Origin of the sequence: Eubacterium sp. 14-2 (genome assembly GCF_000403845.2) — a bacterium.
GTDB lineage: Bacteria > Bacillota > Clostridia > Lachnospirales > Lachnospiraceae > Petralouisia.
In genome coordinates this window covers 108,752-166,422 of the sequence record NZ_KE159567.1, presented here as the reverse complement: position 1 = coordinate 166,422, position 57,671 = coordinate 108,752, and the positions used below count along the sequence as shown (strand labels likewise).

Sequence of the window (57,671 nt, the reverse complement as noted above, 5' to 3'; positions counted from 1 at the left end):
ATATAATAGAGACTGTACCTGTCGTTTTCAAAACCACCCCACAGGAGGACAACACCATGCCTGGATTTACCACACATTACCTGTTCGGTCTGAACACCTGGAAGAAACTGGATGACATCCCTCTGAAACAGGTTATTCAAAACAATCATGCCGCATACAGTCTGGGACTGCAGGGACCCGACCTGTTTTTTTACTTCCTGCCTTCCTATCTCATTCATGAAAACAACATTGGCTCGGTGGCCCACACAGAACATACCGGCAGATTTCTCCGCCATCTGCTGAACAGCCGCAGACTGTTTTCCGGCAAAAAAGAACAGCAGATTGCCGAAGCCTATATTGCCGGCTTTCTTGGCCACTACCTGCTGGACACCCACTGTCACCCTTATGTCTACTGGAAAACCAGGTTCCGGGAAAAAAATAACCGGTACCATGGCCGCCATATGAGTCTGGAAACAGAAATTGACACCACGCTGCTGGCCCTTTACCGCCGCTGCCCGCCTTCTGCTTTTCGGCAAAGCAGAGTGATTTCTCTTTCCCCTTATGAACTGCGCACCATTTCCCGCATACTGCATAATGTATACAGGCAGGCTTATCCCCATCTGGGCGTGCACCGTATTACCATGCACGCCGCCATCCGTTCCATACAGCTGGGTACGAGATTCTTCCACGACCCTTTCGGCTGGAAAAAAACCGTAGTCCGCGCACTGGAACAGCGTATTCTGGGGTATTCCCTGTTTTCCACCATGATTCCGGAAAAAAATCCCTCTGTCCACACCGACCCTCTGAATCTGCGCCGCCGCCCCTGGAAAAATCCCTGGGACACCTCCCTGGTTTCCGATGCTTCTTTCCCCCATATGATGAAAGGGGCCAAAAAACGCTATCTGGAAACACTGACAGCCCTGGACAGGCTTTTTTTGAAAAAACCCTTTACACCGGCAGAAACACTGGAAATCAGCAGACTGTCAAAACGCCTTGGAAACAATTCCTATCACAGCGGTCTGGATGCAGGGATACCCAGTTAAGTCCGAAATTCCGGGCGGTTCTTTGCATATTATTATTTCTGCCGAAAAACACTTTCACGCCTCAGCAGGGCAGGATATTCCTATGGAATAAAAAATTCCCGTATCTGGTTCAGTATGGTATTTACAAGTCTGGTTCTGGCTTCTACGCTGGCCCATGCAATATGAGGTGTAATCAGCAGTTTTCCGCTGTCCTTGATTTCTTTCAGGGGATTTTCCGGACTCATGGGTTCCACGCACAGCACATCCAGTCCGGCTGCTGCAATTTCCCCATTTTTCAGGGCTTCTGCCAGATCCTGTTCCACTACTATGGGGCCTCTGCCCAGATTCAGGAAAACAGCGGATTTTTTCATTTTTTCAAAGGCTTTTTTATCCATCAGCCCTTCTGTCTCCGGAGTCAGAGGGGCATGAACAGACACAATATCAGATTTTTCCAACAGTTCGTCCAGTTCCACCCGCTGATAACCCGGCTGATTATTTTTTCCGGAAGTGGAATAGTAAATCACATTGCATCCGAAGATTTTTGCCGCTTCTGCCACCCTTCTTCCAATGGCCCCCATGCCGATGATTCCCCAGGTCTTTTTGTCCAGCTCTGAGAATTTTTTGTCAAAGTGGGTAAAAATCCGGTCTTCCACATATTTTTCCGATTTCACATATTCATCGTAATAAGGCAGATGTTCCAGCAGGTAAAACAGCAGGGCAAACGTATGCTGGGTTACGCATTCGGTGGAATAGCCTGCCACATTGCGCCATGCAATCCCTCTCTGCTCCAGATACTCCTTGTCCAGATTATTGGTTCCGGTTGCCGCCACGCATACCAGTTTCAGATTTTCTGCAGTTTTTATGGTTTCTTCATTTACCGGCACCTTATTTACAATAATGACATCTGCGTCTTTTACCCGCTGGCTGGCTTCCTGAGGTGTGGAAAAGTCATATTTTACCACTTCCCCCAGTGTTTCATAACCGGACAGGTCCATATCCTCTCCAATGGTCTTTGCATCCAAAAATATAATCTTCATCTGATTTCCTCCTCTATTGTTAATTTTATTGATATCATCTCTTCCGGGGAAAATAAAACCCCCGCAGCTTCAGGCTCTGGAGCCTCTCTTCCATATTCTGTCAGCTCCGTGAGATATCCGCAGCCATTCTGCACCTGGTATTCAAAATATCCTCCGGGCGGCTCTGCAAATCCTTCCATGATGGACATAATTGTCCCGCCGTGGACTGCAAATACCACCGTTTCCCATTGATGTTCCTGCGCGGTACGGACGCACCGGCAAAAGGCTTCCCGGCACCGGCGGCGAAATTCCTCCGGTTCTTCTCCTCCTGGAAATCCAGTGGTTCCGCCGCTGTCAAGATACTTCTGATAGGCGGGATTTCCATCCAGTTCCTGATAATTTTTATATTCAAATTCGCCGAAATCCATTTCCCGCAGATCCGGTTCCAGAATAATATTTCCTTTCGGAGGGAACAGTGACGGATACAACGCCTGGGCTGTTTCCAGGCATCGGCGGCTGGGACTTGCAAACAATCCATCCGGCGGTGGAAATAACCTGCCCTTCTGTCTCAGACGTTCTTTTTCTGACGCCAGAATTCCCTCGTCGGTACGTCCCACATACCGGTGTTCCCGGTTGCCTCTGGTGGTCCCATGGCGGAATAAGTATAGTTTCATCCTGTTGTGTTATCCTTTCAGTCTTCCGGAGCGCCGCTGTAATACCTCTGATTTTTGCTTTTGGGCTTATCCGGCAAGGTCATTTTCAGCTGTCCCGCTTCCAGTAACGGATTCACATAGTGGGACATCATATAGTAAAATGATACGTCTTTTTTATTTTATCGAAAAAGCAAAAAATAAGCAAACAGTATGTTTGCTTATTTGGAAGATTTTGCTTATTTGTTTGCTTATTTCGACAAACTTTGCCCGTTTGTTTGCTTATTTGTTTGCTTATTTTGGAAATTTAGCTTATTTATTTGCTTATTTTTCTGTGTGTCTCCTGTTTACCTGTTTGCTTATTATTTCCTTTTTTCGACAAATTCTGCTTAACCGCTCTGTTCCTGCCCCTCCAGCACCCATCTGGCATGGCTGCCTTTTTCACTTTTACTGATTACCAGTTTCCGGTCCATCTGCTCTTTCAGCTCTGTCACATGGGAAATAATTCCCACCAGCCTGGTACCTCCTGCCAGCTCGTTCAGAATGCCGATGGCTTTTCCTCTGGCCTCTTCATCCAGAGAACCGAACCCCTCGTCAATAAACATGGTATCCAGATGCACCCGGCCTGCAGTGCTGCGAATCACATCTGCCATGCCAAGGGCCATAGACAGGGCTGCCAGAAATGATTCGCCCCCGGAAAGGGTTTTCACATCCCGCACCCGGTCTGTGACCAGATCATACACATCCAAATCCAGCCCTGCTTCTCCCTGTCTGCCCAGATGCTCCAGTTCTCGGCATCGCAGGATAAACTGGCTGCCGTTCATTTTTACCAGCCGCCGGTTGGCCTCCCCGATCACGGAACGAAAATAACGCCGCTGTACATAGGTCTGAAAATCCATTCGAATATGCTGTGCCAGGTTACCGTTTGCTGTTTTATCCAGATTACTGACAAGCTCATACTGTTCTGTTAAGGATTTTCGCTGTTCTTCCAGTTTTCCCAGCTGCTTCCTTGCCTGACAGTTTCGGCTTTTTAAAGAAGCAAGCTGTAGTTTTTCCTGTTCCAGTTTTCCTGCCAGCTTCTTTAACTGCTGTTCCCGCTCCAGCACAGGAGCAGAATCCACCGGTTCCTTTCCCGTCAGCTGCTGTCTGAGCAGTTCCTGGTTTTTCTGCTGCTCTGTGAGGATTCCCTGATTCCGGGCCAGCTCCTGCCGGAGTTTCTGCAGAGATTTTTCCGACTGAGATTTCTCTCTCTCCAGTCCGGCTTTCTCCTGTTCTGCAGTTTCCAGATACCGTTTTAATTCTTCTTCCAGGGAAAAGGGCAGTTCCTCCAGAAGGGACTGCACTGTCTGATTTGCAGTTTCAAAAGCCAGTTTTGCTTCATACTGTTTCTGTGTGAAGGTTTCTCTCTGCTGCTCCAGCCTTTCTTTTTCCTGCTGTGATTTCTGCAGTGTTTCTCTTAACTGCTGCAGCTGTTTTTCCTGCTCTTTTGCCTCTTTTAACCGGATATCTGTCTGTTCCCTTTCTTTCCTGCAGTCTGAAAGGGCAGGCAGAATCATCTCCGGAGAAAAATCCTCTCCAAAGAGCCGTTTCCCATCTCGTTCCAGCAGGGATTTTTCCTTTTCACAGGTTTCTTTCACCTTCTGAAATGCTTCCCGGCACAGGTTCATCTCCCGGTCCGCCTGTTCCCGCTCCTTTTTGGCCTGTTCTGCCTGCTGCTGAGTCACGGCTTTCTCTGACAGTTCTGCTTTTTTCGGATGGCTTTTGGAACCGCAGACCGGACAGGCCTCTCCTTCCTGGAGGCTTTGGGCAATAATTCCCACCTGTTCCTGAATAAACCGCTGATTTTTCTCCTCATATTCCCGGCTTTTTTCCTGAAAAATCAGCAGGGACTTTTCGGTCTTTTCCCGCTGCTCTTCCCGTTTCTTTTCCTGATGGTTCAGACGCTTTTGAGTCTGAATCATTTCATCCAGCAAAGACTGACGGTTTTCCAGAGCTTTCTTTCGTTCCTCCAGTACAGGCAGGTCTGCCGCTGCCTTTTCCAGGATTTTCTGCTGCTCCATAGCCTGCTCCATGGAATGCATTATGGTTTCCAGTTTCTTCTGCACCTGCCGGCAGCTGTCTTCTGTCTGTTGCTGCCGTCTCCTGGCCTGAGCCGCCCCCTGCTGCTTTTCTCTCAGTAAATCATATTTTGGCAGAAAGCTGCGCCACCTGGCAATCTGTTCCGACAGTTCCGGCATCCGGCTCTCATATCTGCGGGTATTCTCCTGAAGCTGTGATGTTTCCTTCTGCTCCTGCTCCTTTTGCTGCTGCAGCTTCTTTCTGCCTCTGGCAATTTCATGCTCTGATTCTTCCATCCGCTGAAATAACCGGTTGATTTCTCCGGCCTGCCGGAGTTTCCAGGCAGTTTCTTCCAGCTCTCTCTGAACCACCTCTTCCCTGGCCCGGATTTTCCCTTCTCCCTCTTCCAGTTCCTGAATCAGTTCGTCGAGGCTTGCCAGCATCTGCCAGGGCCTGGTCTCCAGAAGCCCCCGGCTTTCCTCCCAGGAATTTCCGGCTGCACTGTCCACGGGATACTGTACCCCCTGTATCTCATGGTCACAGAGTTTGCGGTTATCTTCAAGCTGTCCGTACAGGGATTTACTGCGTTCCCGCAGCTTCATCTGAAAAGCGGCGTAAATTTCTGTGTCAAATATTCTGGCAAATATTTCTTTCCGCTCTTTAGAAGAAGCATGGAGAAGCCTTAAAAATTCTCCCTGGGCAATCATGGCAGTCTGGGTAAACTGGGACGCTCCAAGACCCAGAATTTCTACAATTTTCTCATTGATTTCCCTGATTTTCCCCGGAAACTCCTGTCCGTCCGGCAGCCGCAGTACAACGGAAGCAGACTCTTTCGTCATGGAATATGCTCCTTCTTTATTTTTCCGTCTGCTCTGCCTCCGGTAATTGGGATTACGCCGGACTCTGTATTCTTCTTTCCCGCAGGAAAACGTAAATTCCACAAAAGTGGGCGTCTCCGGCTCCGCATACTGGCTGCGCATCATATCCCCTTCCCGCACTCCGCCGCTGGTCTGGTCATACAGGGCATAGGTAATGGCGTCAAATATGGTGGTTTTGCCGGCTCCGGTATCTCCGGTAATTAAAAACACGCCCTGATTCCTGTTCTGAAAATCCAGAACTTCCTCTCCGGCATAGGAGCCGAAAGCTGACATAACAAGTTTTACCGGTTTCATACTTCCCCTCCCAGTTCCTCCAGAATTGTTTCTGTGAGCTGCTCCTCCGCTTCTGTCAGCGGCTGCCCCTGCATTTCCTGATAAAATACCCGAAAGGCTTCCATGGGACTCAGAAGACTGCAGGTGTCTTCCTGAATTTCCAGCAGGTTCCTGGTTCTGGTATTGTCGATTTTAAGTTCCAGCAGACAGTCATAGACTTCCTCCAGCTGTTCTCTGGGATGGTACGGTTCCTTTTCATCTGTCAGAGTGACACTGATAAAATCCCGGCGGTTTTCCTTTGCGGCCCGGCCGATGATTTCCTGCAGAAGTCCCCGTTCCCGGCGCACCTCCTGTATGGGTTCCAAAGGTATGGTCTCAATCCGGACCTCTTCCCCTTTCCTGCCCAGTGTGGCCATGGTAATGGATTTCTTATGATGTTCTTCGCTGACGGAATATTTCAGAGGAGTACCGCAGTAGCGGATATGGGGAAATTTTACCATCTGAGGACCGTGAATATGGCCCAGGGCACTGTAATCAAACTGTTCCACCACAGATGCGTCAATCTGGTCCAGTCCTCCCACGGTCAGCACAGACTGCTCGGAGTCGCAGGTGAGAATTTCCTGTCCCCGGCCCGTGTAAAACTGATGAGACAGCAGTACGTTCCGCCTGCTGTAATCAATTTCTTCCCGGTTCAGGATTTCCCGCACGGCACTTTCATAATCCGTCACAGTCCCTTCCTCAAACAGATGCCTGACGTATCCCGGTTTTAAAAAGGGCAGCAGATAAAAATTCACCTCTCCCCATTCATCTTCCAGTACAATTTTTTTCAGATGTTCTTCCGGCCGGACCGGAGCCGTCACTGACACATAAATCCGATGTTTTTCCAGAAAAGAACTGGCATAATTCAGTCTCTGGGCATTATCGTGATTGCCGGCAATGATCAGAACCGGAATCTGAGGCGTAAGTTCTGCCAGTTCCTGCAAAAATCCGTCAAACACCGTATAGGCCTCCCCGGAAGGCACTGAGCGGTCAAAAATATCGCCGCAAATCAGCACAGCGTCCGGCCTGTGACAGCGGGCCTGTTTCACAATCTGAGAAAGCACTGCCTGCTGATTGTCTTTCAGGCTGTAGCGGTGTAACTGCCTGCCGATATGCAGATCCGACAGATGAAACAATTTCATATTTCTCTCCTTTCCGGCGCCGGCCTGCCTGTCAGCCACGCCCCAGATAGTGTTTCAGATCCTCCATCTGTTTTCTGGCCTGCTGGTAGCCTTCCTGGTACAGTTTCGTGAGTTTTTCCGGGTCTGATTCTGTTCTGCCCACTCCATGGGTTGTTTCCGGTGCGATTACGAAAACCTCTCCGGCCTGTTCCCGCTCCATCAGCTTTTCCATACATGCATTGTATCTCTCCGGCCTGGTTTTGATGGCTTCCACAATATTGGGATACTTTTTATATAATTTTCTGGAAATATCCCCCGCCTTCTCCGGCTTTTTCACATAACCCCGTTCTCTGGTAAGAATTACGATGTTTTTGTCACATCCTTCTTCCATGGCATGTTCATAGGGAATGGAGTCGGACAGTCCCCCGTCCAGATAATATCGTCTGCCCACTTTCACGGGCTGAAACAGAATAGGCAGCGCACAGCTTGCCACCAGCACGTCAAATTTTTCGTCTCTTCTGGGAACCTCCAGATATTCGGCTTTTCCTGTGTGAATATTCGTCACGCAGGCTTCCACCTTCCCCGAAAAGGCCTCAAAGGCTTCGTAGTCAAAGGATTCCAGTTTGTTGGGCACTTCGTCAAATACAAACGGAATATTGTAATAATTCCTGTGTTTCAGCAGATGACGGATCCCCATATATCGTTTGTCACTCATATATTTCTGGGCAATGGTCAGGTTCCTTCCTTTCTGCCTAGACAGATAGGATACCCCGTAGGCGATTCCCGCTGATACCCCGATAAAGTAATCCGGCATAATCTGTTCTTCTAAAAAAGCGTCGGTGACGCCGCAGCTGAATACGGTTCTGCTTGCGCCGCCTTCCATGGTAATTCCTAATTTCATATATAACCTCATTTCTGTAGCTGTCATTCAAACTGCCTTATACATTCTACCGGATTTTCTCTCTGTTTACAATAGAGCATTTTCTGTCATCGGACGGCTTATTCTGTCGAAAGGTAATTCCTTGCCACCAGACGGTTTATCATGTATAATATTTTTAAGATCATGGGTGGCAAACGGCCATATTGCATGTATTGCAGGGTAATGATCATTCTATACTGAGGAGGGGTATTTTCATGAGTCAGTCACAGGAATTGCGCATGACCTATTCCGGTCTGCTTCCACAGAAAGACGGAAAAAAAATTGTAAGGGTAATTTTTGAACGGGGAAAAGACTATGCGGAAGGCATCGTGCCTTCCGGTGCAATGGAAAAATCCTCCGGTTTTACGCCGGAAGAACTGAAGCAGCTGAGCGAATATCTGATGGGCAATGCAGATGATATTCTCACAAAAGCCAGGGAAGTGAACCCTCTCAGAAGCTGGATAAAGAAAAAATAAATTTATTTCAGTTCACACAACTCTCTCTGCTAAAGCTGTCTGTTTTCTGATTTCCTGTACCGGCGGAAACTGCCGGTACAGGATTCTTATTTTTTTGTACGTTTCAGCCCAGGCAGTTCTTCCTGATTACTGATTGGACTGGTATCCGCATTTTGGGCAGACATTCCCTTTGCGGTAATTATAACCGCAGCGGTAACAGCATTTCACCTCATGCTTTTCTTTCGCCAGATAGGCAATGCTTCTGGACTCCGGTTTTTCTTTCAGATAGGCCACAAATTTACCCAGAACATCACCCAGCGCCTTCAGATCTTTGGGAGCAATCCCTCCTGGAATTTTGGTTCTGACGCCGTTGCTCCTGTCCAGATACAGGCCCCGGTTCAGCAGCCCCGTCATTCCTTCTATCCCCCGGATGGAACGAACCGGTATCATTTCGCTGCTAAACACACTGTTATAGAATATGTGGTCCGGTGTCAGGATAAAACCTTCCTTTCCGTTTTTCCTTGGGGAGGAATCACATATGAGAATGGGAAATTCATAACGGTCTCTCTCACTGCCGTAGGTATTCATGGCTCTTGCCACAAGCTCTGCCTCTCTGGGCCCCCAGTCTCCGTTCATCACTTTTCGCACTTCATAAAAATGCAGCCGTTCGGTATCTCTGACTTTTCCCTTCAGTTCTTCTCTCAGCTTTTCCACCAGCAGCTCACATTCATCCATTTTTATTTTTGTCAGGCGCCGGTCTATCATCTCCAGCGTATTGGTCTTTAATTCCGGCAGGAACGCTCCCCCTTCGATTTTTTCATAAGCCTCCGCCGCCTCATCAAAGGACATTCTCATAATATTGGGACATATTTTATCAATGACTTTTTCGTCTATGGCACGAACCTTTTTTTCAATAAACTCAATGGCCGGTTCTGCCTGCTCCCCGGAAAATCCATCTTCTTTCAGTTTCTTCAGCATCCGCATCAGACCGTTCCGGTCGCTTTTTTCCGCCCGGCTCAGCATAGCGGAAATTTCCCGTTTCTCCGTCAGTCTCCGTTTTCCTTCCAGCACCTCCTGGTAAGTGGAAATATCCGCGTCCTGGAACCTGTCCAGCTTCTCCTTAAAAGTCTGGTACTGGCTGCGGCTCATATGCTCCGGTACAAGGGCAATCAGCTTTTTGGCCTCTTCCTGCCCCCTCTGCTTCTTCACCTCGTCCAGCGCTGATAACAGCTCCTTTTTCACCGGCTCCGGAATCTCTCCCTGAGAAATTTCTTCCATTACCCGTTTCACCATTCCGTATGGCTTATCCATATTTTCCGCGGCTTTCCGGCGCAGTTCTTCTTCCTCTTTCCGGAAAATTTCCTGTTTGATCTGTTTGGTGAATTTTTCTTTTTCAATCCAGTCCAGACGTTCATCCGACTGAATCTGGCTGCGCAGCGTTTTTAACTGGAACAGAGACATTTTTTCCAGCGTGCGCATACGGGCTTTATATCTTTCCCGGAAATTCACTTCTTCCTCTTTCGGCTCTTTCTTTTCTTCCTGCTGCTTTCGGAACTTCAGGACAGATTCCTTCTCCCGGAACAGAGATTTCTTCCCGGAATTTCCTTTCGCCAAAACAGCTTCCTGACCGGATGCAGACTCTGATTTCTCTTCTCCGGCTGCTGTATGGTCCGCGGATTTTCTGCTGTCCTGCTCCTTCTGTTCTTCTTTGGGGCTGTCAGAAGCCTGCGGCTCCTTCCCAGGCTCTTCCTGGGCCCTGGCAGAAGAATCCTCTGATTTCTCTTTGGAAGAACCAGAAGGAGCCTCCTCTTTTTCCGGATGACGGGAGGAGACGTTTTTACCTTCCGGCACGGAGGTTTCCTTACCGGATGCAGTTTTGTCTGATGCCTGCACTGCCTCTTCCTTCTTTTTTCCGGATTTCTTTTCTTCTTTTTCCCGGCGTCTTCTCTCCAGCAGTTCTTCGATTTTTTCAAGATACGGTTCTGCCTTCAGAGGCGGGTAAAATCCGTCGTCTATCTGTTCTGCAATAGCCTGCAGTTCTTCCTCGCTCTTTTCCTCCAGCTCTGCACAGGCCTCCTCAATGGCAGGCAGCGTGTGTTTTCCCCGCTGGGATTCAAACTCATTGAAATTACAGTTGGAAGTATGTTCTGCTTTGCTGCCAAGCAGCTCCTGATAATCTTCATAGGCTTCCTTGTCACCACCGAATTTCATGGCATAGCTCTGGCCCTCCCGCAGCAGCCTGCCCGGCTTCGGGGTATAGAACAGGTTACAGTTGCCGCAGGTATAGCTTCTGGCCAGATATACTTTACCCTCCTCCGTTTCCACGGGAAATTCCCGGCCCTGAGGATATACAGCCATATAGAGTTTTCTTCCGCAGCCGGGACACTGGTAGCCGCTTATGTAAAAATTATTTCCCGGACGGGCAGTATTGCGCTCCGCCGCCTTAATCTCACTTTTGATAAAAGTGGCTTTTTCCACACTCCAACGGATATTGTGCCACAGCCCCATGCCCTTTTCTTCCGGGGCCTCCTGTTCCTTTTCTTCCGGGGCCTCCTGGGCCTTGCGCCGGCCCTCCTCCAGGGCGGCCTCCACCACTTCCTCATAGGTCATCTGTATGTTATTTCTGTAAAACCGGAAATAGTTGTCCTGAAATCCCGGTGTTATTTTCATGTCTTTCAATATGGCGTAAAACAGCCCGTTTAGCTGACTGTAATCTTTGTCTACCTTCAGCCCCTTAATCACGCCCCATTTTCCAAAGGCATACAGGGTCATATTCAGCACATTAGTGACCACTTCATTATCCGCCACCGGCTCCATATCTTCTTCCTTATCCGGCAGTTCTATCACATTGGTAAGGATTTTTCCATTGTCAAAATTAAAAATCAGAGACCGGACGTTTCCGGAAAGAATCAGGAAATTGTTCAGCACCACAAAATTCCCGGTCCATACCACGTTGACTCCCATGGTATTCAGCATCCGGCCAAATACTTTCTTAAGTTCACTGTTTGCTTTTAACAGAATCATGGTCTACACCTGTCCTTTCTACTCTACCACAGCCCCGAACGGCATCAGCGCCAGCTTAGCCAGTTTAAACATCTGCAGTCCGAAGGGAATTCCAATCACCGTCACGCACAGCAGACAGCCCCAGAAAGCAAATCCTGCCGCCATGGGAATTCCCGATACAATCAGCCAGATAATATTGACCAGAAGGGAAACTGTTCCGCCGCCGTAGCGCACTTCTTTCCCAAAGGGACAGAGACTCAGCCCTGCAAACTTAAAACACTGTACTCCCACCGGAATCCCCACAATGGTAATACACCACAGGCAGCCGGTCAGCAGCCATCCCAGACTGCTGAACAGGCCGCCGAAAACCATCCACAAAAGATTTCCCAAACAATTCATCACATTCTGTCCTTTCTCTTTCGAATCAGCGTCTGAACCTTAAAATCATAACGCCTTTTGCCGGAAGGAATACCCTTTCCCCCTGGCGGTATTCTTTTCCCTGTGTCAGTTCCAGGCACTGCTCCGGTATGGAAATTTCCTGCTCTCTGTCTCCATGATTCAGCAAAAACAGGTATTCTGTCTGTTCTCCTCTCCGTCTCACCGCTTCTACTTCTTCCAGCACTTCCCCTGCCGGCACAATCTGCTGTTCCCGGCAGAGCCTTCTGGTAAAATCCCGGTAAAACTCATCTCCGGAACAGGTTCCCACATAATAAGCCTTTCCCTTTCCAAAAGAATTTTCCGTGAGAACCGGAGTTCCCGCATAAAAATCCTCCTGATACTCCGCCAGAGTCTCCGCTCCCTCCAGATGTATAATATCACAGAGTATTTCAGCGGGATATTCCTGATTCTCACAGATAAACCGGTTGCTTTTATGTTCCGGCAGGGCGTCGCTCTCTTCCACCCAGACCCCCAGAATATCCCGAAGCCTGCCGGGATAACCGCCGGTAATGACCCGGTCGCTTTCATCCACATATCCGCTGAAGCAGGTGGTGACAAAGGTGCCCCCTGCTTTTACAAATTCCCGTATCCTCTCATCCACACCTGGCTTTGTCATATACAAAAGAGGTGCAATCACCAGTTTGTAACCGGATAAATCGTCTTCTTCCCCGATAATATCCACAGGAATATTCTGCCTGTGCAGAGCTGTATAATAATGAAGCACCTGCTCCTTATATTTCAGATTTACACTGGGGCCTGCGGAATATTCCACTGCCCACCAGTTCTCCCAGTCAAACATCAGCGCTGTCTGTGCACTGATTCCGGAACCGATAATTTCACTTCCAATCTGTTCCAGTTCCCGGCCCAGCTCTGCCACTTCCCGGAATACTCTTGTATGCTCATGCCCTGCATGACTGATCACAGCTCCGTGGTATTTTTCACAGGAACCAATGCTTCGCTTCATCTGGAAAAACAGCACCGCGTCGGACCCGTGGGCCACTGCCTGATAACTCCACAGCCGCATTACACCCGGCCGTTTCAGGGCATTAAAAGGCTGCCAGTTCTGCTGGCTCGGCGTCTGCTCCATAAGCACAAAAGGCTTTCCGCCGCCGGTCCCCCGCATCAGGTCATGATGAAAGGCAATCTGGCTGACGGAATCTTCATTGGAAGGGTAATTGTCCCAGGAAATAAAATCCAGATATTTTCCCCATTTCCGGTAATCCAGGGGCTTATAAGCCCCCATGAGATTTGTGGTCACCGGAATATCCGGCGTATATTTTTTCACAGCCTCGTATTCCAGACGGAAGCAGTCCAGAATACTGTCTGAGTTAAATCTCCGATAATCCAGACTGATGGCCTGGGCCATGGTCCGGTCTGATTCCATATGCTCGCTGCGCAGATCCGGCAGTACGATTTCCTCCCAGTCATAAAAAGTATGCCCCCAGAAAGAAGTGGTCCAGGCACGGTTCAGTTCCTCCAGGGTACCATACCTTTTTTTCAGCCACTGCCGAAAGGCCTTTTCACAGTTTTCACAGTAACATTCCCCACCGTATTCATTGGAAATATGCCATGCAATCACGTTGTCATACTTCTGATACCGCTCTGCCAGCTTCTCTGCCAGCTTTACGGAAAACTTCCGGTATACGGAACTGTTGGGACAGGAATTATGCCTTCCTCCGAATTTCCGTCTGATCCCCTGTTCACTGGTCCGCAGAATTTCAGGATATTTCCGGGCCATCCAGGCAGGATGGGCGCCGGTGCCGGTGGCCAGGCAGACTTTCATATTATTTGCTCTGGCCAGTTCCATTATTTTATCCAGTTTATCAAAACAGTATGTTTCCTCGGAAGGCTGCAGCGCCGCCCAGGAAAATACATTTAATGTCAATGTGTCAATATGCGCCAGTTTCAGCAGGCGCATGTCCTCCTCCCAGGTTTCCTCCGGCCACTGTTCCGGATTGTAATCACCGCCAAAGGCGATTTTATCCTGCTTCCATACTTTTTCCCACATTTATGATTTCTCCTTTGTTTATCTGAATTTCCCCATATTCCTCCACAGGGGCTGTTATTTTTCCCTGCAGGGGCTCTTACCGTTATCCCTGTCTGTCCGGACGTGTCATATCTTTAAACATTATACCATATTCCCGGAGACACACAAAGATTTTTCTTGCAGATTTCTTCCCCGGGGTATAAAATGTTAATGTTCAACTTCAACCCCGGTGGGATGATTGAGAAACCTGGTAATTTTCGCAATTATCCGTAACCTGCTGTCACAAAGGAGTGATACTATGCCGCAGAATATTGATACCATTATTTTTGATTTAGATGGAACCCTTCTGGATACTTTAACAGATTTGACAAACAGCGTAAATTACGCCATGGAACGGTTCGGCTTCCCCCTTCATTCAGAAGATGCCGTCCGTCAGATGGTGGGCAACGGCGTCACGGTTCTTATGGAAAAAGCCATTCCCGGCGGACACGATTTTCCGGAATTTGACCGCTGCCTGAAAGAATTTCAGGAACATTATGCCCTTCACAAAAAAGATTTTACCTGCCCTTTCCCCGGTATTCTGGATTTCCTGAAAAAGGCTTCCGAATCCGGCTACAAACTGGCTGTTGTTTCCAATAAATTTGATCTGGCAGTGAAGGGGCTCTGTGAAGACTTCTTTACTCCCTACATCACCGCAGCCATCGGAGAATCTCCGCAGGTTGCCCGCAAACCTGCTCCGGATACGGTTTTCGCAGCCATGAAGGAGCTTCAGTCTCCGCCGGAACGGTGTGTTTATGTAGGTGATTCCGATGTGGACATTACCACCGCCGAAAATTCCGGCATTCCCTGTATCTGTGTAAGCTGGGGTTTCCGCAGCCGGGAATTTCTGCTTTCCCACGGGGCAAAATACATTGCTGACAGGGCAGATGATATGTGGGAGATTCTTTCTGACATGCAGGCCCTGTAAAATGCAAAACAAAGCCAAAACGTCTGCTGTCAGCAGAATTTCATAAAGACTTTTTCAGATTACTGGCACAGGCAGACTCCATTCTCTCTGAACGGTGTCTGCCTGTCCTGTATCGGTAACAGCTTTTTTACAAAGTTATTCTGTCAGATATACAATATACGCCCGGCTGCTTTCTGGCCCTTTAATTCAGCAGCATCACAGCCAGTGCTCCAATTCCCACCACGATGGTAATTCCGCCGAATAAACAGCAGATTCTCCAGTAGTTTTTCTGTTTCTCTTCATTTCCCTTATTCCGATAACTCATAATGTAGGAAATAATTGCCATAATTGCAGATATACTCAATGCTGTTCCCAGATAGTCCAACAATTTCATAATTTTCCTCCTGTGTACATGGTTTTGCCGAAACTCAGTTCAGGCCCCGGAATCCTTTTCCGATAATCTCACTGCTGTTGGTAATCATCATAAAAGCATCCGGCTGATTCCATTTGATATAATTTCTGAGCTGAACCGCCTGTCCCCGTTTCATAACCGTCAGAATTACATACTTCCTGTTATGGGTATAAGTACCTTCCGCCTGAAAAATGGTGGCGCTCCGCACAAGTTCCTCGTGAATAAAATCACAGATAGGTTCCGGGTTATCACAGACAATGGTAAAATATTTGCACAGATTGATATTTTCAATGGTGGTGTCAATCACCAGAGATTTTGCCATGAGCCCGCAGAAAGAAAACAGACCGGTCTGGGCGTCAAATATAAAGCAGGCCGCTACGGTAATCATCAAATCCACCAGAAACAAAGCGGTCCCTATATTGACGGTACTGTGCTTTTTCAGCACCATGGCCACAATATCCGTACCGCCTCCGCTGGCGCCGATATTAAATAAAATAGCGGAACTTAATGCCGGAAGGATAATTGCGAATATCAGTTCCAGCACCGGCTCATCTGTCATGGGGCGGGCCATTGGAAAATATTTTTCCAGTGCGCTCAGCCCCAGAGAAATCAGAATGCTTACATAAACCGTCTTAATTCCAAATTCACGTCCCAGTGCGGCAAAACCCACTACCAGCAGCGCCATATTGATGACAAAATTTATGGTTCCTGCGCTGAGAGGAGTCACTGCACTGAAAATGACCGCCATACCGGTAACTCCGCCAAAAGAAAAATTATTGGGGAATTTAAAAAAATGCACCCCTCCTACCAGCAAAATTGCTGCCACTGTAATCATTGTATATTCAAATATCGCCAGCTTTACCTTATGTTCCATAACCTGTACCTCTGTTCCTGTATCCGGTAATCCTACTTATTCTTCGTCTGTTTCTTCTTCCGGTGTCTCTCCGTGGGGCTCTTCTTCCGGTGTCTCTCCATCAGGCTCTTCTTCCGGTACCTCTTCGTCTGCCTCACTGTCCTCTGTTTCGTCTTCTATGACTTCTTCGTCATCCTGATAATACTCTTCCTGAGAAACTTCTTCCAGCTCTGCATTTTCACAGAGGAACGCTACCACTTTTTCCCGCACAATCTGAATGATTATGCCGGATTTCCCATAATCCGCTTCTAATTCTTCCACAGATTCGTATTCATATTCTTCTGCCAGGGCTTTTGCTTCTTCCTGATAGCTGTCCTCTGTCACTGACAGCCCTTCCTGGTCTGCAATAGCCTGAACCACAAGATATTCATTTGTCTGGGCCTGCGTCCCCTCTTCTACCGCGTTTTCTCCCATTTCGTCAAGAAACTCTTCGTACTCCATGCCCATCAGAGATGCATAGAACTCATATCCCTCCACGGTTTCATCATAAAAGTAATCATACAGAGCCTTGGGATAACCATCCACCGTTGCATTCTGCACAGCCAGCGCAAGGGCATCCTCTCCCGCCGCCGAATCAGATTCATCCTGAGCATAAATCATTAAATCTGCATTTAAGAATTCTTCATATTCTGCTGTGGTACTGTAATCTGAGACCTTTTTTACAAACTCATCATTATATTCCGGAACAATGACTTCACTGATTTTGTTGACAGTCACCGTAAACTCCGCCGTCTTCCCGTTCAAAGAGGGATCCATTTCATTGTAGTCCTCCGGGAAAGTCACCGGAAAGGTAAATGTTTCTCCGGCATTTTTATCAATCAGATTTTTTTCAAACTCTTCCAGGAATTCTCCCGAACCGATCACCAGGTCAAAATCTTCTCCGCTTCCACCGTCAAATTCTTCTCCGTCTATTACTCCGGTGAAATCAATATTGACGCTGTCCCCTTCCTGGGATGCCCGGTCTTTTATTTCCTTATACTCCGTATGCTCTTCCACAAGCTGCTGAATGGAAAATTCCACATCATCTTCGAAAACCTCAGGAATGGGATATTTCACGCTCAGCCCTTTATAATCTCCCAGTTTCACATAATCTTCCGCTTTAAAATCCAGTATATCTTCCCCACTTTTTTCTGATTCCTCTGTTTTTGCTTCTTCCGTGTCTTTTTCAGAATTCTCTGCCTGATTCTTTTTGCTGTTTCCACAGCCGGTAAATACTGCCATTCCCAATAACAGCAGCACTGCCGCCAGATAATTTCTTTTTTTCATACTTTCCTCCATTTTCTGCCTTTTCTGCAAAGGTTTTCTATCATAACAACGCTATTTTAACACAAGATTTTGAAGAAATCATGAAAATTGTAATTTTTTTGCTGAATCCTGAAAAACAGGGTTTTCCGCCGGGGCCGCTTTTAAGGGCGGTAACTTTTATTTCATGGCTTTTACCAGTCTATATGAAATGCTGTAAGTACCTGTTTATGGACATCTCCGGCGTTTCTTCTTTTCATCCTGTCCCGCTAAAAACCGTAAAACCACAGAAAAGCGGTATCCGTTTCTGGTATGTATATAGGATTAGGGTGTCAAAAGGGTGCGCGCACCCTTTTGACACCCTAATCCTTATAGGAAAACACTTTCACACTCTAGCGTGACAAGGTCTTTCATATAAGATAAAAAACTGCCGGAAAAGTCCCTGAGAGATTTTTCCGGCAGACTATAATACGAAAATTTTAACTCATCTGAGGGCCGCAGTACGGAGCCAGCTCCAGGCGCACAAACCATCCCTGTTCATGGTCGCATACAGGACAGGTCATGGGTGCTTCTGTGCCTTCATATACATAGCCGCAGTTCAGGCACATCCATTTTGTCTCCACTTTGGATACAAACAGTCTGTTTTCTTCCAGCAGTCTGGCAAACTCCCCGAACCGGTCTCCATGGATTTTTTCGATTTCCGCAATTTTGTGGAATTTTACAGCGGCTTTGCCGAATCCTTCCTCCTGAGCCTTGTCTCCAAAATGCTGATACACATCATCATGTTCCTCATATTCATTGTGCTGAGCCATTTTCAGCAGCTCTGTCATATTAGGACTTAAATCCACGGGATAGGTACCGTCAATCTCAATGGTTTCTCCCGCCAGCTCCTTTAACTGATTATAAAAAATTTCTGCATGCTCCTTCTCCTGGTCCGCAGTAAACCGGAATATTTTTTCAATCACATACAGCCCCTGCTGATGTGCCTGTCCGGCTGCAAAGGTATAGCGGTTTCTCGCCTGACTTTCCCCGGCAAATGCACGCATTAAATTTTTCATGGTTTCACTCTGCTTAAAATCTGTTGCCATAACTGTCTCCTGCCTTTCTTCCCATTCTTCCTGAAAATATTTACGCAGGTAGTATGTGCAGACATGGAAATTATATGCAGCAGTTTACCGTAAAATCTGTAATTTCTGTTCCGCCCTGAACTGTCGGTCAGGCATTTGCCTGCTCCTGCCGCTCAAACCCGTGAATCCAGTCTGCTTTCAGAAAATAAATTAAAAATATAATCGAGCTTAAACTCCAGGTCAGAGGGTAGGCCCAGAATACGGTGCGGATAACCGGAACCAGTTTCACGGCAACCGTTATGTAGGTAATTCGAATAACGCACCAGCAGAGCAGCATCACCACCATGGGCACTATGGACTTCCCGGCTCCCCGGAAAATTCCGGCCAGACAGTGGGAAAAGGCCAGCAGAAAATAAAACAGGGTTACGGTCCTGGCCTGTGTGGTTCCGAACCGGACAACCGCCGGATTGCTGTCGAAAGCCTGTATCAGTGTGGGAATAAAAATATAAATACAGATTCCCACAAGCTCCGCTGTGATAATGGAGCAGAAAATCCCGAATCTGGCTCCCTTTCTGGCACGCTCATACTCTTTTGCCCCCAGGTTCTGACTGATAAAGGTAGTCAGGGAAAGGGCAAAGCAGGTGATGGGCAGAAAGCCAAAGCCTTCAATCTTGGAATAGGCGCCGCAGCCTGCCACCGCAGTCATGCCGAATACATTGATGTTGGACTGCACCACCACATTCGCCAGCGCAATAATGGAATTCTGTACCCCTGCCGGAAGCCCATTGGAAATAATCTGGCGCATCATATTTCCGTCAAACCTGATTTTCCTGAGCTCCACCCGGTACTCTTCCTCTGTCCTGGTCAGCCGGATCAGACAGAGAAATGCACTGAAAAACTGAGAAATAATGGTGGCGGCTCCTGCAGCCCCCACTCCCATGTCCAGCACTGCAATAAACAAAAGATCCAGTACAATATTGGTAACAGAGGAAATAATCAGGTAAATCAGCGGGTGTCTGCTGTCTCCCACAGACTGCAGAATTCCCACAAAAACATTGTACATGACAAATCCCAGGGAACCTGCAAAATAGATTCTGAAATACAAAACAGAATTGGGGAACACCGTTTCCGGCGTCCCCATCCATGTCAGAATCTGAGGCGTAATCATAACTCCTGCAACCGTCAGAAATACCCCCGCCGCAAGGCCGAAAGCCACCAGCGTATGTACCGCCGCGGACACTTCCTCCGCTCTTCTGGCTCCGTAATAACGGGCAATGACCACGCCTGCTCCCATGGCAATACCGCTGAAAAATCCCACCATCAGGAAAATCAGGTTCCCGGAGGAACTGACTGCCGCAAGAGCGTCACTTCCTATAAAATTTCCTACAATCAGGGAATCTGCCGTATTATAAAGCTGCTGAAACAGGTTGCCCAGAAAAATCGGTATGGCAAAAGCAATAATCTTTTTCCAGATACTCCCCTCCGTCAACAACGTAGATGATTTGTTCTGCATACGAATGATTCCCCCTCCTCCTTAAGATAATACAATCCGGCAGGCGCCCCGCATCTTCAGAGGACATTCATAAGCGCTCTGGGAACCGTTGGTGTCTATGTAGGAAATGGGGCATTTCCTGCAGTCTCCCACAGTAAATTCCTCTGAAACCTCGAATTCCAGCTTCGCCTTTCTCTTCCCGTTAGGAGATTCCTTCTGATTGATACTTTTCCAGCTTAAAATCTGGCTGCAACCTCCGCACTTGTCCATACCCAGAGAAACCATTCTGCCGCAGGTAGGACAGGAATAATACATTTTGTCCATGGAGCCTTTCTGCTCTACCACTTCTGCCGGAAACTGTCTGATTAACTGTACTCTGATATCGTCCTTATCCATATTATCCTCCTTTAACTGATATACTGATCCAACTGATGGGATACTTCCAATACGTTACCTAACAGAGATTTTGCATTCTCTGCATTATTCAGGTTCTGCATACTCAGATCCGCCGCCTGAACAGAAGAAGCTGTCACTTCTTGTGTGGTAGCGGAAAGATGCATGATATTTTCCACTATCTGGTTATTTGCCTCTGAAAGACCGCCCAGCATCTGATCGATCTGGTCAATGTCTTCAATCAGGGTATTTACGTTGCCATTCATTTTATCAAAACTGTCGGAAGCCTGGTCAATCATCTGTTCCTGCTCCTGAGCTGCTTCCACAGACCGGGACACTGCCTCTGCCGCCGCCCTGGCATCCTCTGACAGTTCATTGAGAATAGACGCTATACTCTCCGTCTCCTCTTTGGTCCGTTCCGCAAGCTGGCGGATTTCATCCGCCACCACCGCAAATCCTCTGCCGGCTTCTCCCGCTCTTGCACTTTCAATGGATGCATTCAATGCCAGCAGATTGGTCTGGCTGGAAATTTCAAAAATAGTATCTGTTATGGTTTTTACCGTTTCCGTACGCTCCTGCAGCTTATGCATGGAAGCTGCCACTTCACCGTTCGTATCAGCAATAACGTCTGACTGTCGTTTCAGATGGTGCATTATTTCAAGGCTCTGACTGTTTAATTCCTCTGACTGTTTCGCCACCTGCACCATATTCTCCGAATGTTCCAGGGTGGTTCCGATGGAATCCTGGATATTCTGAGTCTGAATGGTCTGGGTCTGGATATTTTCTGCTGTACTCTGGTTACTGTCAGAAATGTCTTTCATGGCTCCGTTTACAATTTCTGTGGAAGCATTCAGCTCATTTACAATCTGCACTACTTCTTCCGTACCTCTCCGCACTTCTTCCGCCACTTCCAGCACATTTTCCATAACCTTTTTCTGGCTTTCCTGCTCCCGTGTCAGGCTGTGTCTGGTATCATGGTTGAATTTCTCCGCAAGCTGTGCCGTATAGTAAATCAGAAAAAGCATCACCGCTATGCAGACCGTAGTCCAGATCTGTTCCTTGGCACCCTTTCCCTCATAAGTATGCGTAACCAGAATTTTACAGACCACAATTCCCACATTTAGCAAAAAACATGCCATACAGGATATGGCTGAAAACTTTCGGTTAAAAAACAGAATACATGCAATATAGGGGATCGCCGCCATAAACCGCACAAAGGAATCGTCAAAGGACACCATCATGGAAAACGCCACAATAAAGAGACCCACAAAGGTAAGATAACGTACATTCACACCGTAAGGATCCCTTTTATTCAAATAAACGGAAACTCCTGTTACCGCCACTATAACCAGGGTAATGATTCCGGCAAATCCTGCGGTTTTTTCCCCCTGAGCGCAGGATATCCAGACAAGGCATAAAATAAAGAAATAAAAAACCATATAACCAAAGGTCAGGAAATGATTTGCCCGTTTAATCTGATCTTCCTTTTTCGCATATGGATACTTTTTTCTTACATGTTCTTCCACAATCTCACCTTCCTTAAAAAACTGCCGTATATTTTCCATACAATTATAGCATATTTTAAGAAAATTTAAAATATTATGTTCAAAAACAGCACCATAATGCTACAAAAAAGCCGGCATTCCCCCTTTCTGATATACAAAATAACCATAATTTACCGGAACACTATTCGATATAGCCCAAAAATACATTTCCGGCTTCTTCAAACATGGTATTGCTGTCCTGTCTTCCCATTTTGCGCACCACATTCAAATCCGGATAATACAAAAGGGTGTTGTGTTCGTCATATCCCACAATCAGCACAGCCTCCTGCTTCACCATGGCAAATACAGGAGTATTCAGGTTCACATAATACAGTACCTGTTCCACACCGCAGCCTGTCAGGTCAATCACTTTTCTTCCGTTTAATGCCTCTTCCAGAATCTGCCTGGGAGTCTCTCCCTGAGCAACCAGGTCGTCCACGTCGAGATTGATTTCTTCTGTTCTCAGCAGATATGTCAGACAGCGGGAAATATCATTATCGCTTACCCCGGACAAATCCACGGTTCCCGGCCCGATTGCAGGCTGTACGTTTTTCTTTCCTCTCTGCCAGATATATTTCTGTTCCTGGCCGATGACCACGCCCATGGACTGGTCTGCAGAAATAACAGCTTCTTTCAGGGAAGGAGTGGACAGCAGGATTTTTCCGCCGCTGTACACATAATAAGTTTCCTGTTCGCTGCCTGTTTCCAGCTTTACGGTTCTCTTTTCTTTCAGCACCACTTCCTTCGGTACCATCACCTGAGGCTGTCTCACCGTTTCTTCCAAAGACTCTCCAAGAACGATCCGGACCTGGCACTGTTTCTTTTCCGTCTGGGTTGTTTCCAGGATAATTTTCCTGGAAGACTCCAGCTGCTGGTTCTTTATGGTATCCTGCTCCACACTTTCATACCCTGTCTCCGTGCGGATTTCCCGGTCCAGGAAAATAGTTTCCTGTTCCACATATGCTTTCGACACATAATAACCGCTTTTCTGGTAATCTTTGATCACTCTGGATTTTTCGTCTACAATCACAATCCGGTACATGGGAACTCTGATATTTCCGGCAGCGTCTGTGACAATGTCTTCTTTTCTGGCAGCCCCATACACAAAATCGCTTTCCACAAATCCCACAGGCTTCAGATATTCTCCTTTATGGCCCTCAACCATACGGGTTTCCTCTCCTTCCAGATCCATAATTTTCAGTGAATGGGCCTGATCCTGGTCTTCTCCTTCCTGCCATGCAATATAACGCCCGTCCTCAGACACCGCATAATTTCCCGTTTCCAGCCCTTCCATCACCTGTTTTGCCTTTCTGTTGGAAAGGTCGATCCGGTACAGCACGTCATTGGCCAGCAGATAAAAAATATTTCCGTCGCTCACATAGAAAAGTTTTCCCCATTCTGCTTTCAGCATTTCCGGAGATTTGTCAGAGGGAACAAAAAGCTCCTCTTCAATGGTATTTCCCACGCTGTCATAATGGTATACGCTGATTCCTGTCTGCCCCTCGTGGAGCCCCCGGTTCATATATCCGTACACCACAAAATCCATGCTGCCTGTCTCATCAATTTTCATAATCCGAATCTGGTGTGCGGAATTGTTTTCCCGGTCTGAAATCCCTTCCGGACTGCGGAAACTGTATACCTGAGAAAGGCTGTTGCTGTCACTGTTGTAACTCCAGAGTTCCCCTTCCTGGACAAAGGCGATGATATTCCCTTTTTCATTTGCCATATGCTCCACATCAGACGACCGGATACCCAGAAGCATTTTGTTCCGGTTCACCCTTCCGTTTTCTCCCCGGAAAATCTGATTCATGGTACGCTCGTAATTGAGCAGGTACATGCGTCCCGCCCTCTGATCATAGCGGACCCGGTAATACTCTTCCACATTATAGTATTCTACTTCCCCGTTCTCTCCTGTGGCTGTCAGCACATAGGGAAGGATAATGGTGTTGTAGGAACTTCCCATTTCCTTGATAGAGGGTACGGTCTGCTCCAGGCGCTCGCCCTGGAAATCTGCCCATGTTACCTGCCGCAGGCTGGAGTGGATCGTCACTTTCTGCAAAGTGGTATTATCTCCCATGCTGTCCGGTTCCAGATAGGTGGCAAGGCTGTCCCCGTTCTCCCTGTCAAAGGTCTGGTCATGGAAATTCTTTACAAATTCCAGGGATTCCCCGATATAATAGTCGCTCTCTCTGGCAATTCTGGTATAATAATACACCTGCTTTTCACGATATTTTACAGAAATCACCAGCATGTATTCCGTTTCTTCCTCCAGAATATTCTGAAACTGCAGAGTGAGATGTATTTCACCGTTTTTTTCTGTAAAATCATCCAGTGTTCCATCTTCAACCAGCCGCTCCATATTCATGGTGCGCACTTCATAAGTTACTTCATCAATCTGGTTCTGCCCTGTTTTTATCACCATGGGCAGGGACAGTTCTTTTCCCAGGGGAGTGATGGTATCCCGCATTCCGGTTCCATCCATTTCGGAGCTGTATCCGTACAACTCATTGATTCTGACATCTTCCCGCTGCAGATACACCACCGGAAGGGTAGCCGGAGCCATTTCGGAAGTCATATCTGTACTGTCCTGATGACTGAACAGCCCTGTAATTCCAACGGTTACACAAAAAACCAGCAGCAATACCACTGTCTTTATCAAGCCTTTACGCATTCTGTTTGTCTTCCTTTCCATCCTGCAGTACAGCCAGTGTGGGCTCTGTATGCAAAAATTCCATCACTTCCCGGTATCCCCTGCTGTCTTTTGCCTTTCCTTTTTTCACCGCACGAATCAGAATATTTTTGGGCGTATGCTCCATATCAATAAATTCCAGAATCTGTACCTGATAGCCTTTGCTCTCCAGAATCTGCCCCCGCAGGGCATCGGTAATCAGCGCAGCCATCCGTTCCTTTATCAGTCCGTAACCCAGCACCGGGGCCAGTAAATCATTCTGTATCTGCCGGTTCAGTTCATGCTGGCAGCAGGGCACCGACAGAATCACCCTGGCACCCCAGCGGATCGCCCTGTCCAGGGCATAATCGGTAGCTGTATCGCAGGCATGGAGGGTGACTACCATATCCACGTCTGTCACCCCTTCATAACCGGCAATATCTCCCACATGAAATTCCAGCCTGTCATATCCGTATTTTTCTGCCAGACTGCTGCATGTCTCTATCACATCTGCTTTTAAATCCAGTCCGATAATATGCACCTGATACCCTTTCAGCTCTTTCAGATAATGGTACATGGCAAAAGTCAGATAGGATTTCCCGCAGCCGAAATCCAGAATGGTCAGTTCCCTGTCCTGGGGAAGCTGGGGAAGTATATCTTCGATAAACTCCAGGAAACGGTTTATCTGACGGAATTTATCATATCTGGATTTAACAATTTTTCCTTCTTTTGTCTGAACTCCCAGATCCACCAGAAAGTCCACTTTCTGTTCTGGCTCCAGAATATGGTTTTTCTTCCGGTTATGGGATAAATCCACCTGTTTTATCTTCGGTAAAACACCTGAACCATCCTGAAATGCTCCGGCACCGGCACAGACCGGACACTGTTTTTCCTTTATGGTAATTCTGCCCTTTTTACTCACCAGCACAGTGGCCTGTCCCTGTTGAGAAGACAGGGCAAGCTGACGGTATTCCGTAATCCGGTTCTCAATCTCCGCGGCTGCTTCCCCTTTGGAATAATTCCTGTGAAATACTTTTTTCTCCTGATATTCACTGGCCTGGAATACCAGGTTATTTTTAATCAGAACCGGGCGGATAAGAATTCTGGCGGCACTCTCCCGGTGCCGCGGGCCGCTGAGCACCATATGAATAAGCTGTTCGTTTAAATATTTTTCCAGTAACTGGTGTAATTCCTTCATAACAGGCCTTTCTTACTTTACCGGATCAGGGCGCCAGAATCTTCTGTCTGATCCCTGAATCCTTGTTGAAATCCCCCGTTTGCACAGGCTGCATTTATCAAACATTATACACATAACTCCTGAAAGGTCAATCCTTTCCGGCAGGCTTTCCGGTAATTATTAATCCGTCGTTTTCCTTACATTCTTCCACAGAGCGCAATTTCTCAATCATTTTATCACAAAATCTACGGAAAGTCACTTTCGCACTTTAGCGTGAAAAGGTTTTTCCTGTAAGATAACAAAACTCCCTGCAGAACTTCCACAGTCCCGCAGAGAGTTTCCTGTTCCGATACATGCAGCATCCTGCCTGACTACCACCAGCGGCGGCAGCGTTTATGGCGGCATCTTCTCTGATACATTTCGTTAAACAGCAGTACCTCGATCAGATTCTGCAGACCATTGTTGCCATGAGGAGGCCTTCCTGGCGGTGGCGGTGGGCCCCAGCCCGGTCCTGGCGGCGGTGGCGGCGGTCCCCAGCCTGGTCCCGGCGGCGGTGGCGGCGGTCCCCAGCCCGGTCCTGGCGGCCTTCTCTGCTCCACCATGCGGCCTTCCAGCGGAAGTTCTTCGGCCTGCATGTCATCTGTTTCATACTGTTCTGCCTCATAGGGGCTTGCCTCAAAGCTCTGGATGTTCATCTGGCCTCCCGTGGCCCCGTCATAAATCCGGTTTACAATCTGGCGGAGCATGAGTTTATCGGGATATTCGTCAAACATCAGACTGCCTTCATATTCCATCTTGTCACATTCTTCTTCTACCAGTGCCTGAATGGATTTCACTTCTTTGGGATACAGATCTTTTAATTTCTGCATATCTTTTTCATATTCCAGTTCTTCCAGATATACATTCTGCATGGGGTATGCCATATAAAAGGGCATTTTGGGCATATTCCTGTCCGGCATCCGGTAAAACATTTCCTGTTTATAATCCACTGCTTTACTCCCATTTATTCTGTCTCTATTACTATATGCCCCGTTTTCGGTTGTGCTACACCGGATTGTCTGTTTCTTCCACAGCCAGCAGAAACAGGGCCGCCGCCAGCTCCCCCGGATGGAACATCAGCAGATTCAGCTGTTCCTCCAGTCCGGGCATTCTCTGTTTGTATCCATAATAAATACATCCTGTCAGAAAACTTCTGTCTGCCCGTGATTTTGCCACGTTTCGGTCGGAAATCCGTTCATTCCCCGGCTTCTTTCCAAAAGAATCCCTGTCCGTATAAAACTCCGGCTCTTTTATTTTTCCCTGTATTTCCCGGATAAAGGCTTTCAGCCCCCAGGGGGTCTCTTCCGGAATCTGAAAAATTTCACCGCAGATTTCCGCCCCACCCAGAAAATAATCTTCCCTGGTATAGCATCCTGTTTTTCTGCCGATATGTTCCTCGATACTGCCGCAGAGATGTCTGCCGCTGCCAGGTTTCACAAATCGTTTAAACGTTCCTTCTGTGAGGCAGGCTTCCGCTGCCGCCACCCTTGCAGAATAATTCCAGATGGCTTTGTCCCAGTCTCCCAGTTCTTCCGTATAAAAACAACAGGATTTTCCCGCCATGCGTCCAAAGGCTTTCATGGTATCGTAATAGCCCAGCCTGACATTGTCATCCAGAACCTTTCTGTCAAAATTTAAAATCGTTCCCAGAGGCCGGCTGGGGGTAATATATGTCACATACGGTTTATTTACATAATTGGGATGGCTGGGCGAAGTGTGCAGATCCACAGCTATCACTTCTTCTGCTCCCATTTTCAATGCAAGATCCACCGGCAGGTTGTCATAATAACATCCGTCCAGATAGGTCACCCCATCTATTTTCTGCATGGGAAATACCGGGAACACAGAGGCGGAAGCCATAATAAAATCTTTCAGCTTCCCCTGAGGAATCTCATTTAAGGTCAGCTCCAGGGGTTTTATGGGGGTTACCTGCACGGTTACCAGACCGTAATCCCTCCCGGAGGCGCGCACCCGCTCCTCATCCACCGTCCGGTCAATAAATTCAATAAAAGGTGAAATATCCGCTCCTTTATTTTTCACATATTTTTTCAGAAAAGGCCGGATGGCCTCACGCTGATTATACATTCCTTCTATGGTTGTGGTAAGGTTCAGTCCGTCCGCCATTACATTTTCCATCTCTATGGTATCCCAGAGTTCGCAGGCCTGCTCAAAATCCCCGGCTGCCATCAGAGCTCCGTTGATGGCTCCGATAGATGTTCCTGTTACAATCTGGTACGGAATTCCAAGTTCCCGCAGCGCTTTCCAGGCTCCCAGCTCATAGGCGCCTTTGGTTCCTCCTCCGCACAGGGCTATTGCTCTTTTCATGAAAATCCCTCCTGGTAAATTCTGCACAGATCATCCGGCATTTCGGCCCGTCCGGCAGATATCTGACTGTTTCTTTCACAATAACACATTTGACGATATTTTTCTACTTTGCTATACTTAATACAGATCTTAATCACAGGTTACAGTTACAGCTCACAGAAAGGATTAATTTATGAACGATACCCAGGCAATTCTTCTGGTCAGTTTTGGCACCAGTTATCTGGACAGTAAGAAAAAAACCATTGACAAAATGTTAGAAAGGACCGGAGAAACTTTTCCGGACTATAAAATTTATCAGGCATGGACCAGTAAAATGATTCTCAAAATCCTGAGGGAGCGGGACAATCTCATCATTCCCACCATTGAGGAAGCCATGACCAGCCTGCAGGCAGACGGGGTGAAAAAGCTGATTGTACAGCCTACCCATTTCATCAACGGCCTGGAAAATGAACTTATGACAGAGCTGGTGCAGCAGCACGCTTCCCCTGAGATGGATATCCGGTTCGGCGCTCCTCTGCTCAGCAGCACCCAGGACCAGCAGGATGTACTTAAGGCCCTGATCCAGGAATTTTGCCGGATACCCCAGGAGGAAGCGCTGGTATTTATGGGACATGGCACCACCCATTATGCCAACTCCGTTTATGCCGCCCTGGACTACATGCTGAAAGATCTTGGGCACCCCAATTTCTTTATGGGAACAGTGGAATCTTATCCGGACCTGGATACTCTGATCCGGCAGGTGGCCCGCACCAATGCAAAAAAAGTCCATCTTGCGCCTTTTATGCTGGTGGCCGGCGATCATGCCAACCGGGATATGGCCGGCTCGGAACCGGATTCCTGGAAATCCCTGTTTGAAGCCGCCGGATATGAAGTGGAATGTCACCTGCGGGGACTGGGAGAATATAAGGACATTCAGGATATCTATCTGGAACATCTGCGGACTGCAATGGAAGCACAGCATCTTTCCTGACAAAATAAAAAAGAATCCTGCTTTGCAGGATTCTCCGCCTGCGGCGGGTCGCTTTAGCGACATATTTCTTTTCCGCCGCAGTGTGATAATTGTCTTTTCTTCTATAGGAAGACACTTTCGCGCTTTAGCGTGACACGGTCTTTCCTATAGAAGAAAAATAAGGGCCCAGGTTCCTCCGTTCTGAGGGTTCTGGCCCCTTTGCCCCACGGGTGGGGTCACACGACAATTTTTACTGAAATATGATTTATTTTTTCCAGTAAGTATTTCCCTTCCGTCCCATAATGCCTTCGGAAATCATATCTCTGCGGATAGTACAGAAATCCTCGTGAAACCGGGCAATCAGCTCATTGATTTCCTTTTCCTCATAAACCCTGCCAGTCTCCAGGGTCCCGGCAATCTCTTCCAGGCAGATCCGTTCTTTTTTTCGCTGCGCAGGAATGGATTTCAGCCTGCCGTATTCAAAAAATGCGGAAATTACTTTCCTGCGGTAAGCCTCCTCCCGCTGCTTCTGCTCCTGTATCTCGTCTGATTCTTCTTTGATAATATCCAGGATATTGGCCATAAACACTTCCTGGCAAATGGAATACATGGTATAATACTGTTCTTTATAAGAGGTTACTGCCTTCACATCCTCCAGCTTTTTCAAATGGAAAGAAATGGTTGCAGGAGTAAGGCCCAGACGCTCTGCCAGGCGCTCCACATACATGTCTTCCTTTATCAGAGATTTCAGAATCTGCAGCCGGGATTTGTCCGCCAGGCATTTGAACAGTTTAATGGCTTCGGTTTCCATCATTGCTCCGCCCTCCATATTTTGTTAAATCTCTCTTTAATTTTTTCTACAGTTTCCAGTTTAATCGTTTCTGTCACAACCTTTTCCACATCCTCATGCTGCTTTGCCTTTTCTCTGGAAATCTCCCAGTTCCTGGGAATCTCCTCCAGCTTCGCCAGATATTTTTCCTTTAACTGTTCGCCCGATTCCTGTCTGCTTATGGCTTCAAACACAGTTTTGCAGATACCGTAAATATTGATTCTGATTTTCATCAGATTGGCCTCATCCTTCCGGTGGGTTGCCGCCAGCTCTGCTTCTTCACGATGGAGCTTTTCCACAGAGTCTTCCAGATATTTCAGATATTCTTTCATTATTTTCCCGTCCTCCCTGTTTTAATTTTATATTTATCTAATCAGATATGGACACTATACCATCCGTACCGTAAGATGTCAATATCTGTTTTGATATTTATCTAATTATTTTGTCAAAGCAGAGAGTCAGATACACTTCAGCTGATTTTTCCATTCTTTCCACCCTGAACCTGTTACACATCCCGGCGCGCCAGGCGCGGCATCATGGACATGACAACCTATTCCATGCCCATAAAGCAACAGTCCCCAATGGGCCGAAGCCCATCGGGGACTGTTGCTTTATTATTAAATACAGATTTAATATACGAAAATTGCTACGCCAAATGCCGGCAGCGGATACGCAAAGGAGAATGGACGGTTATCGCACTCTTCTTTTTCCGCTTTGTAGGTCAGAGGTCGTTTCTCACCTTCTCCGCCGTATTTTTTATCATCACTGTTAAAAATCAGCTTATACTGTTTTTTCAGGGGCACTCCTACCCGGTAATCTTCCCTGGCTACCGGTGTGAAATTACATACAAACAGCAGGTTGTTTTTGCCGCTCCGGCTCTTTCTTACAAAGCTGAAAATACTTCTGAAATTGTCATCCGCATTAATCCACTCAAAATTATCAAACCGGGTATCTGCTTCATACATAGCCGGATATTTGGTATAAATATGAAGCAGGTCTTTCACATAAGTCTGGAGCTGGAGATGCTCCGGTTCTTCTAACAGGAACCAGTCAAGTTCCCGTTCTTCACTCCACTCCCGAAGCTGACCGAATTCCTGTCCCATAAACAGAAGTTTTTTGCCGGGATGTCCCATCATGAATCCATATCCTGCTTTCAGATTGGCAAATTTCTCTGCTCCCTCTCCCGGCATCTTGTTAATCATGGAACATTTCAAATGTACCACCTCGTCATGAGACAGCACCAGAATATAATTTTCACTGTGGTTGTAACTCATGGCAAAGGTCATCCGGTTGTGATTGTCCTTCCGGAAATATGGATCCAGTTTCATATAATCCAGGAAATCATGCATCCAGCCCATATTCCATTTATAGCTGAAATTCAGACCGTCATCTTCCACCTTGCCGGTAACTCTGGGCCAGGCGGTAGATTCCTCCGCAATCATAACAGTTCCCGGATTTCTTCCCAGAATCAGTGTATTAATATGTTTGAAAAATTCAATTGCTTCCAGATTATGATTGCCACCGTACTTGTTGGCAACCCACTGGCCATCCTGTTTTCCATAATCCAGATACAGCATGGAAGCCACTGCATCCACCCGCAGACCGTCCACATGATAATGTTCAATCCACATCAGGGCGCTGCCAATCAGGAAATTCTTCACTTCATTTTTGCCGTAGTCAAAAATCTTGGTGCCCCAGTCGGGATGCTCGCCCTTTTTCGGGTCTGCATACTCATAGAGGCAGGTTCCGTCAAATTCCGCCATACCATGGGCATCTCTGGGGAAATGAGCCGGAACCCAGTCCAGAATCACGCCAATGCCATGTTTGTGCAGATAATCTACCAGATAAGCAAAATCCTCCGGTGTTCCGTACCGTGAAGTGGGTGCGTAATAACCGGTTACCTGATATCCCCAGGAACCGTCAAAGGGATATTCTGAAATTCCCATCAGTTCCACATGAGTATATCCCATTTCCCTAACATACTCCGTCAGCCTTACCGCCAGTTCCCGATAGGTGTAAAAGCCGTCATCGTCTCTGCCGGGATGACGCATCCAGGAACCGGGATGTACCTCGTAAATAGCCATGGGCTGTGTGTGCACGTCTTTACATGCCGCGCGTTTTTCCATCCATTTGCTGTCTGTCCACTTAAAAGCATTGATATCCGCCACTGCGGAGGCATTGCCCGGCCGCAGTTCCGCATAATTTGCAAAAGGGTCTGCTTTGTAAAGTTTTCTGCCATCCGGAGTTTCAATATAAAATTTATACAAATCTCCCACTTTCACCCCTGGGATAAACAGCTCGTAAATTCCCATGGGCTCCAGACGGGTCATTTCATTCGCCTCTTCCTCCCACTGGTTAAAATCTCCTATCACGGAAACTTTTGCCGCATTCGGCGCCCATACCGCAAAGTACACACCTTTTTTCCCTTTATCTGTAATGGGGTGCGCACCCAGTTTTTTATAAATATCATAATGTGTTGCCTGTCCAAAATAGTACATATCCAAATCTGAAAAACGTTCCATCACTATCACTCCTGTTTCCAATATTTTATTCCTCGAAGTCTTTCTCTCTCAGGTAAAGATAGCCTTCGGGGCTGAACTTCTTTCCGCCAAATAGTTTCTTCAATCCACCTCTTTCCGCACTGCTGATAGCCATGTCTACAATCTCTTTCACTTCCGTTAATGTTGTGGCCTCATCCAGTTTCTGTATGTTGCTGATACGGTTGTAAAGTGCTAATATTCCCATATCATCAATTTCGCACTCCTGCTCCTCCGCGTATGCTTTAGCGAATTCCACCAGTTCATCACTGGTAAACACAGGTATCTTTATCCGCTCCGTGAATTTTTTCGCAAAATTCACATCCTGGCTTAATACTTTTTCAATTCCCTTTCGGGTATCTTCCAGAATAAACAGAAGTCCGTCTGTATTCTGCTCCATCAAAAGAGACAGTCTCGTAGCGGTTTCCGGAGATATCTCCCCTGCTTTTTCTATAATCAGATAACCTCCTGCTATTTTTTTCAGCAGCTGGCTCAAATCTTTCTGGTTCAGGGATTCCCCTGTAATTTTTCCAACCTTTCCTGCCGGATGGCTTCCGCTCTTCTGCACCGCCTTGATAATATCCGTTGCCAGCACTGTTTTTCCGCTGCCCCGGCCGCCCATAATCAGAATATTTCCGCTGGCGGAGCTATTGTCTTTCCCTTTCCGGTGCAGAGCCCCTTCCAGCACCTGGCAAAGCTGCTGTTCCATCCCGGTTACCGGAACGAAATAAGAAAAGATTTCTTTCTCTTCCTCGCTGAGTTTCCGGACAGGCTCTGCCACCGGCTCCGGACGTATCTCAGGTATTCCTTCATATTCTCTCTGAGAAGTTTTCCTTACAGAAGGAATATAAGGCGCTTCCTCCTCCAGCTCTGTTCTCACTTCCGGAATAACCATTTCCTCCGGCTCCAGTCTCACCTCCGGAATAACCATTTCCTCCGGCTCCGGTATCACTTCCGGAATAACCATTTCCCCCGGCTCCGGTCTCACTTCCGGAATAACCATTTCCTCCGGCTCCAGTCCAACTTCCGGTATCGGGATATGCTCCGGCTCCAGTCCAACTTCCGGTATCGGGATATGCTCCGGCTCCAACCTTACCTCCGGCACCGGGATATGCTCCGGGTTTCCCTGTAAACCAGCCTTTTTTTCCAGAATGGGTTTTAGCGGCACCTGATTTTTCTCCTCTCTGGCTGCCTTTGCAGCCTGAAATACAGAAGCCAGATAGCGTTCCGCATCTTTTTTCTCAGCTGCAGATTCCGTGATGTTCATTTCTTCTGCCGGAATCTGAGACTCTTCCACAAGAGGATAAGGTTCCTCTTCCGAAACCCTGGGCTGTTCCACCATGGGCTGCTCTTCTTCTAAAATCTGAGGCTGTTCCACCATGGGCCGCTCTTCTTCCGAAATCTGAGACTGTTCCACAAATGGCTGCTCTTCTTCCGGAATCTGGGGCTGCTCCACAAATGGCTGCTGCTCCTCTTCCGGAATCTGAGGCTGTTCCATCATGGGCTGCTCTTCTTCCGGAACCTGAGGCTGTTCTTTACCCTGGTATAATTCCGGCATTTCTGTTCCCGGCAAAAATTCCGCTTCTGAACCTGTTCCCGGTATCTCTCCTTCCGGAACCGTTTCCGGCCCCGGCATCCCCGAAGTCTCTTCCTGCATGGAATACTCCAATACCTGCTCCGGCAGAGGAATTTCTTCTCCAAAACGTTCCACCGGATCTGCAGTTTCCTGGAAATATCCTTCCTGTTCCGCCTCTCCCGGAAAAGCTCCTTCCGGAAGATTCTGTTCTTCCATCTCAAATCCTTCTGCATTCTGCAGATAACGTTCTGCCAGCAGTTCCTGGGGCGATACCCCTGCATTCAGTCTGGGAATAATCTGATTCAATCGTTCCATCAGTTCTTCCGCCTCCTGCAGTGCTCTTGCTTTTGCAGATTCCAGTCTCCGCTGCTGGGCAACAGCCATGGCGGCTTCCGCTGCACGTCTCGTCTTCTCCCATTCTGTCAGAACATCCTCAATATTAATCTGACCGTTTATCTGAGGTTCCTGCCAGCCTCCGCCGGGAACGGAAAGGCTTATCTGGCCGTCCCAGTCTTCTGCCAGCATTTCCTGAAAATCATTTTTCAGAGAACCGTCAATTTCCTCATCTGTCTCAATATGGCCATACCGTTCTTCCTCAGGTACTGGTTCCTCTTCTTCCTGAGACACCTGAAGATATGGAATTTCCTCCACCATCTTCTTGATATTATCCATGGTATCTGTCACAGTCTCTCTGGTATCGGCATCCAGAATCTGCTGCATGCTTCTGGCCAGTTCTTCCTGCAGGTTCAACGTGTTAAACCGCCCGGTATTGGAAGTAATATCCGGTATTGGCACTGCTTCCTGAACGATTTCTTCTGATTCCGGCGGTTCCGCGGTATTTTCCACCGGTTCCCCCCGGCCTGTCTTAAACTCCCGGTACTTTTCTTCCTGATATTTATTCAAAGGCTGATAAAGCATCTTCAGCTCCAGCGCCTTCTCCACATATTTTCCATCACCAAACCAGAGCACCAGGTCATCGCAGACTTCCACGCATCGCTCACTGTCTCCGGAGCGGTGATACAGATAAGCCAGCTCAAATGCCCATTCTTCCTTGTACTCCCTGTCTTTAAATTCCTCCAGTATTTCTATCAGTTCCGGCAGAGAAGCCCCTTCCAGTTTTGCAATCTGATAACGAAGCACATATTTCAGATTATCCTGAGGAGCCACCTCCAGAAATTCTTCATAATATTCTTTTGCCTCTTCCAGTCTGCCCATCTTCATGGCCACCAGTGCAAGCCGGTAAATAATATTTCTGCCTACGGTTGCCCGGTCATAGGCCATGAGAAGAATCTCATGACTGTTCTCATACTGTTTATTCCTGTCATATATTTCGCCAACCATACAAAGAGTTGCCGCACTCTTTACCTTCCTCCAGTTAATGGTATCTGCAATTTCTGCTGCTGTCCGATAATCCTTTTCCTGCACCAGATTCCTCAACTGTTCCAGCTTGAGCTTATATTCGTATTTATCCAACGGTTTCACCTCAAAATTATAAAAAAGGTATAAAACTCCTAATTATCAGCCTGTACCTTGCATTTTACCATATTTCACCCATAAATGTCAAAATATAAAAAAGAATGCGCTATGCGCATTCTCCGCGCGCGAGCGGATTGCGCAGCAACAAACATCGCCCCCGCGAGCTGCGCATCATCGTTTTTTATTCTATAGGAAATCCGGAGGAATTTCCTATAGAATAAAAACAAGGAGCCTCCAGAGGAGTGCTCCTTAATGTAATGTGAAAATTTTAATCTTCTCCGGCAGGTACAGCATAATGTCCGGCTGACAACAGGCCCGTCATAATGGCTGTCTGTTCTGCTATCTGTCCGATTTGTTATTTTTATCCTTTTTGGCTTTTATTGTCTCTTTCACCTGTCTCTGTTTTTTTACCGGCTCATCCTTCGGAAAACAGACCAGCCTGTTGGTGGCAGGATCCAGCCGTTCGGCCCTGATGTAACTTTCCGTATCCTGAGGAAGCTGTTTTTTCTTCAGAACCCAGGACAGAATATTCTTTATCACATAGAAAAACACCGCAAACACCGGAACTCCGATAATCATACCCGGAATACCGAAAATTCCGCCGAAGGTCAGAATGGCAAACACCACCCAGAATGAAGATAATCCGGTGGAATCCCCCAGTATTTTCGGCCCGATGATATTTCCGTCCACCTGCTGAAGCACCAGGACAAAAATAATGAAATACAGTCCCTTTACAGGATTTGCCAGCATAATCAGAATGGCGCTGGGCACTGCCCCCAGATAAGGCCCGAAAAATGGGATTACATTTGTTACTCCCACAATCACGCTGACCAGTACCGTATAAGGCATTTTCATCAGATACAGACAGACGAAACAAAGCAGACCGATAATCAGGGAATCCAGAATTTTCCCGGAAATAAAGCCTCCGAATATTTCGTTGCTTTTATGCACGGTGTGAATGATGCTGTTGGCCTTTTTTGCTGAAAAAACAGCATAGGTAATTTTCTTGCTCTGGCCGATAAAGGCTTCCTTGCTCATCAGCACATAAATAGAAATAATAATCCCCACCACCACGTTAAACACCAGTTTCACCGCTATGATCACGCCGGAAGTCAGGCCGGCAATAATATTTTTCGTCTGGGGAAGAAATTCCGTCCGCGCCCAGTTTTCAAAAAATTCCGTACCCTTGGTCAGCGCCATTTCCAGGTAACCGGTAATCTCACTGTCGGAGCTTACATACTCGTTGAGCCAGTCCATAAAACTGTTGACCTGTCTTGGCAGGGTGCCGATCATACCGTTGATGCTCCGGTAAAGTTCCGGAATTACCATCTGCAGTAAAATACCGATAATCACCGCCACAAACAGCAGCGCTCCCGCCACGCTCAGCCCCCGTACCACTTTATCTGCCTTTTTCTGATTCTTTATTTTTTCCCGCATAAAAGGCAGTAAATGACGTTCTTCAAAATTTACAATGGGTGTTACCAGATAGGCAAGGATCAGACCGATAATGATAGGCTGCAGAATCACCATCATTTTGTCCACAATTTTTGTAAACCCGTGATACCGATATACCAGAAAGAAAAATAAAATACTGGCCGCAATAACCAGGAAAAAAGTCAGCCCCATGGCCATATAGGGCCTGATATTCCAGTTCGATTTTTCCTTTCCCTGTCTGTTCTCCTGTTTTTCCAAAATAAAACTTCCTTTCTTCCCGCAAATCTCCGGCGTACACAGCCTGCCTCAGGCCGGCCCTTTGGGCCCTCCTGTCCGGCAGACCACTCCGGCAGCAGACTATCCTTTATAATAATTAATCAGACAGCCTTTTAAGATAATCGTGCGCTCATCCTCTGTCAGTTCTCCCATACCCAGGGTAAATTCCTGCAGTTTTCCGTCCTTCACCACATAGGCCGAAATTTCTGTTTTTCGTTCTTCCACAGCCTTGCGGATATCCGGAATGAAAATATAATCCTCATTTGAGAAAGGCAATTCTCCCTCTGAAATCAGGAATGGAAGCATACCCCAGTTAATCAGATTGGAGCGGTAGCGTTTCGTTGCATACTCGTTGGCAATATTGGCCCAGCCGCCCAGCACTTTCTGGCAGGAAGCCGCCTGCTCTCTGGCGGAACCATCCCCCGGTTTCACTGCAAAGATGGTACTTCCAAATCCCAGCAGTCCGGCTTCTCCTTTTTCTCCGAACCCTTTCTCCGGAAAGGCTTGATTTACTGCTTCCATTACCGGCCTCAGTTCTTCCACTGCCTCTACCGGACAGGTGCCCGCCTCCATGGCTTTCTGGGCTTTCTGAATTTCTTTTGCACGTCCCACATAGGCCGGGTCTTTTCTGGACAGGGTAAATTCTGCCAGTCCCAGAGGATTGGAACGGTAGGAAGATGTCTCTCCGGAAGGAATCAGCTCATCCGTGGTGGTAACCGGGTCATGAATTTCGGAAACCACTTTTAATACCATATTCTGAGGCAGTTCACTCATAGCCGGCCAGTCTTTGATATTGGGGCCGAATTTGATTTCCTGGGCGGGATCTGCCGCTCCTTTGCTGTCAAACACCCTGTTCGCATAAATTTTGCTGTCAAAATGATATTTCGGATTGGTGTAGCATACATCCATGTCAGTAGCCGCGGTAAGATAGCCTTTATTTGCCGCTGTGGCTGCTATGGAACGGGCGTCCATCAGGGCCACGGAGGCAATCTGACCGCTCTGGAGTTTGCTTCCCTCCCGGTTGGGGAAGTTTCTGGTGGAATGGCGGATGGAAAAACCGTTGTTGCCTGGTGTATCCCCGGCGCCAAAACATGGTCCGCAAAAAGCCGTCTTCAGGATAGCTCCTGTTTCCATCAGCTTCTGTGCCGCACCGTTTTTCATCAGTTCCATATAAATGGGCATACTTGCCGGATATATGCTTAATGTAAATTCATCAGAGCCGATGCTGGCTCCGTCCATGATATCCGCCGCTGCCGCAATATTTTCAAATCCGCCGCCGGCACAGCCTGCAATGATTCCCTGATCCACATAAAGTTTCCCGTTCCTCACTTTGTCTTTCAGGGTAAACTCCACGGCTCCGTCCAGGCTTACCTGAGCTTTCTTCTCGCAGTCATCCAGAATATCCAGAAGATTTGCATTTAATTCCTCAATGGTATAAGTATTGCTGGGATGAAACGGCATGGCAATCATGGGTTTCACTTTGTCTAAATCCACTTCTATCATGCCGTCATAATAAGCCACCTGGCCGGGATTCAGTTCCTTAAACTCTTCTTTTCGTCCGTGAATCTCGTAAAATTCCTGAATGATGTGGTCTGTTCTCCAGATGGAAGACAAACATGTGGTCTCTGTTGTCATGACATCAATGCCAATTCTGAAATCCGCACTTAAGGATGATACGCCGGGGCCTGTAAATTCCATAACTTTGTTATTCACATAACCGTTGGCAAATACTTCACCAATGATAGCCAGGGCCACGTCCTGAGGGCCCACCCCTTTTTGAGGTTTTCCGGTGAGATAAACACCCACCACTCCGGGCATATTGATGTCATAGGTCTTGTTCAGAAGCTGTTTTACCAGTTCCGGGCCTCCTTCTCCCATGGCCATGGTGCCCAGCGCTCCATACCGGGTATGGGAATCGGAACCCAGAATCATTCTGCCTCCGCCAGCTAACATCTCTCTGGCATACTGATGGATCACTGCCTGATGAGGCGGCACATAGACACCACCGTATTTTTTCGCACAGCTCAATCCAAACATATGATCGTCTTCATTGATGGTCCCTCCCACTGCGCACAGAGAATTGTGGCAGTTGGTCAGTACATAGGGAACCGGAAATTTCTCAAGCCCGGAAGCCCTGGCAGTCTGGATAATGCCCACAAAGGTAATATCATGGGAAGTCAGTTTATCAAACCTGATTTTTAATTTTTCCATATTGCCGGAAGTATTATGCTCCTCCAGAATTCCATATGCAATGGTAGCCCTGGCTGCTTCTTCTCTGGTTACTTCCTTTCCGGTTTCTTTCTGAATGGCTGCCGCTGCCTGAGGTCCGTTGTCAATCAGAGTGGTACCGTTGACCAGATAGACACCTCCGTCGTGTAATTTTATCATATTATTTCCTCCTGAATCTTTCTGTAAATTTTATATTGAGTTCCATGAACTTCACAATATCACTTTCAACGCATCAGCGTGACAGGGTCTTTCCTGTTAAGAAGATAGAAGAAAGAAGCCAATGGAAACCTCCATCGGCTTACTTCTCCTTACTAAAGTATTATACGGGTCTGCTGTTAAAATTGCAAGGTAATTTTATTTTCAGAAGAATTCCTTTATCTTCCGATACAGCAGTTTCATTTCAACAGGTTTGGTCAGATATTCGTTCATACCGATACTGGCGGCATACCGGCTGTCTTCCTGTGAGGCATTGGCTGTCAGAGCCATAATAGGCACCGTAACCGCATCTGCCCGGTTCAATGCCCGGATTTTTCTGGTGGCTGTCAGGCCGTCCATTACCGGCATACGGATATCCATCAGCACAAGATGATACCAGCCCGGCTGAGAAGCGCTGAATTTTTCCAGAGCCACCAGCCCGTTTTCAGCAGATTCCACAATCAGATTCCAGCTCTCCAGAATGGTCTGTACGATCTCCAGGTTGATGTCATTATCTTCCACCACCAGCACCCTCTGGCCCTGAAATCCCTGGGGTTCTCCGTCACTGCTTTCTGTCTCCTCCGCATCAGGCTTTTCCGGAATTTTAAAGGGAAGTTCCACCACGAAGGTGGTTCCCTCAGCAATTTTGCTCTCAAACTGTATGGTACCGCCCATAAGCTGTACCAGATTTCTGGTAATGGCAAGACCCAGTCCGCTGCTTTCAAACACCCGTCCCTCTGTGGCATTTTCCTGTTCAAAGGGCTCGAACAGCACCTTCTGAAATTCTTCGCTCATACCGATTCCATTGTCTGTCACCTGAATCCGGAGAACTGCCTGCGCTCCGTTCTTTTCTGTCTGCAGAGCAGTCAGGGAAATGTTCCCTCCCTCTCTGGTAAACTGAATGGAATTGCTCAGAAGATTCAGAAGAATCTGCTTTAAATGCATGGCATCGCCCCGGTAGCTCTCCGCCACATCCTCTCCAATGGAAATATGTAATTCCTGTTTCTTTTCTTCCACCTGCATGATTATCATGGAAGTAATTTCCTGTACCAGCGAACGGAACTGGAATTCCTTCTCCACAATCACCAGTTTCCCGCTTTCAATTCTGGACATATCCAGAATATCATTGACCATGGACAGCAGGAATCTGGCCGACAGGCCTATTTTCCCCAGGCACTCTCTCACCTTTACAAAATCCTCAGGACTGGCAGAAGCAATGACAGACATACCCATAATCGCGTTAATGGGTGTACGGATGTCATGGGACATTCTGGAAATAAAATCTGCTTTGACCCGGTTGGCGCTTTTGGCCTCATCCAGGGCTTCCTGCAGCTCCTGTCTCTTCTGCTCGTCTTTATGGCGGATTGCATTGATATCACGGGCAAAAATCATAATCCGGAAATCGTTCTGATTCTCAGATACCAGCTGAATCAGATTGGAATACCAGTGGCATTCTCCGTCCGCCTTCTTTCTCTGATATTCAAAATATACCTGTTTTTCTTCTTCCAGCAGGTGTTTCTGCAGCGCATATACCGACATGTTTTCCAGGTACTTTTCCCTGCAGTCCTCACATACCTGTCCTTCCGCAATTTCCTCCACCAGTTCCCGGTAGCTTTTGTCCATCAGGACTTTGGCCAGGCCGGTATCTTCATAACGGAAATTATAAATATCTCCGCGCACCAGGTCTGCTTCATAAATATCATCATACATGTTCCGGATACTGATGGCAAACCGTTTGCTGACTTCCACCTGCTGAAGCACAGCGTTGCGAATCTTTTCTTCCATGGCCTTGCGCTCATCAATATTCCGGGTCAGGGCAATCTGCATGATATCCTCACTGTAAGGATTCTCAATCCGGATTACATGAGTATCTGTCCAGTGATAACCACCGTCATCTCCCCTCTGAAGATGTTCCATGTATACGGACCTTTCTCCCTCTCCAAACAGTTTCAGAAGGCTGCTTCTGCTGAAATTTTTCACAAAAGTTTCTTTATAGTCCGGATGCATGGTGGAGGCGCCGATTTCAATCAGACTGTCAAAGGTCCCGGATATGGGAGCATAATGGCTGACAAACCCGGCATTTTCCACCATAAAATAGGTATTCTTAGTAAGATTCACAGAAATTACCATGGTATAAATCTGAGACACGGCAATCTGCATCTGCTGTTTGCCCAGCTCTTTCTCCTGGTCCAGCTCTTCTATCATATGATTGCTGATGGATACCAGGCAGGCGGGAATCTCATCATTCCACATAATCTTTGTGGCAGACATATCCACAAATTTTCCAAAAGGCATATCATAACTGGTCATGGTACTGCTTTCCCCGTCTCCGATGAGACATCCGGGACAGTTTCTGCAGCCGCAGTTCCATACCTTTTCGCAGATATCGCCCAGTTGTATAAACGGCCTGATTTTCCTGAGCCGGTCATTTATATATAAAATCTCATGGCTGTCCTGTGCCATAACAAAAATAGAAGCCCCTGTTATATGGTCCAGTATGTTTTCCATCTGGTTTTTTTCTCTCATAAAGTTTCCCATTCCTCTGTCATTATTATGCGGTATCTGTGCGTTTGGGTGTACCTTCCGCATTTTACTCAGTTACAAAAATATGGTACTTATATTATAGAGCCTTTTTCCGGTTCCTGCAATAAAAATTTCGGCTGTTCAGCCCCGGTTCGTATCATTTCCGCGCAAAACAGCAAATGGTACGAACCGGGGCTGAATATTAAATCATGATTTTGTTTCTTTCTGTAAATCCGGCATCTTCCTTACCTCTGGTTCCTGCTGAAAACGAATGGTGGCCTTGAACAGATCTCCGTCAAGATATATCTCAAATTCTCCGCCCATCAGGCCTGTAAGGTTTCTGGCAATGGACAGCCCCAGGCCGCTGCCTTCCGTACTTCTGGAAATATCTCCCCGGATAAAACGCTCTGTCAGCTCATCTGCCTGAATGTTCAGGGGATTTTCCGAAATATTTTTAATGGAAAAAGCAACCTCTTCTCCGTCCGCTTCCATATCCACATAAACTCTTGTATGCTCCATGGCGTATTTCGCCACGTTATTGTAGAGATTTTCCAGTACACGCCAGATTCTCCGCCCATCTGCCATAATTACCACAGGCTCACCGGGCAGTTTGGTGATTATGGTAAGGTTGCGGGCCTCAAATTTCTCGTTGAATTCGCCCCCGGTCTGGTAAACCAGCTCCACCAGATTAATCCTTTCCATTTCCAGCCTGATATTTCCGGAGCTGACTTTGGAGGCTTCCACCAGGTCCTCTGTCAGCTGTTTCAGCCGCTGGGATTTGCTGTCCAGCACCGCAATATAATTCTGCACCCGCTCATTGGGCAGTTCCTCCCGTTTCAGCAAATCCACATAGTTAATGATGGACGTGAGGGGCGTTTTAATATCATGAGATACATTCGTTATTAAATCTGCCTTTAAGTGTTCGTTCCGCATACTGGCCTCCACTGCATGGAAGAGTCCGTCCCCGATGGTATTGACTGCTTCTGCCAGACGCCGGTTATCTCCCGTCAGTTCATCTACTGCAATCTTATATTCCAGATCTCCGTCGGAAATTTTACGGATTCCCTCCAGAACCTTGTTGCGCTGCACTCCTTCCCGGATAAGCAGCACCCCTTCCGTTCCGCACAGCAGCAGAAAACACAGAATTCCCCCGGTCAGCAGAGACAGATCCTGGAAATCAGACAGCATAAGGGAAAAAATCACAAAACATGCCATAAGGTGCAGCCCAAACCAGACCAGTATTTTACCGGAGGATTTCCTGTTTGTAAACATCATACCGATGCCTCGTACAAACCAGTTAAGAATACTGCGGCTCCACAAAACGCCTGCCCGGATTCTCCGCACAAAGCTCAGATAAAAAGTCAGCAGAAAGGCTGTGTTGAAAAATGCCAGAACTCCGGACATAATCAGCAGACCTGCCATCTGGTCACTGCCGAATCTGAAAAACACTTCCCCGGCCATCATAATGCAGACAATTCCCTCCAGCACTGCCAGAATATACAGAATTTCCGTGGGTATCCGATCAAAGAGATTCAGATATATTTTTCCGCCTTCTTCCCGCCTGCCCGCTGCCATACTGAGATAAATCAGCGCAATCAGGCACATAACCAGACTGACAACCATCCCCAGTATGCTGATATAAATCCAGGGATGCATCTGGTTATATTCCCCTTTTGCATCCAGAAAACTGTCCTGATGGGGAAAAGATGTATCCACACTGATAAACAGTACGCTGCCTTTTCCCCCGTAACGGGGCTCCAGCCTGTTGTAAAATACATCTTCCATTCCCTTAACATTTGTTTTAAGTCGAATATCATGCTCCTGATAAAAAAGGTATTTTCCCTTTTTCTCTCCATATTCCTCCAGCTGCATATTGAGGGGCTCTGTGATATTTGTATAAATACTGTCCTCATTTCCCCGGCTGATCAGGTAGCTTACATTAGTGCCGTCCTCTGTCAGATTGTAAAGATTCAGGCATCTTTTGTACTGATTGATTTCCTCCCCGATATTTACCAGAGTGTACTCCAGCTCTGCATAGGCGCTGCACATCTGCTCCATGGAGTAACGGCCTTTCATAAAACTGTCCCATATCCCCTGTCCTTCCAGGGGCAGATAGTCCTCATCCGGAAATTCATAGCTTACTTCTTTCCGCACGCAGGCCATATCCATGCTGTTTAAAAGCAGGGCCAGTTCTTCTGCGTCCAGATCATACAATTTCCCTTCAATGACTTTCCGGATAATTTTTTCCATTTCTTCGGATCGCTCAGAGGAAGCCTTAGCCTCTGCAGTCGTAGAAGAAGCAGACAGACTCTGCTCCATGGGTTCCGTCTGCATTCTGTCTGCGGGAATCCCGGTGCCTGCAGAAGACATACTGTAGGAACCTCCGTAATAATACTCCACATTCTCAATAATCACGTCCTGCAGTTCTCTGGTCATCTCTCCCAGACTGGAAACTGTTTTTTCCTCGCTCAGCACTGATTTGCCGTCTTTGTAAATATTCCGGTTCTGGAGAATTTCCTGGTCCACCGTGTACGAGGAACGGAATGCAAACTCTGACTTGCTGTATCCCCTTGACCACTCTGACAGATCGCCCAGGTGATACCGAATTCTGTTCTGTCCTTTTTCTTTTTTCCCTCCGGTCTGCTCTGTCCTTTCCCTGCTGTTGGAGTAAGTCCGGATATCTATTTCCTTTTCACTGTCATAACTTCCGTCCGTTTCAAATTTTCTGCGCAAATCAGTAAAATTCAGGATTTCTTCTGCTGTCTCCTGAAATTTGGAAGAAAAATAGCCGGAAGACTCAAAGGATTTGTCCTTTGCATCTCCCAGGTTCAGGATTTCTTTCTGATACAGCACTGCAAGAATCAGAACAGACAGTACCAGTATCACCGAAAATATCTGTTGTGCTGCCACCGCAGCAATTTTCAGTCCGGCAGAATATCGAATTTTTGTCACTTCACCACCGCTTTCATTTCCATGAGGCTATTTTGATTTCTCAATCTTATACCCTACGCCCCAGACTACTTTCAGATATCTGGGCTCTTTTGGATTTATCTCTATTTTTTCCCGGATATGACGGATATGTACCGCTACCGTATTGTCTGCCCCAATGGCGTCTTCGTTCCAGATACTTTCATAAATCTGGTTGATGGAAAACACTTTCCCCTGATTTTTCACCAGCAGCAGCAGTATATTGTATTCAATGGGCGTGAGTTTCACCTGTTCATCATCCACGGTGACCTCTTTCAGGTCATCGTTGATCACCAGGCCTCCCACCTGATACACACGTTTGCTGCTCTCCGCTGCATTTCCAAGCTGGGTGTAGCGTCTGAGCTGGGATTTTACCCGTGCCACCAGTTCCAGAGGATTAAAGGGTTTGGTTACATAGTCGTCTGCACCGATATTCAGACCCAGAATCTTGTCCGCATCTTCGGATTTGGCGGACAGAATAATGATGGGTATACTGCTGTCCTCCCGGATTTTCAATGTGGCCCGTATACCGTCCAACCGGGGCATCATCACATCTATAATCAGAAGATGCACTTCATGCTCTTTCAGCATCTGCAGCGCCTGTTCTCCGTCATAGGCTTTCAGAATACGATAGCCTTCCTGCTGCAGATATATTTCCAGTGCGTCCACAATTTCTCTGTCGTCATCACAAACCAGAATACTTTTCATTTCTTTCGCCTCGCTTTTTTTCATCCATTATACCCGCAGGAATGAAAAATAGCAAGGTTCCCCCGCATACAGTTAAACTGTAATATTTATTTTATTATATCAGCGGATTGTTAAATAACACATGAGAAATTTATTAAGATTTTATAAAATTGCGGAGCAGCTTACGGGAAATCCCGCGCTGCTCCGGACGGATTAGAAACAGGGTGGGTTATCTAAAGAGGAATTTTAAAATGTTTTCCAGATTTTCTCCACATCCAGCATCCCAAGGTCCCCCGCCAGTTCTGTCAGCTCTGCCTCCAGACAAAACAAATCTGCTGCTGTAGCAAAAAAATCCAGTATCACGTTTATGGCAACTGCAATCACAATGGCCTGGGCAGGGATTTCAAGCTGTAAAAGCAGAATCGTATAGCAGGCAAGAGCACCGCCGGGAATGGGCGGTGTTGCCACAGCCAGTACTACCGCAATAATCAGCGCTGTAATCAGCCATACCGGGGATATTTTCACACCATAAATCTCCGCCATGCAAATTCCCATTACAAAATATAAAACAGAAAATCCCGGCATGAATATCACCTGACCAAGAGGAACACCGATATTTACAATTTTTTTATCAATCCCCAGCTTTTCCTCGCACACTTTCCTGTTCTCCAAAAATGCGGCAGCAGAAGAAGCGGTTGTCAGACCGATCAGAAAAACCGGAAAAACTTTTTTCAGGAAGACTGCCATAGAAACTTTTTTACGAATACATACAAGGCCTGTATAAACCGCCATGAGAAAGACATCTCCGAGCAGCATAACCGGCAGCACTTTATAGGCTTTCAGCAGTACAGAAAAGTTTTTACCGAGAATCATATTGAAAAGACTGCCAAAAATGAAAACGGGGACAAAAGCACTGATATTTTCCATGATCAGTAATATAACGGCATTTGCCTGTTCTAAAAACTGCGAAACCATCCCAGCCCTGTTCCCCAGAATCAGCATTGCCATCCCTGCAAGGACTGCAAGAAAAATAATCTGTAAAGGATTTCCCTCCAAAAAAGGGGTAAAAAAATTGTCCGGTACAATTCCAAGAACCATTTCCAGAAGTTCCGAAAGCTGAAAGGAACTGCTGCCGCTGCCTGCAAGAGGAAAGAAAGGCAGAATGGCAATGCCGAATACTGTCGTAAAAATCAGCGTCATCCATAAAAACCTGCTGATCATCCGCTTTCCGACTTTTCCCAGCGTTGCAATGTCCCCGATATTATAAATACCGCCTGCCACCGACAAAAATATCAGGGGCCCTGCAACAGCACTCAGCAGCCCCATAAATGTGTCAAAAACAGGCGTAATCATTTCCTCTGAAAGAAAATTAACCGTTTTTTCCGGCAGAAAACTGCTTACCAAACCGCAAAAAAGAGCCAGTGCCACTGCTGCCAGCAGTGATACTGCAGGAGATAATTTTTTCTTTTTTAACGTAAAGGTAAGGTAATTGACTCCATTTTTGTACTGCCAGGCGGGAATTTCTCCCATACCTGAAAGGATGCCTTTCAGGCCAGCGCTTTCTTCACCGCCGTTCGTATGAACCACATCATTTCTTTCTCCCGGAACAGAAAAACTGGCATACAGACGGTTTATCCGCTTTCTGCACTGAAACTGAAAAGTCCCTTTTGTGCCAAAATCTTTCTGATATTTCAGCAGTATCTCTTCCACAGCCAGCCGTGTACGGAGAATGTCTCTTTTTTCCCCATTGGCGCGTTCACAAAATGTCTCTACTTCATGACACGCCACATCTATATCATGATTTGTCATGGTGTAATTCTGCATTTTAAACTCCTGAAAGATGAAATCCGTTGGTACGGTACTGTTTCATACATTTTTCTTCGCTCTCAGTTTTCCCACATCCAGCATGTCAAGACCTGCAGACAGTTCCACAAGTTCCGCCTGCAGACAGAACAGGTTCACCGCTGTGGTAACAAATTCCATTATTACATTGAGGGCAATGGTGACCGCTACAGCCTCCATGGGAATCTTAAGCTGGACAAACAAAATCGTATAACAGGTCAGCGCACCGCCGGGAACAGGAGGCGCCGCCACCGCAAGCACAACAGCAATAAGACCGGCCGTAACCAGCCACGCCGGAGAAACCGTCACGCCATAGATTTCAGCCATACAAAATCCCACCGCCAGAAACATAACGGAAACCCCCGGCATAAAGATAACCTGCCCGAAAGGGATACCAAAATTAACGATCCTTCTGTCAATCCCAAGGTCTTTTTCACAGCACTCCATATTCACCCCAAATGCGGCAGAAGAAGATGCCGTGGTTAATGCAATCAGAAAAGTGGGCATCATCTTTTTCAGCAATACCCCCGGCTGTACCTTCCTCCTTTTGCATACCAGCACAAGATACACTGCCAGAAGAACAGCATCTCCCAGAAGCATTACCAGTATCACCTTATAGGCAGGAAGAAATACTGAAAAGCTGTTACCCAGTATCATATTTAAAATACTGCCGAACACAAACACGGGAACAAAAGAACTGACTGCCTCCATAATAAGCTGTATAATATAATTGGACTGTTCCACAAAGGCCGCGGCAATTGTAGCTTTGTCTCCCAGAATCAGCATTGCGATTCCGATTAAAACTGACACAAAAATAATCTGCATGGGATTCCCTTCTGTAAAGGGCGTAAAAAAGTTGTCTGGTACAATATCCAGAACCATTTGAAACAATTCTGAAAAATCAAACTTTCCCCCGTCTCCGGTTTTAAGGGAAAAAAACGGCATGGCCACCACAAATACGGGCAGTGTCAGAAGAATTGTCATCAGCATAAAGCGTCCAATCATCCTCTTTCCGATTCTGCCCATAGTCGCCATGTCCCCAATGCTGTATATTCCCCATACAATGGAAAGAAACACCATAGGACCTGCAATGGCTGATAAAAGCCCCATAAAACGGTTAAATACCGGGCTGATAATTTCATTTGCAAGAAAAGTCCTGACACTCTCCGGCAGGAAACTGCACACACCGCCGCACAATAAAGCCAGTATTACGGACAGCGCCAGTGAAGCCATCTGAGAACGTCTCTTCTTTTTGGGAGTAAATATAATAAGATTCTCTCCGTTTTTGTACTGCCACGCGGGTGCAACCCCCATATTGGCCAGCAGTCCCCGCAGTACCTGGCTCTGTTCTTCCTCCCCTGTATCAAAGGGATCAACCCTTTCCCCTGGCAGGAAAAGTTCCAGACGGATACGATTAAGACGTTTGACATATTTTTGTGCAAATACTGCCTCCACACCAAAAGCCTCCTGGTACTTTAACAGCGTTTCCTCCACTGCAAGCCGGATTTGGATAATATTTCTGGCATCAACGCCCCATTCTCCAAACGTCTTTTCTGCAAAACTGCTTGTCTGCGCAATATTTTCATTGTTCAATTTCATTTTTTCCATAATTTTTTCTCTTATTGCCAGTTTAGTATTTTTTAAGAAGCTGTCTGCAGGCTGTTTTATCCCTGCATCTGCTTCCTGTACTCAAACCAAAGCATGGTAATGTCATCAGACTGTTCCGTTTTGCGTCTTTGCAATTTTCATGCTTCAACTTTAATTTAATTATAGCAGATAAGAATTTTGCTTTGGTGGGTATGGGATGATTTGCGTTTTTTCAGGTATAATTTGTTATGTATTATACTTAAAAATACATATAAGAAATGTGTATCCTGCCTCCATACGCTTATGCACTGGCCTGAAGCTCTGGCAGCCGTGCCATGCGATAGATATACCCGCCCTCATTTGTTTTATGGGAATTTTTTACATAAGAAAGCAAGTGCAGAATGGATTGTTTCTGTTTCAGGTAATTCAGGCATTATTCTCACCACCTTTTCGTGCTGACTTTTTAATTTCGCTGTGATAAAAATAATTGACAATCACAGGCGGTGCAAAAAAAGGTCTGCTCATACTATCGTCATTTGTCACATAATCAAGTCCGATTTCAGCAGCATATTTCTGTAATTCTGTGTCAAGATTTTCCCAATAACTACGGTCACCCCGGTTATAAATCTCCTGGTAGAGGGACAGCAAATCCGGGTATTTCCCGGCAATGTAATCCATGATAACCGCCTTACAAGATTGCTATTGCTCTGGAAGCATCCATCTTCCTTGCTATATAGCCTTTTTCTTCTAATATTTTCAGATGTGCATAAACACTTGAAGTCGATGCCCCCTACCATCTTGCATATCTCCCTGATAGTAGGAGCATAACCATTCACACGCTGATATTGCATAATGCTTTCATACACATTCTGCTGTTTCTCCGTCAATGGTGCTCTGTCTACCAGATCAATTCTTGCTGCTTCGCTCATGTTCCGTCTCCCTCTTCTTTAACTCTATCGCTACTCGTAGTGCAGCTCAATTCCGCTTCGCTTCATTTCGCTCACGGCAGTCGCCGTATCAGATAACCAAGTCCCATATGTTTATGTGCAAGCACAACACATCTGTGCCTTGATTATCTGGCACTTCTCGTTGCTAACCTGAAAAATACCCATGTGGATGTACTGTGTGTTCTTCTTTTGCATTGACTGCCGACAAAATCCTGTCCCGGTACATGAGTCCCCTCTGGATACTGTAAAATCCAAATCTTCTGCGTATCTCATCCACCGCCGAATCCATCTTCATCTGCTTTTCACGCTTCTCCACACTTGAGAACAAATCAATCTGTTCCCAATAATTATCTGTTACTAGGTCTGCACCTCGGACACCAACACTGCGGATTGGCTTGCTCCAGTTATAGTTTTCCTTAAATATCTGATAAGCATATGCAGCTATCTCTCCGGTGATATTAGTTGCATGGTCAATCTTTTTCTGACGGGTAAAAGAGAATAACTCATTATCCCTGACACTTATCTCAACCACTCTGCACCGGAATCCATTCTCACGAAGTCTTGCTGCAACACTCTCAGCCAGAATATAAAGAACAATCTTTACATCCTCATCGCATACTAAATCCTTTGGTGTCGTTGTGCTGTTTCCCACCGATTTGATTGGAGCGTGGGTATTCTCCAGCTTGACAGGTGAATCATCATAGCCATTAGCAAAAGACCATAAGATACTGCCCATCTTTCCAAGGTGACTGTTAAGCACATCTTCATCTGCCCTTGCAAGATCACCTATGGTTTTAATACCAAATAATGCAAGCTTTCTGTTCGTACTTTTGCCAACGTATAGAAGATCTGCCACTGGAAGTGACCAAGCCTTCTGCTTAAACTCACTCTTATACATAGTTGTGATTGCATCAGGCTTCTTATAATCTGAACCAAGCTTTGCAAATATCTTATTGAAAGAAACACCAACACTCACTGTGATGCCAAGCTCTGACTTCATTCTCCTGCTGATTTCCTGTGCAATGAGCAATCCATCCCCTTTAAGGGAGCTGCTCCCTGTCACATCAAGCCAGCACTCATCAATTCCATATGGCTCCTGTCTGTCCGTATATTCTGCATATATCTCATGAGCCATCCTTGAAAATCGAAGATATAAGTCCATTCTTGGTGATACAAATGTTATGTCCGGACAGACTTGCTTTGCCTGCCAGAGTGCCATTCCTGTTTTCACACCGTACTTTTTGGCAATATAGTCGGCTGTTAAGACAATCCCATGTCTTGCCTCCGGGTCACCGCCTACTGCCAGTGGCTTTCCTGCAAGCTCAGGATGATGCAAATGTTCAATCGAAGCATAACAACAGTTGATATCTGAATGAAGTATTACCCTGTCTCCCATCTGCATCACCTCCTGCATTTAATCTGTCACTACCATAACCTTTAGTCCAAGTATATGAGTAATGTTCCTTACAGGGCATAGTATAACCCCAAGAATAATCGACTGTCAACAGACACATGTGTCCTTTTTCTCATTATATTGGATTTTTAACTTGAATAATTGGCACTATTGCTATATACTATGGAGTGAAAAGAGACATTTGAAATCAACAAAATGAAAGAAAAGAGGCGTATGTATGTACTCAATCGGAGAAATCATTTCAACATATAGAAAAAAGAAAGGCTTGCTCCAACAGGATCTCGCTGATGAACTGGCAAAGGAAGGCATTACCATTTCCTATAAAGCCATATCCAACTGGGAGAGAAATCTTGCTGAGCCGAGCGTTACCATATTTTACAAAGTGTGTAGAATCCTTGGTATTACTAACATGTATGAAGCATATTTTGGAGTAAATCCTGCCGATTCTTTCTCATCACTAACTGATGAAGGCAGGGAAAAAGCTATGGATTATATCAATCTGCTCCACGCATCCGGAATGTATGAAAAGCAGACTGCTAAGATAATTCCATTCCGTAGCATTGATATTTTTGAAAATGCCGTATCAGCCGGAACCGGTAACTTCCTTATAGACGGACCGAAAGATACTGTACGCATAGATGAATTTATCCTGCCGGAAGATACTACTTTCGGTGTACGCATTAGTGGTGACAGTATGGAACCTGAATTCCACGATGGTCAGATTGCATGGGTATTACAACAGGAATCTGTTGCTAATGGAGAAATCGGCATCTTCGCTCTAAACGGAGAAGCCTATATTAAGAAATTACAAAACGATAAAGACGGAATTTTCCTTATCTCACTTAATGAAAAGTATGCACCTATCAAGGTTAGTGAAAATGACCGCTTAGACATATTTGGAAAAGTTCTTGGAAAATCTGATGCTTCTGCTATCACAGGACATTGCCGATAAAATTGCAAGTCCTTTTTATTGGACACATTATTTTGCATAATTGACAATAAGAAAATATCTATAGAACTGAAAGAAGGGATCTTTATGGCGGTTACCAATAATATCAGAGAAATCCGTGAACAACGAGGCATTTACCAGGATGACCTTGCCGCTGCTATCGGATACAGTACCAAAACTGTCGGCAGGATAGAACGTGGGGACAGTACCCCATCTGCCGAATTTATGCTGCGGATATCAAAGTACTTTAATATGCTGGTAGAAGATGTATTTCATGTAGCGGATTGAACTGGGGAATCAGAGATTCCCTGTTCAGGACATGCCTGGCAATAACTGTTATATATAAAACAAGGGTGAAAAGCCTGATTTGTAAGCTTCTCACCCTCATTATCATAGAAGAATCTAATTTACAGAGATTTTCTCATAGTCTCCTGTTCAGAGTCCCTCTATTCCAATCTGTAATATTACAAATTTTACTTATCTGCTTACCCTTCTAGAGCGTGTTTGAAAATTGCTTTCTGACAGATGTGCGTCACAATTTGTGGGAGATTTGAGCCAAATGAAGGGTGCATAGTGGGCTATGTAACCTGAATTTGGCTCAAATCTCCCGCGAAGTGGGGCGTGCATCTGGCGGGAATGAATTTTCAAACACGCTCTAGTATATCATCAATGACGCTCCGCCAGCTTTTGCACTTGCTTTCAATGCTCTTTTACAAACAAACTGAAGTCTATCCCAATGTGCAGACCTTTGATTATACACGCTTATAAATTATTGGTTCATCATATCCAAAAGTTCTCTTTCCATTAACTTCCATGCTTTCTGATACTTCCAGAAAATTGTTGGAAAACTTTTCCCAAAGTTTGAATGTCATTACCGGAGAGAACTGGCTTGTGCTGCCTCCCTCCCAGATTCCGTCCTTTTCATGATAAAGTGCCGGAGTAAATTTTTCAGATTTTTCTAGTTTAGAGTAATCAACATTCTTCATAGAATCATATGAAAATGTATTTTTATCTTCTCCTTTTGGAATTTCATAAGAAGAAAGTAAAATTCCCTGTTCTATTTCCGTGATAAGGAAAAGATGTGGAGATGCATGACGTTTCCCATTAATTTCATAATAACTCTCTTCAACAACAAATTTTCCTTTGAAATCTTCAGGAAGGTTATTTATTTTGTCATTACAGATTGTATTTACATGTTCCGCATATGGATATGTTTTCCCCTCTGCCTGCATTTTCTTAAATTGATCCTTATTATCAAAATGTCCTGTCATCATTCCTACAAAATTATCAAGTTTCATCATATACTTTACCTCCTGGTATTTGCCTAATCACACTATTCCTCTTTTGCTTTTGCCATACTGGCGATATCTCCCACTCCATTCAATACCATTGTCGGAAGATAAGCATAAGTTTTGAGTGTATCCTTCGTTGAACATCCAGAGAGAACCAATACAGTAGACATACCACTTTCCATTCCTGAAATCACATCTGTATCCATACGATCCCCAACCATTACAGCTTCTGCTGAATGACATCCAAGCATATTCAATCCTGTTCTCATCATCAGTGGATTCGGTTTCCCACAGAAATATGCCTGTGTACCTGTTGCCATTTCAATGGGTGCAATCAATGCACGACAGGCAGGAGCGATTCCGTTCTCGATCGGTCCGGAAACATCCGAGTTTGCTCCAATCAGCTTAGCTCCCTTCAGAACTAAATTCGTTGCTTTCGTTAAAGTATCCAATGAATAGGAACGTCCCTCTCCCACAACAACATAATCCGGATTTACATCATTCATTGTAATGCCAACGTCATAAAGTGCATTTAAGAGACCAGCTTCTCCTATCACAAATGCTGAACAGCCTGCCGCCTGTTCCTTTAAAAAAGCGGCTGTTGCCAATGCGCTGGTATAAAAATGTTCTTCTGGCACATCAAGTCCCATCCTTGCCAGTTTCTGATTTAATTCCCGTGGTGTATATCCACTATTATTTGTCAAAAATAAATATTCTTTCTTTTCATCATGCAACCACTGGATGAATTCTGGAACACCTGGCAATATCTGATTGCCATGATAAATCACACCATCCATATCACAGATGAATCCTTTTTTTTCATTAAAATCGATTATGGATTTTCTCATGTTCATATGCGCCCTGCCTTTCTTGTTTCTTTAGAATACACCTTGCTCTTTTCATAATAAAATAAAGCGCTATTTTCTACAAATATTTTCATATTATATCATCCACACATAAAATCAAATACATAGTACTGTGAAATCGAAGTAAATATTTCTATCAACAGAACCTTTTATGACAACATCTCTTTCACACAAATACTCCGATAATCACTCGGTGATATTTTATATCTTTCTTTAAATACTCGGTTAAATGTTCTCTGACTTTCAAATCCACTATCCAGACAAATGTTTGTAATAGAATCACTCGTATTTTCCAAACGCTGGCATGCATAGTTCAGCCTTGCCTCGTTAAGATATTGATTAAAGTTTCTATGGAATGTTTTGGAAAAGAGTCTGGATAAAACATATTTGCTCACCCCCAGATCTTTTGCCATCTCTTCCAGCGAAAATTTCTTCTTAAAATTTGCTGATATATAGGAAACTGTCTGGTAAATAAGATCGTTGCTCCCCACATTACTCTTTTCTACCAAATTTAATTTTCCTATGCAGCGTGCCAACACAATTTGAAGATATGCCTGTGCAACAGTAATATCCGACTGTTCTGTCTCTAAAATCGCATTTATAACCCTATATACCTCCGGTTCAACCTTTTCCGCTTTGATGATCGGGTATTCAGGAGCCATGGATTGCATGATATCTGCAAATTTGGCAATCGTAAATGGCGATGCAATCAGATAAGTCGCTTTATTTACACTGGGTGTCAGTACCTGATAGTGATGAATAACATCTGGAAATACAAAGCCTATATCTCCTTTATCCATATGATATAGTTCCTGTCCGACACCAAGTTCTAATGCTCCACTTGTTACACAAACAATCTCCAATGCATTATGAAGATGTGGTTCAATATGTTTTGACTTCCTATTTATTGCTATGATCTCCTCTTTTGTGTCAACATATTTTAACTGCATGAAATACTCCCCTTTGCAACATTTGTCTATATCTTCTTTCGATTTGGCAAGCAATCCTTTTACACCTATCTTATAATCAACTTGTAAATAAGGAAAGGAGGAATTGCAAATGAGCAACCTAAAAAAATATCTGAATGACCTTTTAGTATTCTACACTGAATATTTTGAGCATCCTTACCATGTATAAATACTAAAAGGACTATTTTGTGAAAACTGAATATTTTCTTAAAGCCATTTCATAAAAATGAAGTGGTCCTTTTTATTTTCAAAATACAGTTCTATCACTTTATATTATAGAAAAAAGCACTGTCTCATCGAACAACGATCAGACAACGCTTTCTCTTGTCAATTCTAATTTATGTCTGATGCATCTGTTACTTCATCTGCAGCAATTCCTTTTTCTGCTTTCAGTTTTTTATTTGCATCTTCAACATTCATTCTTGAAAGTGCAAACATAATCAATACATCAAAGATTAACGGAAGCCAAAGATACATGAACTGCATCATATCAAGTGCAGACTGTGGCTGAGTTGCATTTGTTCCGACATATCCACTGAGCTCAAGCATCCATCCAACAACAGCGGTTCCAATACCTCCACCGATTTTTACACCAAGAGAAGTACAAGAGTACATCGTTCCATCAATTCTCTTTCCCTGTGTAAGATAAGTGTATTCAGAGCAGGATGCAATAACAGCATTCATATCTCCCTGCCATGGTCCCTGACCTAAGGCTGCAAGAGCTGTAAACGCCATCATCAGCGGAACACTACCCATATATCCGGCAACAACAACAAGTGCTCTACCGATGACTGCTAAGACATAACCTCTTAAGTTCAGTTTATACATGCCTTTCCACTTACCAACTAATGTCGGTGTAAAAATCAGGGCAATGATCAGTGGAATATTTACTGCCCATGCAAATTGTCCAAACAAATTCTTATTTTTCAGTACCCATGTCATGTAATAAATGCCAGCTCCAATCATGGCACCATATAACTGCTGTAAAATATATGTTCCACAAATCATCATGTAATATTTGTTTTTGACAAGAAGCTTGAATGCCTGTACCATTCCATACTTTTCATTATCATTCTTTACTTCTCCTTCATTAAGTTCTTCCTCCGGAAGTTCCTTAACAGAAAGTGCTGAAATCGTATTTACGACCAGACCAATGATTGCATAGATAATAGCAACCGTTCTCCATGCCGCAGCATCTCCACCACATTTATCTACAAATCCAACTGTAATCGCCTGAATCAGAAGACTTGTTGAAAATGCAAAAATAAAACGGTAAGATCCCATCTGTACACGCTCTTTGCTGTTCTTTGTAATCAGTGACGTAAGTGCTGAATAAGCAATATTGTTTGCTGTATAAAACCCACCATTTAACAGCGTATAAGAAATAAAGAACCATGCATATTTAGCCGTTGTTCCCAAACTCACCGGTACTGCAAAGCAGCCGACCAGCGTAATGGCACAACCAATATATCCGTATAGCATCCAGGGTTTCGCTTTTCCCATTTTACTGTGTGTTTTGTCAATCATTGTTCCAAAAAATATATCCGTAAAACCATCAAATAGTTTTGATACGGCAATCAGGGTACCCACGACACCTGCAGCAAGTCCTACCGAGTCCGTCAGATAGACCATCATAAAAGATGTCAGGAACGCATAGACTACATTACCTGCAATATCACCTGATCCGTATCCAATTTTGTTATACCATTTCAAATACTTTTTTTCTTCCATCGAATTTCTTTGCTCCTCATCTTCATCGCACTTAGAATCTCAATATGGCTAACCGTATGATATCTAATTCTGTTTTTTTCTCTGATTTTGTCTGATTGCTCTGTATATCCGGACTTTACATTACAATCAGACTCTCTTTCCTTGTTTACGGGTTACATGAAACTTTATTATCCCTTTACATACGGTATCAGTGTAAACTGAAACCGGAATAATACATCATCAAATCGGTACTGCTCCAATACAACTGGACCACAACTATTAGAACCAATGCCATTTAATGCGTAGTCAACACAGAATACTACACTATCTGATTCTATTAATTCATAATTATGCGTTTTCTT

At 45.9% G+C, this 57,671-nt stretch carries 45 protein-coding genes and 2 pseudogenes (1 of these 47 cut by a window edge); 7 read left to right on the top strand and 40 right to left on the bottom strand.

Features of this window, described 5'->3' with window-relative positions; all coding sequences use genetic code 11:
• Nucleotides 1-56 precede the first annotated feature (56 nt).
• Nucleotides 57-1,022 (top strand): zinc dependent phospholipase C family protein, encoded by a 966-nt coding sequence (locus C805_RS08020; protein ID WP_016213297.1) that lies wholly within the window; start codon nucleotides 57-59, stop codon nucleotides 1,020-1,022.
• An 80-nt stretch (nucleotides 1,023-1,102) separates the two neighbouring features.
• Here C805_RS08020 and C805_RS08015 read toward each other — a convergent pair whose 3' ends face one another.
• The 6 genes from C805_RS08015 to C805_RS07995 all read right to left on the bottom strand — a co-directional run bounded on the left by C805_RS08015 (nucleotide 1,103) and on the right by C805_RS07995 (nucleotide 7,937).
• On the bottom strand, nucleotides 1,103-2,038 hold the full coding sequence (locus C805_RS08015) for a D-2-hydroxyacid dehydrogenase (RefSeq protein WP_016213296.1): 936 nt from the start codon (nucleotides 2,036-2,038) through the stop codon (nucleotides 1,103-1,105).
• Nucleotides 2,035-2,691, bottom strand: coding sequence for a histidine phosphatase family protein (locus C805_RS08010; RefSeq protein WP_016213295.1), 657 nt, complete (start codon nucleotides 2,689-2,691; stop codon nucleotides 2,035-2,037). The genes C805_RS08015 and C805_RS08010 overlap by 4 nt, the downstream gene beginning before the upstream one ends.
• Before the next feature lie 17 nt (nucleotides 2,692-2,708).
• Nucleotides 2,709-2,819, bottom strand: a complete 111-nt coding sequence (locus C805_RS27455) for a Fic family protein (protein WP_371197639.1) — start codon at nucleotides 2,817-2,819, stop codon at nucleotides 2,709-2,711.
• 237 nt (nucleotides 2,820-3,056) lie between these two features.
• On the bottom strand, nucleotides 3,057-5,897 hold the full coding sequence (locus C805_RS08005) for an SbcC/MukB-like Walker B domain-containing protein (protein ID WP_016213294.1): 2,841 nt from the start codon (nucleotides 5,895-5,897) through the stop codon (nucleotides 3,057-3,059).
• Nucleotides 5,894-7,057, bottom strand: coding sequence for an exonuclease SbcCD subunit D (locus C805_RS08000; RefSeq protein WP_016213293.1), 1,164 nt, complete (start codon nucleotides 7,055-7,057; stop codon nucleotides 5,894-5,896). Before C805_RS08000 ends, C805_RS08005 begins: the two co-directional genes overlap by 4 nt.
• A gap of 31 nt (nucleotides 7,058-7,088) precedes the next feature.
• Nucleotides 7,089-7,937, bottom strand: coding sequence for a patatin-like phospholipase family protein (locus C805_RS07995; protein ID WP_016213292.1), 849 nt, complete (start codon nucleotides 7,935-7,937; stop codon nucleotides 7,089-7,091).
• 233 nt (nucleotides 7,938-8,170) lie between these two features.
• On the opposite strand from C805_RS07995, the gene C805_RS07990 reads away from it, so the two are divergent.
• Nucleotides 8,171-8,431 (top strand): hypothetical protein, encoded by a 261-nt coding sequence (locus C805_RS07990; protein ID WP_016213291.1) that lies wholly within the window; start codon nucleotides 8,171-8,173, stop codon nucleotides 8,429-8,431.
• A gap of 126 nt (nucleotides 8,432-8,557) precedes the next feature.
• Here C805_RS07990 and C805_RS07985 read toward each other — a convergent pair whose 3' ends face one another.
• The 3 genes from C805_RS07985 to C805_RS07975 are packed head-to-tail and all read right to left on the bottom strand — an operon-like array spanning nucleotide 8,558 to nucleotide 13,859.
• Entirely contained in the window at nucleotides 8,558-11,434 is a 2,877-nt protein-coding gene (locus tag C805_RS07985) for a hypothetical protein (RefSeq protein WP_016213290.1), read from the bottom strand.
• A gap of 18 nt (nucleotides 11,435-11,452) precedes the next feature.
• Nucleotides 11,453-11,812, bottom strand: a complete 360-nt coding sequence (locus tag C805_RS07980; protein WP_016213289.1) for a YccF domain-containing protein — start codon at nucleotides 11,810-11,812, stop codon at nucleotides 11,453-11,455.
• Between the two features lie 25 nt (nucleotides 11,813-11,837).
• Nucleotides 11,838-13,859: a beta-galactosidase gene (locus C805_RS07975; protein WP_016213288.1), complete on the bottom strand. Its 2,022-nt coding sequence runs from the start codon at nucleotides 13,857-13,859 to the stop codon at nucleotides 11,838-11,840.
• 277 nt (nucleotides 13,860-14,136) lie between these two features.
• Between C805_RS07975 and C805_RS07970 the strand changes: the two genes are divergently transcribed.
• Complete coding sequence (locus C805_RS07970) at nucleotides 14,137-14,805, top strand: HAD family hydrolase (protein ID WP_016213287.1); 669 nt, start codon at nucleotides 14,137-14,139, stop codon at nucleotides 14,803-14,805.
• Nucleotides 14,806-14,986: 181 nt separating this feature from the next.
• Here the strand turns inward: C805_RS07970 and C805_RS07965 are convergent, their stop codons facing one another.
• The 11 genes from C805_RS07965 to C805_RS24960 form a co-directional block, all read right to left on the bottom strand.
• The gene (locus C805_RS07965; RefSeq protein ID WP_016213286.1) at nucleotides 14,987-15,178 is read right to left on the bottom strand and encodes a hypothetical protein; all 192 of its coding nucleotides are present in this window, start codon (nucleotides 15,176-15,178) and stop codon (nucleotides 14,987-14,989) included.
• A gap of 34 nt (nucleotides 15,179-15,212) precedes the next feature.
• Nucleotides 15,213-16,070, bottom strand: coding sequence for a YitT family protein (locus C805_RS07960; RefSeq protein ID WP_016213285.1), 858 nt, complete (start codon nucleotides 16,068-16,070; stop codon nucleotides 15,213-15,215).
• A 36-nt stretch (nucleotides 16,071-16,106) separates the two neighbouring features.
• Nucleotides 16,107-17,375: a trigger factor gene (gene tig / locus C805_RS24965; protein ID WP_016213284.1), complete on the bottom strand. Its 1,269-nt coding sequence runs from the start codon at nucleotides 17,373-17,375 to the stop codon at nucleotides 16,107-16,109.
• Between the two features lie 455 nt (nucleotides 17,376-17,830).
• Complete coding sequence (gene rbr, locus C805_RS07955; protein WP_016213283.1) at nucleotides 17,831-18,439, bottom strand: rubrerythrin; 609 nt, start codon at nucleotides 18,437-18,439, stop codon at nucleotides 17,831-17,833.
• Between the two features lie 127 nt (nucleotides 18,440-18,566).
• On the bottom strand, nucleotides 18,567-19,931 hold the full coding sequence (locus C805_RS07950) for an MATE family efflux transporter (RefSeq protein WP_016213282.1): 1,365 nt from the start codon (nucleotides 19,929-19,931) through the stop codon (nucleotides 18,567-18,569).
• Between the two features lie 21 nt (nucleotides 19,932-19,952).
• Nucleotides 19,953-20,306, bottom strand: a complete 354-nt coding sequence (locus C805_RS07945) for a hypothetical protein (protein ID WP_016213281.1) — start codon at nucleotides 20,304-20,306, stop codon at nucleotides 19,953-19,955.
• Between the two features lie 11 nt (nucleotides 20,307-20,317).
• Nucleotides 20,318-21,829, bottom strand: coding sequence for a methyl-accepting chemotaxis protein (locus tag C805_RS07940; protein ID WP_022750853.1), 1,512 nt, complete (start codon nucleotides 21,827-21,829; stop codon nucleotides 20,318-20,320).
• A gap of 160 nt (nucleotides 21,830-21,989) precedes the next feature.
• Nucleotides 21,990-24,518 (bottom strand): hypothetical protein, encoded by a 2,529-nt coding sequence (locus C805_RS07935; RefSeq protein ID WP_016213279.1) that lies wholly within the window; start codon nucleotides 24,516-24,518, stop codon nucleotides 21,990-21,992.
• Complete coding sequence (locus C805_RS07930) at nucleotides 24,511-25,713, bottom strand: class I SAM-dependent methyltransferase (RefSeq protein ID WP_016213278.1); 1,203 nt, start codon at nucleotides 25,711-25,713, stop codon at nucleotides 24,511-24,513. Before C805_RS07930 ends, C805_RS07935 begins: the two co-directional genes overlap by 8 nt.
• Nucleotides 25,714-26,063: 350 nt before the next feature.
• On the bottom strand, nucleotides 26,064-26,681 hold the full coding sequence (locus C805_RS26205) for a hypothetical protein (RefSeq protein WP_016213277.1): 618 nt from the start codon (nucleotides 26,679-26,681) through the stop codon (nucleotides 26,064-26,066).
• A gap of 55 nt (nucleotides 26,682-26,736) precedes the next feature.
• Complete coding sequence (locus tag C805_RS24960) at nucleotides 26,737-28,056, bottom strand: patatin-like phospholipase family protein (protein WP_016213276.1); 1,320 nt, start codon at nucleotides 28,054-28,056, stop codon at nucleotides 26,737-26,739.
• Between the two features lie 172 nt (nucleotides 28,057-28,228).
• Between C805_RS24960 and C805_RS07920 the strand changes: the two genes are divergently transcribed.
• Entirely contained in the window at nucleotides 28,229-29,026 is a 798-nt protein-coding gene (locus tag C805_RS07920) for a sirohydrochlorin cobaltochelatase (protein ID WP_016213275.1), read from the top strand.
• A 244-nt stretch (nucleotides 29,027-29,270) separates the two neighbouring features.
• On the opposite strand, the gene C805_RS07915 is transcribed toward C805_RS07920, so the two are convergent.
• From C805_RS07915 to dinB, 14 genes are all read right to left on the bottom strand, one after another.
• A complete protein-coding gene (locus C805_RS07915) occupies nucleotides 29,271-29,819 on the bottom strand; it encodes a DUF2087 domain-containing protein (RefSeq protein WP_016213274.1) in 549 nt (182 codons plus the stop codon).
• Entirely contained in the window at nucleotides 29,816-30,166 is a 351-nt protein-coding gene (locus C805_RS07910; RefSeq protein ID WP_016213273.1) for a hypothetical protein, read from the bottom strand. The genes C805_RS07915 and C805_RS07910 overlap by 4 nt, the downstream gene beginning before the upstream one ends.
• Before the next feature lie 297 nt (nucleotides 30,167-30,463).
• Nucleotides 30,464-32,356: a 1,4-alpha-glucan branching protein GlgB gene (gene glgB / locus C805_RS07905; protein WP_016213272.1), complete on the bottom strand. Its 1,893-nt coding sequence runs from the start codon at nucleotides 32,354-32,356 to the stop codon at nucleotides 30,464-30,466.
• 25 nt (nucleotides 32,357-32,381) lie between these two features.
• Nucleotides 32,382-35,420, bottom strand: coding sequence for a tetratricopeptide repeat protein (locus C805_RS26895; protein ID WP_016213271.1), 3,039 nt, complete (start codon nucleotides 35,418-35,420; stop codon nucleotides 32,382-32,384).
• 342 nt (nucleotides 35,421-35,762) lie between these two features.
• On the bottom strand, nucleotides 35,763-37,115 hold the full coding sequence (locus tag C805_RS07895; protein WP_016213270.1) for an AI-2E family transporter: 1,353 nt from the start codon (nucleotides 37,113-37,115) through the stop codon (nucleotides 35,763-35,765).
• 99 nt (nucleotides 37,116-37,214) lie between these two features.
• On the bottom strand, nucleotides 37,215-39,521 hold the full coding sequence (locus C805_RS07890; RefSeq protein ID WP_016213269.1) for a hydratase: 2,307 nt from the start codon (nucleotides 39,519-39,521) through the stop codon (nucleotides 37,215-37,217).
• A gap of 201 nt (nucleotides 39,522-39,722) precedes the next feature.
• Nucleotides 39,723-42,083 carry an ATP-binding protein gene (locus C805_RS07885; protein ID WP_016213268.1) on the bottom strand — a complete coding sequence of 787 codons (2,361 nt, stop codon included), beginning with the start codon at nucleotides 42,081-42,083 and terminating at the stop codon, nucleotides 39,723-39,725.
• 204 nt (nucleotides 42,084-42,287) lie between these two features.
• A complete protein-coding gene (locus C805_RS24955) occupies nucleotides 42,288-45,032 on the bottom strand; it encodes a sensor histidine kinase (RefSeq protein ID WP_016213267.1) in 2,745 nt (914 codons plus the stop codon).
• A gap of 27 nt (nucleotides 45,033-45,059) precedes the next feature.
• Nucleotides 45,060-45,755, bottom strand: coding sequence for a response regulator transcription factor (locus C805_RS07880; protein ID WP_016213266.1), 696 nt, complete (start codon nucleotides 45,753-45,755; stop codon nucleotides 45,060-45,062).
• A 225-nt stretch (nucleotides 45,756-45,980) separates the two neighbouring features.
• A complete protein-coding gene (locus C805_RS07875; protein ID WP_016213265.1) occupies nucleotides 45,981-47,558 on the bottom strand; it encodes a dicarboxylate/amino acid:cation symporter in 1,578 nt (525 codons plus the stop codon).
• A gap of 42 nt (nucleotides 47,559-47,600) precedes the next feature.
• Nucleotides 47,601-49,184 carry a dicarboxylate/amino acid:cation symporter gene (locus tag C805_RS07870; RefSeq protein WP_016213264.1) on the bottom strand — a complete coding sequence of 528 codons (1,584 nt, stop codon included), beginning with the start codon at nucleotides 49,182-49,184 and terminating at the stop codon, nucleotides 47,601-47,603.
• Nucleotides 49,185-49,589: 405 nt separating this feature from the next.
• Nucleotides 49,590-49,841, bottom strand: coding sequence for a hypothetical protein (locus tag C805_RS07865; RefSeq protein WP_016213263.1), 252 nt, complete (start codon nucleotides 49,839-49,841; stop codon nucleotides 49,590-49,592).
• Between the two features lie 10 nt (nucleotides 49,842-49,851).
• Nucleotides 49,852-49,917 carry a hypothetical protein gene (locus C805_RS27300; protein ID WP_256379638.1) on the bottom strand — a complete coding sequence of 22 codons (66 nt, stop codon included), beginning with the start codon at nucleotides 49,915-49,917 and terminating at the stop codon, nucleotides 49,852-49,854.
• Nucleotides 49,918-50,255: 338 nt separating this feature from the next.
• Nucleotides 50,256-51,506: a DNA polymerase IV gene (dinB, locus tag C805_RS07860; protein ID WP_016213262.1), complete on the bottom strand. Its 1,251-nt coding sequence runs from the start codon at nucleotides 51,504-51,506 to the stop codon at nucleotides 50,256-50,258.
• Nucleotides 51,507-51,741: 235 nt separating this feature from the next.
• Here dinB and C805_RS07855 point away from each other — a divergent pair, with 235 nt between their 5' ends.
• The gene (locus tag C805_RS07855) at nucleotides 51,742-52,476 is read left to right on the top strand and encodes a helix-turn-helix domain-containing protein (RefSeq protein ID WP_016213261.1); all 735 of its coding nucleotides are present in this window, start codon (nucleotides 51,742-51,744) and stop codon (nucleotides 52,474-52,476) included.
• Nucleotides 52,477-52,560: 84 nt separating this feature from the next.
• On the top strand, nucleotides 52,561-52,761 hold the full coding sequence (locus tag C805_RS07850) for a helix-turn-helix transcriptional regulator (RefSeq protein WP_004058758.1): 201 nt from the start codon (nucleotides 52,561-52,563) through the stop codon (nucleotides 52,759-52,761).
• A gap of 189 nt (nucleotides 52,762-52,950) precedes the next feature.
• On the opposite strand, the pseudogene C805_RS27450 reads toward C805_RS07850, so the two are convergent.
• Nucleotides 52,951-53,061 (bottom strand): annotated as a pseudogene (locus tag C805_RS27450) (DUF6783 domain-containing protein); the annotation flags it as partial.
• On the opposite strand from C805_RS27450, the pseudogene C805_RS27445 reads away from it, so the two are divergent.
• Nucleotides 53,047-53,241 (top strand): annotated as a pseudogene (locus tag C805_RS27445) (DUF6783 domain-containing protein). The pseudogenes C805_RS27450 and C805_RS27445 overlap by 15 nt on opposite strands.
• Here C805_RS27445 and C805_RS07845 read toward each other — a convergent pair.
• From C805_RS07845 to C805_RS07825, 5 genes are all read right to left on the bottom strand, one after another.
• Entirely contained in the window at nucleotides 53,226-53,774 is a 549-nt protein-coding gene (locus C805_RS07845; RefSeq protein ID WP_004058756.1) for a hypothetical protein, read from the bottom strand. The pseudogene C805_RS27445 and the gene C805_RS07845 sit on opposite strands and share 16 nt — an antisense overlap.
• A gap of 32 nt (nucleotides 53,775-53,806) precedes the next feature.
• Nucleotides 53,807-54,619, bottom strand: coding sequence for an HAD-IIA family hydrolase (locus tag C805_RS07840; protein WP_003506512.1), 813 nt, complete (start codon nucleotides 54,617-54,619; stop codon nucleotides 53,807-53,809).
• A gap of 161 nt (nucleotides 54,620-54,780) precedes the next feature.
• Nucleotides 54,781-55,581 carry a helix-turn-helix transcriptional regulator gene (locus C805_RS07835; RefSeq protein ID WP_016213260.1) on the bottom strand — a complete coding sequence of 267 codons (801 nt, stop codon included), beginning with the start codon at nucleotides 55,579-55,581 and terminating at the stop codon, nucleotides 54,781-54,783.
• Nucleotides 55,582-55,932: 351 nt separating this feature from the next.
• Nucleotides 55,933-57,330 (bottom strand): MFS transporter, encoded by a 1,398-nt coding sequence (locus C805_RS07830; protein ID WP_004074355.1) that lies wholly within the window; start codon nucleotides 57,328-57,330, stop codon nucleotides 55,933-55,935.
• 167 nt (nucleotides 57,331-57,497) lie between these two features.
• A protein-coding gene (locus C805_RS07825; protein WP_016213259.1) for a glycoside hydrolase family 2 TIM barrel-domain containing protein crosses the window boundary here: on the bottom strand, nucleotides 57,498-57,671 show its 3' end. 2,865 nt of this gene lie beyond the right edge of the window; only the last 174 of its 3,039 coding nucleotides appear in the window; its start codon lies off the right edge, out of view; the stop codon is at nucleotides 57,498-57,500.

Bases quoted from the DNA above. Each gene is read 5' to 3' on its own strand.
- C805_RS08020 (WP_016213297.1), top strand. From the start codon at position 57: ATGCCTGGATTTACCACACATTACCTGTTCGGTCTGAACACCTGGAAG.
- C805_RS08015 (WP_016213296.1), bottom strand. From the start codon at position 2,038: ATGAAGATTATATTTTTGGATGCAAAGACCATTGGAGAGGATATGGAC.
- C805_RS08010 (WP_016213295.1), bottom strand. From the start codon at position 2,691: ATGAAACTATACTTATTCCGCCATGGGACCACCAGAGGCAACCGGGAA.
- C805_RS27455 (WP_371197639.1), bottom strand. From the start codon at position 2,819: ATGTCCCACTATGTGAATCCGTTACTGGAAGCGGGACAGCTGAAAATG.
- C805_RS08005 (WP_016213294.1), bottom strand. From the start codon at position 5,897: ATGAAACCGGTAAAACTTGTTATGTCAGCTTTCGGCTCCTATGCCGGA.
- C805_RS08000 (WP_016213293.1), bottom strand. From the start codon at position 7,057: ATGAAATTGTTTCATCTGTCGGATCTGCATATCGGCAGGCAGTTACAC.
- C805_RS07995 (WP_016213292.1), bottom strand. From the start codon at position 7,937: ATGAAATTAGGAATTACCATGGAAGGCGGCGCAAGCAGAACCGTATTC.
- C805_RS07990 (WP_016213291.1), top strand. From the start codon at position 8,171: ATGAGTCAGTCACAGGAATTGCGCATGACCTATTCCGGTCTGCTTCCA.
- C805_RS07985 (WP_016213290.1), bottom strand. From the start codon at position 11,434: ATGATTCTGTTAAAAGCAAACAGTGAACTTAAGAAAGTATTTGGCCGG.
- C805_RS07980 (WP_016213289.1), bottom strand. From the start codon at position 11,812: ATGAATTGTTTGGGAAATCTTTTGTGGATGGTTTTCGGCGGCCTGTTC.
- C805_RS07975 (WP_016213288.1), bottom strand. From the start codon at position 13,859: ATGTGGGAAAAAGTATGGAAGCAGGATAAAATCGCCTTTGGCGGTGAT.
- C805_RS07970 (WP_016213287.1), top strand. From the start codon at position 14,137: ATGCCGCAGAATATTGATACCATTATTTTTGATTTAGATGGAACCCTT.
- C805_RS07965 (WP_016213286.1), bottom strand. From the start codon at position 15,178: ATGAAATTGTTGGACTATCTGGGAACAGCATTGAGTATATCTGCAATT.
- C805_RS07960 (WP_016213285.1), bottom strand. From the start codon at position 16,070: ATGGAACATAAGGTAAAGCTGGCGATATTTGAATATACAATGATTACA.
- tig (WP_016213284.1), bottom strand. From the start codon at position 17,375: ATGAAAAAAAGAAATTATCTGGCGGCAGTGCTGCTGTTATTGGGAATG.
- rbr (WP_016213283.1), bottom strand. From the start codon at position 18,439: ATGGCAACAGATTTTAAGCAGAGTGAAACCATGAAAAATTTAATGCGT.
- C805_RS07950 (WP_016213282.1), bottom strand. From the start codon at position 19,931: ATGCAGAACAAATCATCTACGTTGTTGACGGAGGGGAGTATCTGGAAA.
- C805_RS07945 (WP_016213281.1), bottom strand. From the start codon at position 20,306: ATGGATAAGGACGATATCAGAGTACAGTTAATCAGACAGTTTCCGGCA.
- C805_RS07935 (WP_016213279.1), bottom strand. From the start codon at position 24,518: ATGCGTAAAGGCTTGATAAAGACAGTGGTATTGCTGCTGGTTTTTTGT.
- C805_RS07930 (WP_016213278.1), bottom strand. From the start codon at position 25,713: ATGAAGGAATTACACCAGTTACTGGAAAAATATTTAAACGAACAGCTT.
- C805_RS24960 (WP_016213276.1), bottom strand. From the start codon at position 28,056: ATGAAAAGAGCAATAGCCCTGTGCGGAGGAGGAACCAAAGGCGCCTAT.
- C805_RS07920 (WP_016213275.1), top strand. From the start codon at position 28,229: ATGAACGATACCCAGGCAATTCTTCTGGTCAGTTTTGGCACCAGTTAT.
- C805_RS07915 (WP_016213274.1), bottom strand. From the start codon at position 29,819: ATGATGGAAACCGAAGCCATTAAACTGTTCAAATGCCTGGCGGACAAA.
- C805_RS07910 (WP_016213273.1), bottom strand. From the start codon at position 30,166: ATGAAAGAATATCTGAAATATCTGGAAGACTCTGTGGAAAAGCTCCAT.
- glgB (WP_016213272.1), bottom strand. From the start codon at position 32,356: ATGGAACGTTTTTCAGATTTGGATATGTACTATTTTGGACAGGCAACA.
- C805_RS07890 (WP_016213269.1), bottom strand. From the start codon at position 39,521: ATGATAAAATTACACGACGGAGGTGTCTATCTGGTCAACGGTACCACT.
- C805_RS07885 (WP_016213268.1), bottom strand. From the start codon at position 42,083: ATGAGAGAAAAAAACCAGATGGAAAACATACTGGACCATATAACAGGG.
- C805_RS07880 (WP_016213266.1), bottom strand. From the start codon at position 45,755: ATGAAAAGTATTCTGGTTTGTGATGACGACAGAGAAATTGTGGACGCA.
- C805_RS07875 (WP_016213265.1), bottom strand. From the start codon at position 47,558: ATGCAGAATTACACCATGACAAATCATGATATAGATGTGGCGTGTCAT.
- C805_RS07870 (WP_016213264.1), bottom strand. From the start codon at position 49,184: ATGGAAAAAATGAAATTGAACAATGAAAATATTGCGCAGACAAGCAGT.
- C805_RS07865 (WP_016213263.1), bottom strand. From the start codon at position 49,841: ATGGATTACATTGCCGGGAAATACCCGGATTTGCTGTCCCTCTACCAG.
- dinB (WP_016213262.1), bottom strand. From the start codon at position 51,506: ATGGGAGACAGGGTAATACTTCATTCAGATATCAACTGTTGTTATGCT.
- C805_RS07855 (WP_016213261.1), top strand. From the start codon at position 51,742: ATGTACTCAATCGGAGAAATCATTTCAACATATAGAAAAAAGAAAGGC.
- C805_RS07850 (WP_004058758.1), top strand. From the start codon at position 52,561: ATGGCGGTTACCAATAATATCAGAGAAATCCGTGAACAACGAGGCATT.
- C805_RS07845 (WP_004058756.1), bottom strand. From the start codon at position 53,774: ATGATGAAACTTGATAATTTTGTAGGAATGATGACAGGACATTTTGAT.
- C805_RS07840 (WP_003506512.1), bottom strand. From the start codon at position 54,619: ATGAACATGAGAAAATCCATAATCGATTTTAATGAAAAAAAAGGATTC.
- C805_RS07835 (WP_016213260.1), bottom strand. From the start codon at position 55,581: ATGCAGTTAAAATATGTTGACACAAAAGAGGAGATCATAGCAATAAAT.
- C805_RS07830 (WP_004074355.1), bottom strand. From the start codon at position 57,330: ATGGAAGAAAAAAAGTATTTGAAATGGTATAACAAAATTGGATACGGA.